Origin of the sequence: Paenirhodobacter huangdaonensis (assembly GCF_004022465.1) — a bacterium.
Taxonomy (GTDB): Bacteria; Pseudomonadota; Alphaproteobacteria; order Rhodobacterales; family Rhodobacteraceae; genus Rhodobacter; species Rhodobacter huangdaonensis.
Window position 1 is genome coordinate 221,859 of sequence record NZ_SAVA01000004.1, and the last position, 54,218, is coordinate 276,076.

Below are 54,218 nucleotides of genomic sequence, written 5' to 3' on the forward strand. Positions count from 1 at the left end.
CATTAGGTGATTTCACGCAACTGTGGGTTTGCGTGGCCTCGGCCAGCGGTGTAAGGCTCGGCGCTGAAATTCCAGGGGACAGAGAATGACCAGCGTGAAAGCCCTGATGCTGCTTGCCGTGATGGCAGTGGCCGCCTGCCAGCCCGCGGGGCCCGAACTCGGCCCTGACGGCAAGCCCTTGCCGCAGGTGTACCAGATCACCTCGAAGGTCGGGAAGGAAATCCCCGGTCGTGTGCTCGAGGCGGTGAACTCGCTGCGCGCCGCGCGCGGCACCGCGCCCGTCGCGCTGAACCCGCAGCTGATGGCGGCGGCGGCGGCGCATTCGCAGGACATGGCGCAGCAGAACCGGCCGTGGCACTGGGGCTCGGATGGCTCCTCGCCGCTCGACCGGGCGCGCCGGCAGGGCTTCAACGGCGAGGTGGTGGGCGAGAACATCTCGGAGACCTACGAGACCGAGACCGAGACGCTCTCGGCCTGGATGAGCCTGGCCGACACCCGCGACGTGATCCTGAACCCCTCGGCGACCGATATGGGCTTTGCCTGGTATCAGGAGCCCTCGGGCAAGATCTGGTGGACCATGGTGACCGGGCACAACTGAGCCCGGTCCGCTTCCGTCAGCGCATGAAAAAGGGCCCCGCGGGGCCCTTTGCCATGTCCGGGATCTGCGTCCGGGATCTGCCCGCCGCTCAGGGCATCAGGAACACCGGCGTGCCGGGGTTGACCATGGCATAGATCTCCTCGATCTCGGGGTCGGTCACCGCGACGCAGCCGGCGGTCCAGTCCTGGCGCCCGCCGTCCTTGCCGGCGCGGCCATGGATGAAGATGTCGCCGCCGGGCTTGCGGCCGAGCGATTCGGCGAAGACGCGGTCCTGGTCATTCGGGTAGGAGATCCCGAGCGACAGGTGATAGGCCGAATTCGGGTTGCGGCGGTTGATGTAGTAAAGCCCCTCGGGGGTGCGGCCGTCGCCCTCGAACTGCTTGCGGCCGACCGGGTTGCCGCCAAGCGCGACCTTGTAGTCGCGCACGACCTTGTCACCCGAGATCAGATACATCTCGCGCTGGGCCTTGTGCACCTGGACCTGGGTCACGGGCGGGCCGGAATAGCGTTGAAACTTGCTCGAATCCCCGCCACAGGCGGAGAGGAACGGAACGGTCGAAAGTCCCGCAAGAAGTGTGCGCCGGTGCATGTTCATGCCTGTTATCTGCTGCTCATTTTTCGCTGATCCTAGCACAATCCTCGGATCGCGCGAAGCCCCTAGCGCCGCTCGAAACGCGCTGCAAGCTCGACATGCGCCGACCAGCGGAATTGATCGACGACGATCAGGTCTTCGAGTGAAAAACCGGCATCCAGCAGACGGCGGGCGTCGCGCGCGAAGGTGACGGGGTTGCACGAGACATGCACCAGCCGGCCGAGTCGCGAGGCGGCGATCTCGCCGATCTGGGCCTCGGCGCCGGCGCGGGGCGGGTCGATCACCACCGCGTCGAATCGGTCGATCTCGTCGGGCAGCAGCGGCCGGCGGAACAGGTCGCGCGCCTCGTGGGTGACGCGCTTGAGGCCCTGCGCCTCGCGCCAGCCGCGATCGAGTGCCGCGAGCATCGCGGCCTCGCCCTCGACGGCGTGGACCTCGGCGGTCTCGGCCAAGGGCAGGGCGAAGGTGCCGCAGCCGGCGAAGAGATCGGCGACGCGGGCGGCCCTGCCCACGGCCTGCCGCACGAAGCCCACCAGCGCCGCCTCGCCCTCGGCCGTCGCCTGCAGGAAGGCGCCGGGCGGCGGGGTGACGCGGGCGCGGCCAAAGACCTGCTGCGCCGGGCGGCGCGCGGCGACGGTCTCGTCGCCCCAGCTCAGCCGGGCAAGGTCGTGGCGGCTGGCAAGGTCCGCGAGTGCCTCGAAGAGCGCCGGGTCCATGTCCTTGCCGCCCTTCGCGGCGATCTCGACGCCCGCCTCGCTCAGGGTCAGGGCGAAGGCGATCTCGCCCTTGCGCGAGGCGCCAAGCGCGGTCGCCTCCTGCAGCGCGGGCACCTTCGCCAGCAATTCGGGGCGCAGGATGCGGCAGCCGGGCACCTCGACCAGCGTGTCCGAGGCGCGGGCATGGAAGCCCACAAGCGTGCCCTTCTTCGTGCGCCGGCCCGCAAGCGTGGCGCGGCGGCGCGAGAATTCGGGCGAGGTCTCGACCCGGACAACCGTCGCCTCGATGCCGCGCTGTGCGAGCGCATTCAGCACCACCGAGGCCTTCCAGCCGGCGACGAAGCTGTCCGAGCCGTGCTGCAGCACGCAGCCGCCGCAGGCGCAGTAATGCGGGCAGGGCGGCTTCACCCGGTCGGCCGAGGGGGTGAGGATGCGCGGCGCGGCGATGCGGCCGGCCTCGATCTCGCCCTCGACCTCCTCGCCGGGCAGGACCATGGCGACATGCACGGTGCCCTCGGGCCCGTGGGCAACCCCGTCGGCATGCAGCGAAAGGCGGTCGATGGTCAGCGTCATGGCAGGCTCCTTTGCGCGGGAAGTAGCAAAGCCGGGCCCGCCGCGCCATTGCTATTGCGCGGCATCCGCGGCGTCGGCGTCCTCCTCGGTGCCAAGGAAGCCGCCCGATTGCCGGCTCCAGTAGCGGGCATAGAGCCCCTGCGCCGCGAGCAGCTGGGCATGGCTGCCCTGTTCGACGATGCGGCCGCGGTCGAGAACGACGATGCGGTCCATCTCGGCGATGGTCGACAGCCGGTGCGCGATGGCAAGCACGGTCTTGCCCTCCATCACCCGGATCAGTGCGCCCTGGATCTGCGCCTCGACTTCGCTGTCGAGCGCCGAGGTTGCCTCGTCGAGCACCAGGATCGGCGCGTTCTTGAGGAAGGCGCGGGCAAGCGCGATGCGCTGCCGCTGCCCGCCCGAGAGCCGCACGCCGCGTTCGCCAAGCGCCGCGTCATAGCCGCACTTGCCCTGGAAATCGACGAGGCCGCGGATGAACTCGTCGGCCTCGGCGGCCTTCGCGGCGGCGATCATCTCGGCCTCGGTCGCGTCGGGGCGGCCGTAGAGGATGTTCTCGCGCGCCGAGCGGTTGAACATCGCGGTCTCCTGCGTGACCATGCCGACCTGCCGGCGCAGGGATTCCTGCGTCACTTCGCGCAGGTCGTGGCCGTCGATGCGCACCGCGCCCTTCTCGGTGTCGTAAAGCCGCAACAGCAGCGCGACGAGGGTCGATTTCCCCGCCCCCGAGGCGCCGACGATGCCGATCCGCTCGCCCGGGCGGATGGTCAGGGTGACGTCATCGAGCCCGCCCGCCTGCCGGCCATAGGCGAAGGAGACGTGGTCGAAGATGATCTCGCCCTGCACGCGGTCCAGCGCGATCGCGCCGGGGGCGTCGGTCAGCTCGTGTGCCGGGGTCAGGGTGCGCATGCCGTCCTCGACCTCGCCGACATTGCCCCACATCGCCATCAGCGCCTGCGACACCCAGCCCGACATCTGCGCGATGCGGATCGCGATGGCGCCGGCGGCGGCGATGTCGCCGGGGGTCGCGGCACCCTTTTGCCACATCAGGATCGCGCCGCCGACCAGCAGAATCGGCAAGATCCCCGAGAAGGTGATCTGCGACAGCCGATACCAGGTGCTGGTGACGCCGAAATCGCGGGCGCGGTCGCGGAAGGTCTCCATCGCGCCAAGGGCGGCGCGGTCCTCATGCTCGGCATGGGCGAAGAGCTTCACCGTCTTGATGTTGGTGATGGTGTCGACGACCTGGCCGGTGACCATCGCCCGGGCCGAGGCCCGCGCCTTCGACCGGCCGCGCACATGCGGCAGGAAGCTGCGGATCAGCGCCAGATATGCGACCAGCCAGACGGCCAGCGCCAGCGCCCCCCAGATGTCGATGCCGGCGAGCAGCACCACCGAGCCGATGATCGAGGCAAGAGCGAAGAACACCGTGCCGATCACCTCGGAGATGGTGTCGGTGACGGCGCGGGCGGTCTGCATCTGCTTTTGCGCGATGCGGCCGGCAAAGTCGTTGTCGAAGAAGGTGACCGCCTGGCCCATCGTCCAGCGGTGCAGCCGCGACAGCACGAGCGGCATCACGTTCGGCCCGATCAGCATGTTCGACGACCAGGTGGAGAGCCCGAAGGCCGCCGGCCGGATCACCAGGTAGAACAGCGGAAAGGCCAGCAGCAGCGCCCAGTTGTCGTGCAGGTAGCTCGGCCCCGGGGTGCCGGTGGCGCTGTCGATGACAAGGCCCAGAAGCCAGGCGGCGGCAACCTCCATCGTGCCGGCGGCGGCCGAGAAGAAGCCCGAGACCCAGATCGCGGGCCAGGCCCCGCGCAGGCACCAGCGGAAGAAGGCGCCAAGGCGCTGTGGCGGTGGCCCCTCGGCGGGGCGAAATGCGTCGATCATCGAAAACCCTTTCTGCCTGCCGAATATAGGGGCGGGGCGGCCGGGGGAAAGGGCTCAGCCCAGCAGCGCCGCGCGGTCGAGGGCAAAGCCCGAGCCGATCCAGCGCGCCTCGAGCTCCTTCAGCCGGGCGCCGAGTGCCGCGCCCTGCAGCGCCGGCATCAGGTCGGCGGCCTGCACCGGGAAGCGTTGCGCGGCGCCGAAATCGACCCTGTTGCGGCTGGTTTCGGCAAGCGGCGTGCCGGTCAGCGCGGCCTGGAGCAGCACTGCATCCAGCCCGTCGCGCGCGCCGAGCCGATAGCCCAGCACCGCCGGCCCCGCGCCCGAGAGCGCGCCCTCGCGCAGCCGCTCGAGCCGCCGCGCCTCGGGTTTCGACAGCCGCAGCCGCTCGGCCGGATCGGTGCCGCCCAGCACCGCCAGCCGGCGGATCGGGTCGGCGGGCTGCCCGGCCTCGAGGTGAACGAGCGGCGCAAGGGCGGCCGGATCGGCACCCGGAAGCACATGCGGCAGGATGCCGGTTGTGGCCATTGCTGCCACGGCGGGGGCCGGATCGGGGGCGCCCAGAAGCTTGCGCATCTCGTGGCCCACCCGCTCGCGCGACAGCCGCTCGATCCCCTCGGCAAGCATGGCGCAGGCGGCCAGCCCCTCGGCGTCGAACCCTTCCTCCGGCGCGCCATACCAGGCGGTGAAGCGGAAGAAGCGCAGGATGCGCAGGTAATCCTCGCGGATCCGCTGTCCGGGGTCTCCGACGAAGCGCAGCCGGCGCGCCGCCAGATCGGCCAGCCCCTCGCCCAACGGGTCGAGCACGGTGCCGTCGGCGCGGGCGTAAAGCGCGTTCATCGTGAAGTCGCGCCGCGCCGCGTCTTCCTCGATCCGGGTCGAGAAGGCGACGGTGGCGTGGCGGCCGAAGGTCTCGATGTCGCGGCGGAAGGTGGTGATCTCGTGTGGCTCGTGATCGGCGATCACCGTGACCGTGCCATGCTCGATCCCGGTCGGCACGGCGCGCAGCCCCGCCGCCTCGGCCAGCGCCACGACCTGCTCGGGCCGGGCGTCGGTGGCGATGTCGATGTCCGAGACCGCGGTGCCAAGGGCGGCATTGCGCACGCAGCCGCCGACCAGAAAGGCCAGATGCCCGCCCGCCGCGAGCATCGCCAGCACGCGCTGCACATGCGCGGCCTCGATCCAGGCGCCGGTCAGCCTCATGGTGCCATCCGGTCGCTCAGCGCGTGCAGGATCCGTGCGGTCGCCCCCCAGATGTAATAGGGGCCGAAGGGCGCGACGTAATAGCTGCGCCAGGTGCCGCGCCAGCGCCGCTTCTCGATGCGGAAGCGCGCGGGATCGGCGACATGGGCGAAAGGCACGGTGAAGATTTCCTCGACCTCGCCGGGCTCGGCCTGCGGCACGAAGGGGCGGGCGACGCGGGCGATCACCGGGGTGACGAGAAAGCCGGTGACGGTTTCATGCGGCTCGAGCGTGCCGAGGATCTCGACATTCTCGGGCGGCAGCGCGATTTCCTCGCGCGCCTCGCGCAGCGCGGCCATCGCCGGGCTCGGATCGCCGCTTTCGACCTTGCCGCCCGGAAAGGCGATCTGGCCGGGGTGATGGCGCAGGTGCGAGCTGCGCTTCGTCAGCCACAGCCGCAGCCCCGCCTCGTGTTCCTCGAGCGCGACCAGAACCCCCGCCGGGCGCAGCTTGCGCCCCTCGGGCAGAACGACGCCCGGGTTCAGATCATAATCCGAGGAGGGCCGCCCCGGACGGGCCAGGGCGGCCAGAACCGGGGCGAAAGGGTCACTCATCGGCGCCGGCCTTCGGCGTGCCGTCGGGGGCCACCGTCGCCTCGAAGCCAAGCGAGGCCGGATCGAACTCGTAATGCGCGCCGCAGAACTGGCAGTCGGCGGTGACCTTGCCGTCTTCGGTGGTCATGTGGCCGATGTCCTTGGCGGAATAGATCGCCAGGCTGTCGCGCACCCGCTCGGCCGAGCAGGTGCAGCCGAACTCGACCCGCTGCGGATCGAAGACGCGCGGCACTTCCTCGTGGAAGAGGCGCACCAGCAGACTGGTCAGCTCGACGCCCGGGCCGATCAGCTCCATGTCCTCGACGGTGTCGAGCAGGACATTGGCGCGGACCCAGTTCTCGTCCTCCGCACCCGCCAGGATGTCGGTGTGGCGCAGCAGACCACCCTCGCCCGAGCCCTCGCGCGCGGCGCCCGAGCCGGCAACGGCGGGCATCATCTGCAGCATCACGCCGCCCGCCCGCCAGCGTTCGCCCTGACCGGGCAGGATCGAGCGGCCATAGGCCAGTTCGAACCGGGTGGGCAGCTGTTCGGACTGCGCGAAATAGGTCTCGGCGCAGGCGGCAAGCGAGCCGCCGTCCAGGGGCGTGATGCCCTGATAGGGCAGCGTGCCCTCGCCCTGGTCGATCAGGATGGCGAAATAGCCCTCGCCGATCTGCGCGAAGGGCGGCGCGTCGGGGTCGAGCCGGTCGGCGTCGAAACTGGCCCAACCGCGGATGCGGGCGGGCTCGCCATTCTCGCCGGGGCCGTAATAGTCGGTCGCGAGGATGCGGATCGGGCCATTGCCGCGCACCTGGATCGACAGTTTCCAGCGCAGCTTGATGGTCTGGCCGATCAGCGCGGTGAGCAGCGCGATCTCGGCCACCAGGGCCTCGACCAGCGGCGGATAGTTGTGCTGTGCGAGCACCTGTTCCAGCACGCCGTCAAGGCGCGCGATGCGGCCGCGCACGTCGGAACGGTCGAGCTGGAACGGCAGGACGGTATCGTCCCATGCGATTTGCGAAAGCGTGGTCATGTAGTTCCCGGGGGTTTTCGTTCAGCCCTTGGGCTGCCATACCCTGCCTATATAGGCGCGGCAACCGTTCGACCAAGGGGCCGCAGCACAGGAGGGCAGGATGCGACGGTTCGGAGAGGCGATCGTGCGGGGGCAGGCCTATCGGCCGCGGCCGGGGGCCTATGCGGTGCTGATGCGCGAGGGCCGGGTGCTGATCACCCACCAGTCCGAGCCGCGCCCCGAGTTCCAGTTGCCCGGCGGCGGCATCGACCCGGGCGAGGGCGCGCTGCAGGCGCTGCACCGCGAGGTGTTCGAGGAGACCGGCTGGTCGATCGGTGCCGTACGTCGGCTCGGCGCCTATCGCCGCTTCACCTACATGCCCGAATACGACCGCTGGGCCGAGAAGATCTGCACCGTGTTCCTGGCCCGTCCGGTGCTGCGCCGCGGCCCGCCGAGCGAGCCGGGCCATCGTGCGGTCTGGATGGCGCCCGAGGCGGCGCTCGACCGGCTCGCGACCGCGGGCGACCGGCATTTCCTGGCGCAGGTTCTGCAAGGCGCGGCGCGCTAGTCGGCGTTCTGCTTGGCGCCGTCGAACTCGAACAGGATGGCCGAGACGTCATCGCTCAGCTGTCCGCCGGTGAATTTCTCGAGATCCGCATAGAAGGCGTCAAGGAAGGCGGGGCCGCGCAGGCTGGCACAGCTGCGCATGATCCGGGCGAGCCCGTCCTCGGCGAGCAGCAGGCCATGCTGGCTCGAGGCTTCGGTGATGCCATCCGAGGCGAGCAGCAGCCGGTCGCCGGGGGCGAGCTGGGTGGTGATGGTCTCGTATTCGGCGTCGTCGATCAGACCGATCGGCATGCCGCCGGTGCCGAGGAATTCGATCTCGCCGTTCTTGCGCTGCACCGCCGGGTAGGGGTGGCCCGCCTGCACCAGCGCCACCCGGCCCGAGACCAGATCGACATCGGCATAGATCAGGGTGAAGTAGCTGTCCGTCGACATTTCCTGCAGCACCAGCGCGTTCAGGAACGAGGCAAGCTCGGCCGGATCGCGGGCATCGTAGATGCCGAATTCGGTCTGGATCAGGGCGATGTTCTGGTCGGGCGAGGAGCCGGAGAGATAGCCCGAGAGCCGCGCCGTCATCAGCGCCGAGGTGATGCCATGGCCCGAGACGTCGATGCCGTAAAGGCCGAGGCGGCGCGCGTTGATCGGGAAGAAGCCGACGAGATCGCCGCCGACATGGCCCGAGGGGTGCAGCATCAGCGACACCTGCGCCGAGCCGAAGGAACGGTAGCGCTCCTTCACCAGGCTCTGCTGCAGCTTGCAGGCCTCGGTCAGGTCGCGATCGACCGAATCATAGAGCCCCTGCAGCTCGCGCAGGGTGGAGGAGAGCATCCGGTTCTTCTCCTGCAGCTCCCGCTCCATCGTCAGGATCCGCTCGCCCGCCGCGAGGCGCGCCCGCAGCTCCATCCCGTTCACCGGTTTCGGCAGGTAGTCATCGGCGCCGCTTTCCAGCCCGTAGCTGATGTCGTTCTTGTCATTCTTCGAGGTCAGCAGCACGAAATAGCCATAGCCCGAGCGGTCCATCCCGCGGAAGATACGGCAGAATTCGATGCCGGTCATGCCGGTCATCATCCAGTCGGAGAGGACGATGTCGGGCTCGGTCTCGGCGCAGATCGCAATCGCCTCCTCGGCCGAGCCGGCCTCGATCACCTCGTAGCCGGCGCGGGTGAGCTGCGCCGAGAGGATGCGGCGCTGCATCCGGCTGTCATCGACAACCAGAACCCGGCGGGGCGTGCGGAAGGTGGCCGCGTCTTGCGCGGACCTGCGCTGGGGCAGCATCGTCTGACTCGAACTCTCGGCAAGGGCCATCTGCATCCGCCAAATTGTCCGGTGACCGGCTTAAGATCAGGTGAATCGGCCTGGTTAAGCCTTCCGCAAGCATTGCCGCCTAGCCTCGGCGCGAGAGGTCAACCCGAGGAGGCGCGCGCGATGATTGACTGGGACCGGGTGACGGAACTTCGGGCGGAAGTCGGCGCGGAGGAGTTCGCGGAGGTGGTCGATCTGTTTCTCGACGAGGTTGAAACGACGCTGGCCCGGCTTGGTCAGACCCCGGGGCAGCTCGAGGATGAGCTGCATTTTCTCAAGGGCTCGGCCTGGAACCTCGGCTTTCGCGAGTTCGGCGCGCTGTGCCAGGACGGCGAGCGGCGGTGCGTCGCCGGGCAGGAGGCGAGCGTCGATCCCGCCGCCGTGCGGGCGAGCTATGCCCGCTCGAAACAGGCCTTCATGGCGCGCGCGGCGGAATTCCTGTCGGCGGCCTGAGGCTCAGATCAGGAATTCGGCCAGCGCCGCGTCATCGGTGATGTCGCGATAAGTGAAGCCTGCCGCGTCAAGCTGCGCGGTCAGCGCGGCAAAGGCGCCGGCCTGTTTCGTCTCGATGCCGATCAGCACCGAGCCGAAGTTGCGCGCCGATTTCTTCAGGTATTCGAACCGGGCGATGTCGTCGTCCGGCCCCAGCATCTGCAGGAATTCCTTCAGCGCGCCGGGGCGCTGCGGCATGCGCAGGATGAAATACTTCTTCAGCCCGGAGAATCGCTGCGCGCGCTCCTTCACCTCGGGCAGGCGCTCGAAGTCGAAATTGCCGCCCGAGGTGACGCAGACCACGGTCTTGCCGCGGATCTCGGGGCCGAGCTCGGGCAGCGCGTCGACGGCAAGCGCGCCGGCGGGTTCAAGCACGATGCCCTCGACGTTCAGCATCTCGAGCATGGTGACACAGATCCGGTCCTCGGGCGCGCGCAGGATCTGTTCGGGCGCGACCCAGTCGAGCGCGGCGAAGGGCAGCGCGCCGATGCGCGCCACCGCGGCGCCGTCGACGAAGCTGTTCACCTGTTTCAGCGTCACCGGCTCGCCCGCCGCGACCGCCGCAGTCAGGCTGGCGCCGCCCGCGGGCTCGACGAAGCGGAAATCGGTGCCGGGGGCGGTGGCGCGCAGATAGCCCGTCACCCCGGCGGCCAGCCCGCCGCCGCCCACCGGCAGCACCACCAGATCGGGCGCCCGGCCGAGCTGGTCGAGGATCTCGACGCCGACCGAGGCCTGCCCCTCGATCACGTCGGTGTCGTCGAAGGGGGCCAGGAAATGTGCCTGCACATCGGTGCAATAGGCCTTGGAGGCGGCGAGCGTCTGGTCGAAGTAATCGCCCGTCAGCACGATCTCGACGGCGTCGCCGCCGAAGGTGCGGGTCTTGTCGATCTTCTGCTGCGGCGTCGTCACCGGCATGAAGATCGTTCCCTTCACCCCGAAGTGACGGCAGGCGAAGGCCATGCCCTGGGCATGGTTGCCGGCCGAGGCACAGACGAAATGGCGCGCCTCGGGGTCGTGCTCGCGCAGCTTGCGCATCGCGGTGAAGGCGCCGCGCAGCTTGTAGCTGCGCACCGGCGTCAGGTCCTCGCGCTTGAGCCAGATCTCGGCGCCATAGCGCTTCGACAGGAAGTCGTTGCGCTGCAGCGGCGTCGGCTCGAACAGCGCACGCAGGGCGCGGGTGGCGGCGAGGGCGGAAAGGGCAAACTGGGTCATGGCGCCAGCTGTGGCGCGCAAACTTCGGGCAGGCAAGCCGATTCCCTTTGTGTCGGGAACAATTCCGCGCCCCCCTGCATGCTTGCAGGCCTTGAGATGCAGGGCAAAACGCACTATCCCGCGCCAAAACCATATCCGGAGGCTCTCCATGTCCGCGCCCAAGAAAGTCGTCCTCGCCTATTCGGGCGGCCTCGATACCTCGATCATCCTGAAATGGCTGCAGACCGAATACGGCTGCGAGGTGGTGACCTTCACCGCCGACCTCGGCCAGGGCGAAGAGCTGGAGCCCGCGCGGCAGAAGGCGCTGATGCTGGGCATCAAGGAAGAGAACATCAACGTCCTCGACCTGCGCGAGGAATTCGTGCGCGACTTCGTCTTCCCGATGTTCCGGGCGAATGCGCAGTACGAAGGGCTTTACCTGCTCGGCACCTCGATCGCGCGGCCGCTGATCTCGAAACACCTTGTCGAGATCGCGCAGCGCACCGGCGCCGATGCGGTGGCGCATGGCGCGACCGGCAAGGGCAACGACCAGGTCCGCTTCGAGCTGGGCGTCGCCGCCCTCGATCCCTCGATCAAGGTGATCGCGCCCTGGCGGCTGTGGGATCTGACCTCGCGCACCCGGCTTCTGGAATTCGCCGAACAGAACCAGATCCCGATTGCCAAGAACAAGCGCGGCGAGGCGCCGTTCTCGGTCGACGCGAACCTGCTGCACACCTCGTCCGAGGGCACCGTGCTGGAAAACCCGGCCGAAGAGGCGCCCGATTACGTCGCGCAGCGCATCGTGCCGGTCGAACAGGCGCCGAACGAGCCCGAATTCATCGAGGTCACCTTCGAGAAGGGCGATGCGGTCGCGATCAACGGCGAGAAGATGTCGCCCGCGACGATCCTGACCAAGCTCAACGAGCTTGGCGGCAAGCACGGCATCGGCCTGCTCGATTTCGTCGAGAACCGCTTCGTCGGGATGAAGTCGCGCGGCGTCTACGAGACCCCCGGCGGCACCATCCTGCTCGAGGCGCATCGCGGCATCGAGCAGATCACGCTCGACAGCGGCGCGGGCCACCTGAAGGATTCGATCATGCCGCGCTATGCCGAGCTGATCTACAACGGCTTCTGGTTCTCGCCCGAGCGCGAGGCGCTGCAGGCGCTGATCGACAAGACGCAGGAATATGTCACCGGCACGGTGAAGCTGAAGCTCTACAAGGGTTCGGCGCGGACCGTGGCCCGCTGGTCGGAGTATTCGCTCTATTCCGAAAAGCACGTGACCTTCGAGGAAGACGCGGGCGCCTATGATCAGCGCGACGCGGCGGGCTTCATCCACCTGAACGCGCTGCGGCTGAAGCTGATCGCCACCCGCAACGCCCGCGTGGCGAAGAAATGAGCCTCTCGCAGCCCCGCGCCGCCATCGTCACCGTCTCCGACCGCGCCTCGCGTGGCGAATACGAGGACAAGGGCGGCCCGGGCTGCGAGGCCTGGCTGAGGGAGGTGGTCTCCACCCCCCTCGCCATCACCCGCCACATCATCCCCGACGGGCGCGACAGCGTGGCCGAAACGCTGCGCGTGCTGGTCGCGGAAGAGGCGGATCTGATCCTCGTCACCGGCGGCACCGGCCCGGCGCCGCGCGACGAGACGCCCGAGGGCGTTTCGGCGGTGATCGAGAAGGAGCTTGCGGGCTTTGGCGAGGAAATGCGCCGCGCCTCCCTGCTCGAGGTGCCGACGGCGATCCTGTCGCGGCAGTCGGCGGGCATTGCCGGCAAATCGCTGATCATCACGCTGCCGGGCAAGCCCTCGGCGATCGCCACCTGCCTGAATGCGGTCTTCGCCGCCGTGCCCTATTGCCTCGACCTGATCGGGGCCGCCTTCCTCGAGACCGATCCCGCGAAGATCACGGCGTTTCGCCCGAAAGCAAAATAAGAAGGGGCGCTGCCCCTCTTCGGCTGCGCCGAATTCACCCCGGAGTATTTTTCCAAGGAAAACGCCGGTTTTTTCTTGGCCCAAATACTCCGGGGGAGCGCAGCGGGGGCAGAGCCCCCTCAGCGCTTCACGCTTGCGGTGACGTAATTCACGCTCAGATCGCGCTCCGACAGCGACCAACGCCAGGAGAGCGGGTTGAACACCATGCCCTTGCGGTCGACCGGGGCGAGCCCCGCGCTGCGGATCAGCGTGTAAAGCTCGTCGGGCGTCACGAATTTCGACCAGTCATGAGTGCCCACCGGCAGCCAGCGCATCACCCGCTCGGCACCGATGATCGCCATCATGTAGCTTTTCGGGTTGCGGTTCATCGTCGAGCAGAACATCAGCCCGCCGGGGGCGAGCAGCTCGGCGCAGGTGTTCACGAAGCCCTGCGGGTCGGCGACATGCTCGATGATCTCCATCGCCAGCACCACGTCGAAACGCTCGCCGGCTGCGGCAAGGTCTTCGGCGGCGCAATGGCGGTAATCGATCGCGAGGCCCGACTGTTCCGCATGCAGCCGCGCCACCGGGATGTTGCCGCCCGCCGCATCGGCGCCGACCACGGTCGCGCCAAGCCGTGCCATCGGCTCGCTCAGCAGCCCGCCACCGCAGCCGATGTCGAGCAGCCGCAGCCCGTCAAACGGACGCGGCGCCTTCAGGTCGCGGCCGAACTGCGCGGCGATCTGCGTCACCAGATAGTCGAGGCGGCAGGGGTTGAGCATGTGCAGCGGCTTGAACTTGCCGTTCGGATCCCACCATTCGGCGGCCATTGCCTCGAATTTGGCCACTTCTGCCGGGTCGATCGTCTTCGTCGCAGCTTCCATGCCGTCCTCCGTCATTCCTTGCGCCTCCCCCGTGGCGGGCGGGCCTGAGCCGTTATATAGTCGGATCATGGATAGAAACGCAGGGCAAAAACGCGCAGCCGGCGCCTTTCTCTACCCGCCGGTCGAGCCCTTCGATCAGCGCATGCTGGACGTGGGCGATGGTCACCGGATCTATGTCGAGCAATCGGGCCATCCGCAGGGCCGCCCGGTGGTGGTGTGTCACGGCGGGCCGGGGGGCGGATGCAGCCCGGCGATGCGGCGGTTCTTTGATCCGGCGCATTACCGGGTGATTCTTTTCGACCAGCGCGGCTGCGGGTTGTCGCGCCCGCATGCCTCGGTGACAAGGAACACCAGCTGGGATCTGGTTGCCGACATGGAGAAGATCCGCCTTGCCCTCGGGCTGCGCAGCTGGATCGTCTTCGGCGGCAGCTGGGGGGCGACGCTGTCGTTGCTTTATGCCGAAACCCATCCCGAGCGGGTCGATGCGCTGGTGCTGCGCGGCGTGTTCCTGGCGATGCAGAGCGAGCTTGACTGGTTCTATGGCGGCGGCGCGGGGCAGTTCTTCCCCGACCTGTGGGAGCGCTTCACCCGGCCGGTCCCGGAGGACGAGCGCGGCGATCTGATTGCGGCCTATCACAGGCGGCTCTTCTCGGGCGATTACGCCGAGGAGGCGCGCTTCGGCCGGCACTGGGCGATGTGGGAAAATGCCCTTGCCTCGGTGGATTACGACGGTTTTCCGGGCGAGGCCCCGGCCGATTATGCCCGCGCCTTCGCCCGTCTCGAGAACCATTATTTCAGCCATGGCGCCTTCCTCGAGGAAGACGGCCAGATCCTGCGCGACCGCAGCCGCATCGAACAGATCCCGGCGATGATCGTGCAGGGGCGGATGGACATGATCTGTCCGCCGGTCTCGGCCTGGCGGCTGGCGCAGGGCTGGGACCGGGCCGAGCTGCGCCTGGTGCCGGCCGCCGGCCACGCGCTGAGCGAGCCCGGCATCGCCTCGGCGCTGGTCGCGGCGATGGACCGGATGCGGGGCTGAAACGGCGCCCTTGCAGAGTCGTGGCGAAACGCGTATATGAGCGTTCAACAGCGGCGCGCCGGGGTCCAAACCTGACGCCCACCGGAGAAGTGTGACGGGCCGCTTCGGCCCGTTTTTTGTTATTCAGAGGATCGGAACATGAGCGATCTGATCGCCAAGACCGCGATCGACCGGCGTCTGGCCGAAATTGTCTCGCCCGTGATCGAGGGGCTGGGCTTCGAGCTTGTGCGCCTGCGGTTGCAGGGCGGACGGCACCCGCTTTTGCAGATCATGGCGGATCGGCCCGAGGGCGGCATCGTTGTCGATGACTGTGCGGCGATCTCGACTGCGGTTTCGGCCGCGCTCGACGTCGAGGACCCGATCGAGGAGCAGTACACGCTCGAGGTGTCCTCGCCCGGCATCGACCGGCCGCTGACCCGGCTGAAGGATTTCGATCTGTGGGAAGGCTATGAGGCGCGCCTCGAGACCTCCGAGCAGATCGACGGGCGCAAGCGCTTCAAGGGCATCCTGCGCGGCACCGAGGGCGACGAGGTGCTGGTGGAGATCGAGAATGGCGGCGAGATGGTCACCATCGGGCTGCAGTTCGAGTGGCTGTCGGACGCGAAGCTGGTGCTGACCGAGGAGCTGATCGCGGAAATGCTGCGCCAGAAGAAGGCCGACGGCACGCTCGACGAGACGAAGTTCGACGAGATCGAAGAAGACGACGACACGAATTCCCCCGACGAGGAGATCTGAGAGATGGCAATCACCTCTGCCAACCAGCTCGAACTGCTGCAGACGGCCGAAGCCGTTGCGCGCGAGAAGATGATCGACCCGGATCTGGTGATCCAGGCGATGGAGGACAGCCTCGCGCGGGCGGCAAAGTCGCGCTACGGCAGCGAGATGGACATCCGCGTCCACATCGACCGCAAGACGGGGCGCGCCGCCTTCACCCGCGTGCGCACGGTGGTAGCCGATGACGAGGTCGAGAACTACCAGGCGCAGCTGACCGTGGCGCAGGCCAAGCAGTACAAGCGCGATCCCGAGCTTGGCGACGAGATCATCGACGAGGTGCCGCCGGTCGATCTCGGCCGCATCGCGGCGCAGTCGGCCAAGCAGGTGATTCTGCAGCGTGTGCGCGAGGCCGAGCGTGACCGCCAGTTCGACGAATTCAAGGACCGCAAGGGCACGATCATCAACGGCGTGGTCAAGCGCGAGGAATACGGCAACATCATCGTCGATGTCGGCCGCGGCGAGGCGATCCTGCGCCGCAACGAGAAGATCGGCCGCGAGAGCTATCGCCCGAACGACCGCATCCGCGCCTATGTCAAGGATGTGCGCCGCGAGACCCGTGGCCCGCAGATCTTCCTCTCGCGCACCGATCCGCAGTTCATGGCGGAACTCTTCAAGATGGAAGTGCCGGAAATCTATGACGGCATCATCGAGATCAAGGCCGTGGCCCGCGACCCGGGCTCGCGTGCGAAGATCGCCGTGCTGAGCCATGACAACTCGATCGACCCGGTCGGCGCCTGCGTCGGCATGCGCGGCTCGCGCGTGCAGGCCGTGGTTGGCGAGCTGCAGGGCGAGAAGATCGACATCATTCCGTGGAACGCCGATCAGGCGACCTTCCTGGTGAACGCGCTGCAGCCGGCCGAGGTCTCGAAGGTCGTGGTCGACGAGGACGCCGGCAAGATCGAGGTCGTGGTGCCCGACGAGCAGCTTTCGCTTGCGATCGGCCGTCGCGGTCAGAACGTGCGCCTTGCCTCGCAGCTCACCGGGCTGGATATCGACATCCTGACCGAGGCCGAGGAATCGCAGCGTCGCCAGGCCGAGTTCGCCGAGCGCACCAAACTCTTCGTCGATGCGCTCGATCTCGACGAGTTCTTCGCCCAGCTGCTGGTGGCCGAAGGCTTCACCAACCTCGAGGAAGTGGCCTATGTCGATCTCGACGAGCTGCTGTCGATTGAGGGCGTGGACGAAGGCACCGCTGAGGAGCTGCAGGCGCGTGCCCGCGACTACATTGAGGAGCAGAACCGCAAGGCGATCGAGGCCGCGAAGGAACTGGGCGTCGAACAGTCGCTCTTCGACTTCGACGGGCTGACCCCGCAGATGGTCGAGGCGCTGGCCAAGGACGACGTCAAGACGCTCGAGGACTTCGCCACCTGCGCCGACTGGGAACTGGCCGGCGGTTGGACCACGGTGAACGGCGCCCGCGTCAAGGACGAGGGCATCCTTGAGAAGTTCGGCATGAGCCTCGAGGACGCGCAGAACCTGATCATGACCGCCCGGATCCAGCTTGGCTGGGTCGACCCGTCGGAGCTCGCCGATGAGCCCGAGGAGTCGGAAGAGGAGGCCGAGGAGTAAGATGAGCCGCGGGGGCCGGGAAAAGGAAAACGAGCTGCCGGAACGGCGCTGCATCGTCACTGGTGACGTGCAGCCCAAGCCGGGGCTTGTGCGTTTCGTCGTCGCCCCCGATGGCACGATCTTCCCGGACCTGGCAGAAAAGCTGCCGGGCCGGGGGATCTGGGTGACCGCCGATCGGGCGGTCATCGAGAAGGCCGCGGCGAAGGGCATGTTCGCCCGCGCGGCCAGGGCGCAGGTACGGGTGCCGGAAAACCTTGCCGACATGGTCGAGGAAGGGCTTGCGCATCGCGTGGTTGAGCTTATCTCTCTGGCGAGGAAGGCTGGCGGCGCTGTCGTCGGCTTTGAAAAGGTCAAGGGCTGGCTGGCCGACGGCAAGGCCAAAGTGCTCCTGCAGGCCTCCGATGGATCGGAACGCGGCAAGGGCAAGCTCTGGACACCGGAGGGTGGGCGCTGGTTTGGCTGCCTGACCTCCTCGGAATTGGGTTTGGCTTTCGGCCGCGATCATGCGATACACGGCGCGCTTGCGGCTGGCGGACTCACCCCTCGTGTGATTAGAGAAGCGGCAAGGCTTGCAGGGTTGCGCAGGCAGGACGGCGGCGAGACCGCCATGAAGGATAGTAAGACGGCATGAGCGATACGGACGGCAAAAAACCCCTCGGCCTTGGCGGCGGCGCGCGCCCCGGTTCGGTGAAGCAGAGCTTCAGCCACGGGCGCACGAAGAATGTCGTGGTCGAGACCAAGCGCAAGAAGGTGGTGGTGCCGAAACCCGGAGCCGCGGCCCCCGCAAAGGGGACCGGAAAGGCACATCTGGGCGATCCGTCGCGCCGCCCCGCCGGCATCTCCGACGCCGAGATGGAACGCCGCATGGCCGCATTGCGGGCCGCCAAGGCCCGTGAGGTCGAGGAAGCCGCGCAACGCGAGGCCGACGAGAAGGCCCGCGAGGAAGAGCGCGAGCGCCGGCGTGCCGAGATCGAGGCCAAAGAGCGCGAAGAGCGCGAGCGTGAAGAAGCGCTGCGCCTGAAGGCCGAGGAAGAGGCCCGCAAGGCCCGCGAGGCCGAGCTGCGCGAGAAGAAAAAGGAAGAGGTCCGGGCGAAGCCTGCGCCGAAGTCCGAGACCCCGGCCGACCCGGCTGCGGCCGAGGCTGCGGCGGCACGCGCCGCGACCAAGGGCGTCTCGGCCACCGGTCCGCGCAAGACCGACCGTGACCGCGACGACCGCACCCCGGCCGCCGACCGCGACAGCCGCGGCAAGAGCAAGGGCGGCGATGGCCGCCGCGCCGGCAAGCTCAGCCTGAGCGAGATCGAGGGCGAAGGCGGGCGGCAGCGCTCGCTTGCCGCGATGAAGCGCAAGCAGGAGAAGGCGCGGCAGAAGGCCATGGGCATGGGCCACAAGGCCGAGAAGCAGGCCCGTGACGTGCAGCTGCCCGAGACCATCGTCGTCTCCGAGCTGGCGAACCGCATGGCCGAACGCGCCGCGGATGTCGTCAAGGTGCTGATGAAGATGGGGATGATGGTCACCGTCAACCAGACCATCGACGCCGACACCGCTGAACTGGTGATCGAGGAATTCGGCCACCACGCCGTGCGCGTCTCGGATGCGGACGTCGAGCAGGTGATCGACACCGTCGAGGACAAGGACGAGGACCTGCAGCCGCGCCCGCCGATCATCACGATCATGGGCCACGTCGACCACGGCAAGACCTCGCTGCTCGACGCGATCCGCTCGACCAATGTCGTGTCGGGCGAGGCGGGCGGCATCACCCAGCACATCGGCGCCTATCAGGTGACGACGGAATCGGGGGCGGTGCTGACCTTCCTCGACACCCCCGGCCACGCGGCCTTCACCTCGATGCGCGCCCGCGGTGCGCAGGTGACCGATATCGTCGTGCTGGTCGTCGCTGCGGATGACGCGGTGATGCCGCAGACGATCGAGGCGATCAACCACGCCAAGGCGGCGAAGGTGCCGATGATCGTGGCGATCAACAAGGTCGACAAGCCCTCTGCCAACCCGCAGAAGGTCCGCACCGATCTGCTGCAGCACGAGGTCGTCGTCGAAGAGATGGGCGGCGACGTGCAGACCGTCGAGGTCTCGGCCAAGACCCGTCAGGGGCTTGATACCCTGCTCGAGGCGATCGCGCTGCAGGCCGAGATCCTCGAGCTCCGCGCCAACCCGAACCGGGCGGCGCAGGGCGCGGTGATCGAGGCGAAGCTCGACGTCGGCCGTGGCCCGGTCGCGACCGTGCTGGTGCAGAACGGCACGCTGAAGAAGGGCGACATCTTCGTCGTCGGCGAGCAGTGGGGCAAGGTCCGCGCGCTGATCAACGACAAGAGCGAGCGCGTCGAGGAGGCCGGTCCGTCGGTTCCGGTCGAGGTGCTCGGCATCAACGGCACGCCCGAGGCGGGCGACGTTCTGAACGTCGTCGAGACCGAGGCGCAGGCCCGCGAGATCGCCGATTACCGGATCAAGGCCGCGAAGGACAAGCGCGCTGCCGCCGGTGCCGCGACCACGCTCGAACAGCTGATGGCGAAGGCCAAGGCTGACGAGAGCGTCGCCGAGCTGTCGGTGGTGGTGAAGGCCGACGTGCAGGGTTCGGCCGAGGCGATCGTCCAGGCGCTCGAGAAGATCGGCAACGACGAGGTGCGGGTGCGCGTCATCCACTCCGGCGTCGGCGCGATCACCGAAAGCGACGTCGGCCTTGCCGAGGCGAGCCAGGCGCCGGTCATCGGCTTCAACGTCCGTGCGAACGCCCCGGCCCGTGCCGCGGCGAGCCAGAAGGGCGTCGAGATCCGCTATTACTCGATCATCTATGACCTGGTCGACGACATCAAGGCGGCGGCTTCGGGCCTGCTGAAGAACGAGGTTCGCGAGAACTTCATCGGCTATGCCACGATCAAGGAGGTCTTCAAGGTCTCCGGCGTCGGCAAGGTCGCTGGCTGCCTTGTCACCGAGGGCGTGGCACGCCGTTCGGCGGGCGTGCGCCTGCTGCGCGACAACGTGGTGATCCACGAGGGCACGCTGAAGACGCTCAAGCGCTTCAAGGACGAGGTGAAGGAAGTCATCTCGGGTCAGGAATGCGGCATGGCCTTCGAGAATTACGACGACATCCGCCCCGGCGACGTCATCGAAATCTTCGAACGCGAAGAGGTCGAGCGCAGCCTGTAAGCTCGGGGTGTGGCATGAATTGCGAAGGGGGCCCGACGGGCCCCCTTCTGCGTTTCTGTGAGTGATCGCCCGGCACGGGGTGCGGCGGGGCGGCTCAGTCCGCCTTGCGGGGGACGGGGCGCCCGACATAGAGCCGGTCGTCGACGCGCACGGTGACGCGGCCGTCGTCGTGTTGCGTTTCGAAGGTGCCCTGCACGGACACGCAGCTTCCGACGGTGATGGTACGGAGCATCAGATATCCTCCAAATCTCTCATGCTGGGCTCATTGTCACAGAAGGCGAAGAATTGGCAAATAAAAAAGACCGCATTCCGCTGGAATGACGGCGCCGCGGCGGATGCCCCCGGCGCGGATCACGCAGCTCGGCATGCCACAGCAGCCGGGCGCGCCGGTCATGCGGGCGATCTTTTGTCCGGGAATGAGGGCGAGGCACGCCGGTGCGTGGCGGCTCAGAGCCAGTCGCGCAGGATCGGGATCAGCGGCTCGTCGGCCGGCGGCATCGGATAGTCGCGCAGGTTCTGCGCCCGCACCCATTTCAGCACCTGCCCCTCGCGCGGGCTGGGCGTTCCTTGCCAGCGGCGACAGGCGAAGAGCGGCATCAGCAGGTGAAAGCCTTCGTAGCTGTGCGAGGCGAAGGTCAGCGGCGCAAGACAGCTGTGCCAGGTGTCGATGCCGAGCTCCTCGCGCAATTCACGGATCAGCGCGGCCTCGGGGGTCTCGCCGGGTTCGACCTTGCCGCCCGGAAACTCCCACAGCCCGGCCAGCGACTTGCCCGCCGGGCGCTGTGCCAGAAGCACGCGCCCGTCGGTGTCGATCAGGGCAACGGCGGAGACCAGCAGCACCCGCCCCGGGGAAACCGGGGCCGGTGCGCCTTCGGGGCCGCAGCCGCCGCTCACGAGCGGTAATCCGCGTTGATGTCGATGTAGCGATGCGTCAGGTCGCAGGTCCACACCGTCTTCGCCGCGGTGCCGAGGCCGAGGTCGACCGCGATCACCAGCTCCTTGTTCTTCATGTAGGCCGAGGCCGCGGCCTCGTCGTAATCGGGCACGCGCCAGCCGTTCTCGGCCAGAACCATGTCACCGAAGGAGATCCGCAGCTTGTCGCGGTCGGCCTTGGCGCCGGACTTGCCGACGGCCATCACCACGCGGCCCCAGTTCGCATCCTCGCCGGCGACGGCGGTCTTCACCAGCGGCGAGTTGGCGATCGCCATCGCGACCCGGTGTGCGTCCTCGGAGGTTTCGGCGCCGGTCACCCGGACCTCGACGAACTTCGTCGCACCCTCGCCGTCGCGCACCACCTGCTGCGCGAGGTCGAGCATCACGCCACGCAGCGCGGCCTCGAAGGCGCGGGCGGTCTTCGAGCGCAGGTCGGTGATCTCGGCCGCGGCCGAACGGCCGGTGGCGGCAAGGATCAGCGCGTCCGAGGTCGAGGTGTCGCTGTCGACGGTGATCGCGTTGAAGGTGTCGCCGACATTGCGCGACAGGATCTTTTGCAGGTTCGCCGCCGAGATCTTCGCATCGGTGAAGATATAGACCAGCATCGTCGCCATGTTCGGCGCGATCATCCCCGAGCCCTTGGCGATGCCGGCGATCCGGATCGGGCCGCCCTCGCCCTCGATCTCGGCGGTGGCGCCTTTCGGGAAGGTGTCGGTGGTCATGATCGCGCGCGCCGCGGCCTCGATGCCGGTGGCGCTGAGGCCGGCCTTGAGCGTGTCGATCGCGGCGACGATGCGGTCATGCGGCATCGGCTCGCCGATCACCCCGGTCGAGGAGGAGAAGACGCGCGTCGCCGGCACGCCGAGCGCCTTGGCGACGGCGCCGGTCACCGCATCGACCGAGGCCTGGCCAAGCGCGCCGGTGAAGGCGTTGGCATTGCCCGAGTTGACGACGATCGCGGCACCCGCGGCCGCATCCACCGGACCCGCGAGCTTTGCCTGGCAATCGAGCACGCAGGCGGCGCGGGTGGAGGAGGTGGTGAACACCCCGGCGATCGCCGAGCCGGGCGCGATGCGGGCGAGCATCACGTCGGTGCGGCCGGCATAGCGCACGCCGGCGGCGACGGCGGCGAAGTCGACGCCGTCGATCACCGGCAGCGCCGGGAAGGCCTCGGGGGCGAGCGGCGAGACCGGGTTGGCCGTCTTCACCTTCACCGTCGCCTTGGCTTTCTCGGCGAGCTCGTCGCGCAGTCCGCCGAGCATCGCGGCCGCCACCTCGCCGGCGTCGCCGGCCACATCGGCCAGCTCCGCCTTCAGCTGCTTCACCTTGGACTTCAGCTTTTCGACCTTGTCCTCGAGGTCCTTCTTCTTCGCCATGGGCTCACCCCCTCCGAAATCGGCTCACTCGCCGAGGATCTTGTCGTCTTTCAGGACGGCAGGGTCGATGCCATCCGTCTTCTTCTCGACCTTCGCCTTGGCGACGGTGTCGGTGACGCGGTCCTCGACCGCCTTCTGGCGCAGGTCGCCGGTCAGCTGGTCGCGCACGTCGTCAAGTTTCGGCGCCTCGGCCATGCGGGTGCCGTAAAGCTTGATCACGTGCCAGCCGTATTCGGTCTGGATCGGGCCGGCGACATCGCCGTCCTTCATCCCGGCGACGGCATCGGCGAAGGGCTGCACCATCTTGTCGAGCGCGAACCAGCCAAGGTCGCCGCCATTCGCCGCGGCGCCGTCCTGCGACTTCGCCTTCGCCTCTTCGGCAAAGTCCTTGCCGCCGTCGATCTCGGCCTTGACCGCCTTCGCCTCGTCCTCGGTCGGCACGATGATATGGGCGGCGTGATATTCCTTGGTCGGCTCGGCCTTGGCGTATTTCTCGTCATAGGCCTTCTGCAGCGCCTCGTCGGTCACCGCCTTCTTCGCGGTGGTGTCGAGCACGACGCCGGCGAGATAGGCGCGGCGGTCGACCTCGAGCGCGATCTCGTCGCGGTGGGTCATCATCCCCTCGCCGATCTGCGACAGCGCGGTCTGCTGGATCAGCTGGTCGAGGATGCCGTTGAACAGCACGTCGTCGGGCAGCTGCTTGTATTCCGCGGGCAGGCCGTTGCGGACGGTGAGCATCTCGCCCAGCGTGACGTCCTTGCCGTTCACCGTGGCGACGACGGTATCGGCGCCGAGATCGGTGCGGGGCGCCGGTTTCGCGTCCTCGGCCTGGGCCACGCCGCCAAGGCAGGCCAGCAGCGCGGCGGTGCCCAGAAGTTTCGTCAGTTTCGCCATCAAGGCCACTCCAGCAAGGGCCGCGGCAGCCCGCGGCGTTGACACTCTGACGGCCGCCCCTTACATCGCCTAGGGACCTGTGAAGGCAGCTCCGCCCTGTATTCGTTCGCTGTTCTAGGCAACGGCCGGGGGGGCGGCAAGGCCGCAATGCACACGATTTGGTCAGACCAACCCGCGGAGAAAACATGCTGGGCCTCGGAACACTCGCGAAAAAGGTCTTCGGGACACCGAACGACCGCAAGGTGAAATCGGTCCGCCCGCTGGTGGCGAAGATCAACGCGCTCGAACCCGACTTCGTGAAGCTCACGGATGCCGAGATCATCGAGAAGACGCACGAGCTGCAAAAGCGCGCGCAGGAAGGCGGCGAAAGCCTGGATTCGCTGCTGCCAGAGGCCTTTGCCAACTGCCGCGAGGGCGCGCGCCGCGCCCTTGGCCTGCGGGCTTTCGACGTGCAGCTGATGGGCGGCATCTTCCTGCATCAGGGCAATATCGCCGAGATGAAGACCGGCGAGGGCAAGACCCTGATGGCGACCTTCCCGGCCTATCTGAACGCGCTTGCCGGCAAGGGCGTGCATGTGGTCACGGTGAACGACTACCTTGCACGGCGCGACGCCGAATGGATGAGCAAGGTCTATGGCGCGCTCGGCCTGACGACGGGCGTCGTCTACCCGTTCCAGCCCGATGACGAGAAGCGCATCGCCTATGCCGCCGATGTGACCTATGCCACGAACAACGAGCTCGGCTTCGATTACCTGCGTGACAACATGAAGGGATCGGTCGAGGAAATGATGCAGCGCGATCATTTCTTCGCGATCGTCGACGAGGTCGACAGCATCCTGATCGACGAGGCGCGCACGCCGCTGATCATCTCGGGTCCGTCGCAGGACCGCTCGGAACTCTATGTCGCGCTCGACAAGTACATCCCAGAGCTGACCGAAGAGCATTACACGATCGACGAGAAGGCCCGCAACGCGACCTTCACCGAAGAGGGCAACGAATATATGGAGCGCCGCCTGCACGAGGTCGGCATCCTGCCCGAGGGCCAGTCGCTCTATGACCCGGAATCGACGACGATCGTGCACCACATCACCCAGGCCCTGCGCGCGCACAAGCTGTTCCACAAGGATCAGAACTATGTCGTCGCCGGCGGCGAGATCGTGCTGATCGACGAGTTCACCGGCCGCATGATGAAGGGCCGGCGCCTGTCGGACGGTCTGCATCAGGCGATCGAGGCGAAAGAGGGCGTGGCGATCCAGCCCGAGAACGTGACCCTCGCCTCGGTCACCTTCCAGAACTACTTCCGCCTTTACGACAAGCTGGCGGGCATGACCGGCACCGCCGCCACCGAGGCCGAGGAATTCGCCGAGATCTACAGCCTCGGCGTGGTCGAGGTGCCGACCAACCGCCCCGTCGCCCGCAAGGACGAACATGACCGCGTCTATCGCACCGCCGCCGAAAAATACGCTGCGGTGATCGAGGCGATCAAGGAAGCCCATGCCAAGGGCCAGCCGATCCTCGTCGGCACCACCTCGATCGAGAAATCCGAGATGCTGTCCGAGATGCTGAAGAAGGACGGCATTCCGCACAACGTGCTGAACGCGCGCCAGCACGCGCAGGAGGCGCAGATCGTCGCCGATGCCGGCCGCTTCGGCGCTGTCACCATCGCCACCAACATGGCCGGCCGCGGCACCGACATCCAGCTTGGCGGCAACGTCGAGATGAAGGTGCATGACGAGCTGGCCGCGCACCCGGAGGCGAACCCCGACGAGTTGCGCAGCCGGATCGAGGCCGAGCACGCGGAAGAGAAGCAGAAGGTGATCGAGGCCGGCGGTCTCTTCGTTCTGGGCACCGAGCGGCACGAGAGCCGCCGCATCGACAACCAGCTGCGCGGCCGCTCGGGCCGTCAGGGCGACCCGGGGCGTTCGCTGTTCTTCCTCTCGCTCGAAGACGACCTGATGCGGATCTTCGGCTCGGACAAGCTCGACGCGGTGCTGTCGAAGCTTGGCATGAAGGAAGGCGAGGCGATCATCCACCCCTGGGTGAACAAGTCGCTCGAGCGCGCGCAGGCGAAGGTCGAGGGCCGCAACTTCGACATCCGCAAGCAGCTGCTGAAATTCGACGACGTGATGAACGACCAGCGCAAGGCGATCTTCAGCCAGCGCCGCGAGATCATGGAAGCCGAGGACATCTCGGAAATCACCCGCGACATGCGCCTGCAGGTGATCTCGGACCTCGTCGACCGCCATCTGCCGCCGAAGTCCTATGCAGACCAGTGGGACGTCGAGGGCATGCATACCGCGGTGATCGAGCAGCTGAACCTCGACCTGCCGATCGCCGAATGGGCGAGCGAGGAGGGGGTCGATCAGGACGTGGTGAGCCAGCGTATCGAGGCCGCCACCGATACCTACATGGCGCAGAAGGCCGAGGCCTTCGGCGACGAGACGATGCGGGTGATCGAAAAGCAGATCCTGCTGCAGACGATCGACGGCAAGTGGCGCGAGCATCTCGTCACGCTCGAGCATCTGCGCTCGGTCGTCGGTTTCCGCGGCTATGCGCAGCGCGACCCGCTGTCGGAATACAAGACCGAGGCGTTCCAGTTGTTCGAGACGATGCTCGACGGGCTGCGTTTCGAGGTGACGAAGCGGCTGGCGCAGATCCGGCCGCTGACCGACGAGGAACGTGCCGCGATCCTGGCGCAGCAGATGCCGCAGATGGTCGCCCCCGAGGTCGAGCCCGAGCCCGAGATCCCGGCCGGCGAGGCGCCGCAACCCGGCACGCCGGCGCCCGGTTTCGTCGAATCGGATCCGACCACCTGGGGCAACCCCTCGCGCAACGATCCCTGCCCCTGCGGTTCGGGACTGAAGTTCAAGCACTGCCACGGCCGGATCGTCTGACCGAATTGCGGCACCTGTGGGGCGGCCCGGTGGCGACACCGGCCGCCCTTCGCATATCTGCGTGAATTCATTTAACTTTCTTTCCATGAACAGCAGGGCGCTTTCGTTCGGATTTTGGAAACATTGCCCCGCTCCGGCCATCGCCCTGCCCGGATCACCCGCTACTCCTTCGGTTCGAAGCAGTTCCGGAGGCGGTGATGAAGGCCCTGCACAAGATCACGATGGCGACGGTCACGGTCGCGCTGGCAGGTTTGATGGGGCATGTGATGCAGAACGCGTCGCATTTCGGGCTGGCCTCGCGGCAGGGGGCGGCTTTCGATGTCGCCGGGCTGACGAATGTGAGGCCGGTCGCCAATATCGCCGAGGGCACTGCGGGCATCGAGGTGACGGGCGTGCGCATGGGGGCGGTGGCCGAGCTGCCGGCGCTGCCGCGACGCGCGGTGGCCGCGGATGCCGCGATCGGGCCGCTGCCGCAGGCCGAGGCGCCCTCGGGTGGTTTTGCGCGCTGTGCCGCGCCGGCGCTGAAACTGGCCCCTGCCGCGGGGGCTTCGGTTCTGCTGAGCATCGCGGCGCCCTGCGCGGCGGATGGCGCGGTCGAGATCCGGCACGAGGGGCTGGCGATTCCGGTGCAGCTGGATGCGGCGGGCGACTGGAGCGGGCTGGTGCCGGCGCTGGCACCGAACGCGGGCTACAGCCTTGAGCTGCCCGATGGCCAGACGCTTGCCGCCACGGTTGCGGTGCCGGAGCTCGACACGGTGAACCGGGTGGTGGTCGGCTGGACCGGCGCGCCGGCCTTCCTGCTCAACGCCTTCGAGCGCGGCGCCTCCTGGGGCGGGGCGGGGCATGTGCGGGCCGCGGCGCCGGGTGTGCCCGCGGCGCCGGGCTCGGGCTGGCTCTTGAGCTATGGCCTTGCCGAAGATGGCCCGCATCTGCAGGTCTATACCGCGCCCGCCGGGCTGACCGGGCTGGCGCTCGATCTCGAGGCGCCGGTGAGTGAGGTGACCTGCGGCACCGATCTGCGGGCGGCCATGCGCCGGGTGATCGCCGGCCGGTCCGAGGCACCCGCGGAGATTGCCGTCGCCATGCCCGGCTGCGACGACCGTCTGGGGGATGTGGTGGTGCCGCTGCCCGACCTGCCGGTCTCGGTCGCCACGAACTAAAGATAGCCCGCGGCGCGGAAGCTGACCTCGCGGCTTTTGCCGATCACCAGATGGTCGTGCAGCACAAGGCCCAGAAGCGCGCCTGCCTGCCGGATCTGTTCGGTCATCGCGATGTCGGCCTCGGAGGGCGTCGGGTCGCCCGAGGGGTGGTTGTGCACCAGGATCAGCGCCGAGGCGTTGATCTCGAGCGCGCGGCGGATCACCTCGCGCGGATAGACCGGGACATGGTCGACGGTGCCGCGCGCCTGCTCCTCGTCGGCGATCAGCACGTTGCGCCGGTCGAGATAGAGCACGCGGAACTGCTCGGTCTCGCGATGCGCCATCGCGGTGTGGCAATAGTCGAGCAGCGCATCCCAGGAGGACAGCAGCGGCCGCTGCATCACCTTGGCGCGCGCGAGCCGCAGCGCCGCCGCCTCGGTGATCTTCAGCTCCTGCACCACCGTCTCGCCGACGCCTTCCACCTCCATCAGCCGCAGGGGCGCGGCCGAGACCACTCGGCCGAAATCGCCGAAACGGTCGATCAGGCGGCGGGCGAGGGGCTTCACGTCCTGCCGGGGCAGGGCGCGGAACAGAAGAAGTTCCAGAAGCTCGTAATCGGGCATCGCCGCGGCGCCGCCCTCGGTGAAGCGGGCGCGCAGTCGCTTGCGGTGGTCGCGGATATAGGAGGGCAGGCGCTCGCCGGTCAGCGCGACCGGCTCCGCCTCGTCGGCATCGCCGAAAAGCGGCAGCGTCGCGTCCTGAAAGGCGGGGTCCGGGCGGGTCATGCCACAAGTGTGCCAGCGGCTGGTTACTGAAACCTGAAGGCCCGGCAATGGAAAGGGCGCCCGAAGGCGCCCCGCTCAACCCGTCATGCTGTCCCAGAAGCTCTTGACCTTCTTGAAGAACGACGCCCCCTCGGGGTTGTTCTCGGCCTCGATCTTCTCGAATTCGCGCAACAGTTCCTTTTGCCGCGTGGTCAGATTCACCGGCGTCTCGACGGCCAGCTCGATCACCATATCGCCGACCGTGCCGCCGCGCAGCGCCGGCATCCCCTTGCCGCGCAGCCGCATCTGCCGCCCCGACTGGCTGCCCGCCGGGATCTTCACCCGCGAGCGGCCGCCATCGATCGTCGGCACCTCGACCTCGCCGCCAAGCGCGGCGGAGGTGACGCTGACCGGCACGCGGCAGAACAGATGCACCCCGTCGCGCTGGAAGATCGCGTGTTCGCGCACCTCGAGGAAGATATAGAGATCGCCCGCCGGTCCGCCACGCAGCCCGGCCTCGCCCTCGCCCGCCAGGCGGATGCGGGTGCCGGTCTCCACCCCCGCGGGGATGTTGACGGAGAGCGTGCGCTCCTTCTCGACCCGGCCCGCGCCATGGCAGACGCGGCAGGGGTTCTTCACCACCTGGCCCTGGCCGCCGCAGGTGGGGCAGGTGCGTTCGACGGTGAAGAAGCCGTTCTGCGCCCGCACCTTGCCGAGACCCGAACAGGTCGGGCAGGTCTGCGGCTCGGCGCCGCCCTCGGCGCCGGTGCCGTTGCAGGCGGTGCAGGCCGAGGAGCCGGGCACGGTGATCGTCTTCTGCGCGCCCTTGAAGGCCTCTTCCAGGGTGACCCGCATGTTGTAGCGCAGGTCCGAACCGCGGGTGGCGCGCGAGCGTCCGCCCTGCCCGCCGCGCCCGCCCATGAAGTCGCCGAACAGGTCCTCGAACACATCCGAGAAGGCCGAGGCGAAATCGCCCTGGCCGCCGCCATAGCCGCCGCGGCCGCCGCCCATGCCGCCTTCGAAGGCCGCGTGGCCGTAACGGTCGTAGGCCGCCTTCCTCTCGGCGTCCTTCAGCACGTCATAGGCTTCGTTCACTTCCTTGAACTGCGCCTCGGCGTCGGGGTTGTCCTTGTTGCGATCGGGGTGAAGTTCCTTCGCCTTGCCGCGATAGGCCTTCTTGATCTCTTCGAACGAGGCGGTGCGAACGACGCCCAGCACCTCGTAGAAATCGCGTTTTGCCATTGAAGCCCCCTTCGGGGAACGGGAACGGGCCCCTCCTCGGGGCCCGCTCCGCTGTTCCGGCGCTTACTTGCGCTTGTTCTCGCCCATGTCCTCGAAGTCGGCATCGACGATGTCGTCTTCGTCCGACGAGCGGTCCTGCGCCTCGTCCTCGGCACCAGCCTCGCCGCCCTGCGGCTGCTGCGCCTTGTAGATCGCCTCGCCCAGCTTCATCGCGGCATCGGTCAGGTTGCTGATCGCGCCCTTGATCTTGCCGGGCTCTTCCGACTTCAGGGCCTCTTCCAGCGCGTTGCAGGCCAGCTCGATCACCTCGACGGTCGAGCCGTCAACCTTGTCGCCATGCTCTTCCAGCGACTTGCGGGTCGAGTGCAGCAGGCTTTCGCCCTGGTTCTTGGTCTCGACCAGCTCCTTGCGCTGCTTGTCGGCCTCGGCATTGGCCTCGGCGTCCTTGACCATCTTCTCGATCTCGTCGTCGGACAGGCCGCCCGACGCCTGGATCGTGATGTTCTGGGTCTTGCCGGTGCCCTTGTCCTTGGCCGAGACCGAGACGATGCCGTTCGCGTCGATGTCGAAGGTCACCTCGATCTGCGGAATGCCGCGCGGTGCCGGCGGGATGTCCTCGAGGTTGAACTGGCCAAGCAGCTTGTTGTCCGCGGCCATTTCACGCTCGCCCTGGAAGACGCGGATGGTCACGGCCGACTGGTTGTCCTCGGCGGTCGAGAAGATCTGCGATTTCTTCGTCGGGATCGTGGTGTTGCGGTCGATCAGACGGGTGAAGACACCGCCCAGCGTCTCGATGCCGAGCGACAGCGGGGTCACGTCGAGAAGGACCACGTCCTTCACGTCGCCCTGCAGCACGCCGGCCTGGATCGCCGCGCCAAGCGCCACGACCTCGTCCGGGTTCACGCCCTTATGGGGTTCCTTGCCGAAGAACTTCGTCACTTCCTCGACGACCTTCGGCATGCGGGTCATGCCGCCGACCAGAACCACCTCGTCGATCTCGTCCTTCGACACGCCCGCATCCTTCAGCGCCGCGGCGCAGGGCTTCAGCGAGGCCTTGATCAGGTCGCCCACCAGCTGCTCGAGCTTCGAGCGGGTGAGCTTCATCACCATGTGCAGCGGCGTGCCCGAGGAGGCGTCCATCGAGATGAAGGGCTGGTTGATCTCGGTCTGCTGGCTCGAGGACAGCTCGATCTTCGCCTTTTCGGCCGCTTCCTTCAGACGCTGCAGCGCCATCTTGTCCTTGGTCAGATCGACGCCATGCTCCTTTTTGAACTCCTCGGCGAGGTAGTTCACGATTCGCATGTCGAAGTCTTCACCACCAAGGAAGGTGTCGCCGTTGGTCGATTTCACCTCGAAGAGACCGTCGTCGATCTCGAGGATGGTGATGTCGAAGGTGCCGCCGCCGAGGTCATAGACCGCGATCGTCTTGGTGTCCTTCTTGTCGAGGCCATAGGCAAGCGCCGCGGCCGTCGGTTCGTTGATGATGCGCAGCACCTCGAGGCCGGCGATCTTGCCGGCGTCCTTCGTCGCCTGACGCTGGGCGTCGTTGAAATAGGCGGGGACGGTGATCACGGCCTGGGTGACGGTCTCGCCGAGATAGCTTTCGGCGGTTTCCTTCATCTTCTGCAAGATCACGGCCGAGATCTGCGCGGGCGAATACTTGTCGCCCTTCACCTCGACCCAGGCGTCCCCATTGCCGCCGTCGACGATCGAGAAGGGAACGAGCTTCTTGTCCTTCTGCACCTCGGCGTCGGTGACCCGACGGCCGATCAGGCGCTTCACGGCAAAGACGGTGTTGGTGGGGTTGGTGACAGCCTGACGTTTCGCAGGCTGACCGACAAGACGTTCATTGTCGGTGAAGGCGACGATCGACGGCGTGGTGCGCGCGCCTTCCGAATTTTCGATCACCCGCGGCTGAGCCCCGTCCATGATGGCGACGCAGCTGTTCGTGGTGCCGAGGTCGATCCCGATGACTTTGGCCATTTCAATACCTCTTCTTTCGGCGATACGGCGGGGCCGGGTCCCGTCAGGCCCCCGTCCCCTATCCCAGGGTTCAAGTCTCTGCCCGTGCGGGAACTGTCCTCTCCGGGCTTCTGGGCGTATATAAGGAGGGGTCAGGGGCCCTGCAAGAACCCGTGCCGGGGGAAGATCGCAACAAATGACGGAATCTGACAAGGACGCCACGGAACGCCCGCAAGCGCAGGAAATCCGGGGCTTTCTGTATTACCCGGGCTGGCTGTCCCCGGCCGGGCAGCGGCAGATGCTTGCCGATCTGCGCGCCGTGGTCGCGGCGGCACCGCTGGTCGGGCCGATCACCCCCTCGGGCCGGCCGATGTCGGTGCGGATGAGCGCGGCCGGGCGCTTCGGCTGGGTCAGCGACCGGCGCGGTTACCGCTATGCCGAGACCCACCCGCAGGGCACGCCCTGGCCCGCGATCCCCGACAGCATCCTTGCCGTCTGGCGCGCGGTCTCGGGCTCGGCGCGGATGCCCGAATGCTGCCTGATCAACTTCTACGACGCGGGCGCGCGCATGGGGCTGCATCAGGACCGCGACGAGGCCGATTTCGGCGAGCCGGTGGTGTCGATCTCGCTCGGCGACGACGGGCTCTTCCGGATCGGCAACGAAAGCCGCGGCGGGCCGACGCAAAGCCTGTGGCTGCGCTCGGGCGATGTGCTGGTGATGGGCGGAGAGGCGCGGCTGCGCCATCACGGCATCGACCGGATCGCGCCCGGCACCTCGATGCTTTTGCCCAAAGGCGGGCGCCTCAACCTGACGCTGCGCGTGGTGACCTGAGGCAGAGGAGTATTTGGACCAAGAAAAAGCACGGGCCCTTCCCCGGGACTTGCCGTTTTTTCTTGGGAAAAATACTCCGCGGGGGTCCGGGGGCGCGACGCCCCCGGCGGGCTCAGACCGAGCCGCGCGGCATCGGCGTGGTGCCGTCCCTGTAGGGCGTCCAGTCCTCGATATGCGGGTAATAGCGCTTGCGCCAGGCCCGCACCCGCGGGTTCATCCGGCGCCGCCACAGCGGCGGCACCATGGCAAGCGCCGTCATCGCCGGATAGCCGAAGGGCAGCTGCGGCGCCTCCTCGGGGGCATAGGTCTGCAACAGCGGGAAACGCCGGTCGGGCTTGTAATGGTGGTCCGAATGGCGCTGCAGGTTGATCAGCAGCCAGTTCGAGGCGGTCTGGTCGGCGTTCCAGCTGTGCCGTGGCAGCACATGCTCATAGCGCCCCTCGCCCCTGTATTCGCGGGTCAGCCCGTAATGCTCGACGTAATTCGTCAGCTCGAGCTGCCAGATCGCGAAGAAGGCCTGCAGCACGAAGAGCCCGACGCCCGGCCAGCCCCCGACCGCAAAGGCCAGCGCCAGCGCCAGCAGCTGCAGCGCGCCATAGCGCCAGAACGGATTGCCGGCGTGCCAGACCGGCCGGCCGGCCCGGGCAAGTTTCAGCCGCTCGGCGCGCCATGCGCTCGCCGGGCATTCGAACAGAACGCGCCAGAAGAAGCGGTGAAACCCCTCGTTGTAGCGCGCCGTCACCGCGTCGCGCGGCGTGCCGACCCAGAGGTGATGCACCAGCAGATGCTCGGTGCGGAAATGCGAATAGAGCACGCTCGCCAGCAGCAGATCGCCGAGCCAGCGCTCGAGCCGGGTCTTCTGATGCATCAGCTCGTGGCTGTAGACGATGCCGATCGTGCCCGAGATCACGCCCACGCCGAAGAAGAGCGCGACGATCTCCCACCAGGCGAGATGGTCGCTATGGGTCACGTCCCAGATCAGGCCATAGATCACCACCGCCTGGATCGGGAACCAGATCAGGGTGATCAGCCGATACCAGAACAGATCCTCGACCGGGGTGGTGACATCGGGCTGGTCCTCGTTGCGGCCGAGGATCTGGTCGAGCACCGTCACCGACCACCAGGCGTAGGTCGGCAGCAGGAGCAGCGACCAGCCGCCGAAGCGCGCCTCGATCGCCGCAAGCGGCAAGGTGCCGAGCGAGACCCAGAACGGCAGGGCCCGGCTCGGACGGCGGATCTCTTCACGGCTGGACATCATTACCCTCTCTCGCGCCGTGCCATGATAGCCGAGCGGTTTCCCGAGGCAATCACTCGGGATGCGGCGAAAGCGCGCTTTGCGCCGCGTCCCAGACCTTGCGCATCACCGTGGGCAGCGCCGCCGGGCGGAAGTCGGCGCGCGGGGTAAAGCCCGCCCCCTCCGCCTGCGCCGCAAAGACCCGCAGCCGCAGGTGGAAATGGGTGAAGGTGTGGCGCACCGTCGAGGGCGCCTCGCGCCAGTCGGCGGCCAGCGGCGGCGTGAATTCCGGCGCCGGGCCCCAGCCCGAGCCCGGAAAGCCCAGCATCCCGCCCAGCAGCCCCTTCTCCGGCCGGCGCTCGAGCAGCACGCCCCCCGCCCCGTCGCGCGCGACGAAGGCAAAGCCCTGCCGCACCGGCTTTTCCGCCTTCGGCGCCTTGCGCGGCAGGCTGTCGGCGATGCCCTGTGCCGAGGCCGCGCAGAACGGCCGCAGCGGGCAGATCGCACAGGCCGGGTTGCGCGGCGTGCAGATCGTCGCGCCAAGATCCATCATCGCCTGCGCATGATCGCCCGGACGCCGCGCCGGCGTCAGCCGGCCGGCAAGGTCCGTCAGCGCAGCCTTCGCCCCGGGCAGCGGCGTCTCGACGGCCCAGAGCCGCGACACCACCCGCTCGACATTGCCGTCGACCACCACCGCGGGTTCGTCATGCGCGATCGCGGCAATGGCAGCGGCGGTATAGGGGCCGATGCCGGGCAGGGCACGCAGCCCCTCCGAGGTCGTCGGGAACACCCCGCTGTGCTCGTGCGCCACCACCCGGGCGCATTTCAAAAGGTTGCGGGCGCGGGCGTAATAGCCAAGCCCCGCCCATTCCGCCATCACCGCACCATCCTCGGCGGCGGCCAGATCCTCGACCCGCGGCCAGCGCGTGGTGAAACGGTGGAAATGGTCCTTCACCGCGGCGACGGTGGTCTGCTGCAGCATCACCTCGGACATCCAGACCCGATAGGGATCGGCGCGCTCGCCCGTGGCATGGTCCGCCGGCCCCACCCGCCAGGGCAGCACCCGCGCGGCGCGGTCATACCAGGCCAGAAGGGCCTCGCCCGCCGCCGCTTCGTCTCCGTCACGCAATCTTTATGCTCCCCTTCCCGTCCTGGATCTGGCAAAGCCCAGACGGGGGCCTAGAATAACGCCGAACGCCGGGAAGGACAGGCGGGAAGGACCAGATGAGCGACAAGTCTCGCACCACGCCGAATGCAGAGCGCCGCACCCGCGGCTTCGAGCCCGCCTCGAAGCTGGTGCGCGAGCGTATCCGCACCGCCGGCGAGGCGCGCGGCTTCGCCGTGGCACGGCTCTTCACCCATTGGCCTGAGGTGGTGGGCGAGGATCTCGCCCGCCTCACCCGCCCGGTGAAGATCGGCTATGCCAAGGGCGGCTTCGGCGCGACGCTGACGCTGCTCGTCGAAGGCGCCGCCGCGCCGATGGTCGACATGAGCCGCGAACGCATCCGCGAGAAGGTGAATGCCTGCTATGGCTATAACGCGGTGTCGCGCGTGGTGCTGACGCAGACCGCCGCCACCGGCTTTGCCGAGGGCCAGGCGCAATTCGCCCCGGCGCCGCGCGCCGTGCGGCCCGAACCCACCCCGGCGCAACGCGCCGAGGCGCGCGAGACCGCCGAGGGCTGCGCTGATGCCGGCCTGCGCGCCGCACTCGAACAACTTGCTGAAAACGTGCTGATGAAGTCCGCGAGGCGGGCGAAAGAAAGAAAGGCTGACTGATGAACCGACGCACCCTCCTCCTCGGGCTGTCCGGGGCCGCCGTGATCGCTGTCGCGGGCGGCTGGATCGCCACGCGCCAGGGCGCGGGCCAGACGGGCTTTGCCGTGCCGGCGATGGCCGAGGACGCCCCGGCGGCGGAGCTGCTGCCCGACGTGCCGCTCGGCAGCCCCGACGCGCCGGTGACGCTGATCGAATACGCCTCCTACACCTGCCCGCATTGCGCGCATTTCCATGACGAGGTCTTCGGTGCGCTCAAGCGCGACTATATCGACACCGGCAAGGTGAGGTTCATCCACCGCGAGGTCTATTTCGACAAGTTCGGTCTCTGGGCCGGGCTGATCGCGCAATGCGGCGGCACGATGAAATATTACGGCATCGTCGACATGCTCTATGGCACGCAGAAGGACTGGATCGGCGACGGCAAGGAGCAGACGATCTCGGACAACCTGCGCAAGATCGGGCTGAAGGCCGGGCTGACGAACGAACAGCTCGACACCTGCCTGAAAGACCAGAAGCGCGCCGAGGCGATGGTGACCACCTTCCAGAAGCACGCCACCGACGATCAGGTCGAGGGCACCCCGACGCTGATCATCAATGGCGAGAAATACTCGAACATGAGCTACGAGGAGCTGAAGAAGATCCTCGACGCGAAGCTCGCCGGTTGAGGTCGCCGGGGGGCGCTGCCCCCCGCTGCGCTCCCCCCGGAGTATTTGTGCCAAGAAAAAGCCCGTCGAAAAGACCCCGGGCTTTCTCCTTGCCGAAAAGACCTCGGGGGTGAATGCGCCGTCAGGCGCAGAGGGGGCAGCGCCCCCTTTTTCATTGCCTAAAGGCCAAGCCGCGCCAGCGCCGCATCGAGCGCCGCGGTGTCGGCGATCTGCAGCCGCACCGGCAGTGCCAGCACCTGCGGGCGAAAGCGCGCGGGCAGGCGCACCGCGTCCTTCTCGGTCGTCACCAGCTGCGCGCGGAGCAGCCGCGCCTCGGTCTCGAGCCGGGTGAGCAGCCGCGGCGTGTAGGGCTGGTGGTCCTCGAGTGCCTCGGCGCGCAAGAGCTCGGCGCCGAGCCCGCGCAGGGTGGCGAAGAATTTCTCCGGATGGCCGATGCCCGCAAAGGCAAGGACGCGCAGCCCGTCCCAGTCCATCCCGGTCTGCAGCGGCTCGAGCGCGCCGGTCAGATGCGGCACCGCGATTTTTCCGCCCCACCCGGCCGCAAAGCCGGCCTGTGCGGCGGCCGGTCCGATCGACAGCAGCAGGTCGGCGCGGGCAAGCCCGGTGGCGACCGGCTCGCGCAGCGGGCCCGCGGGCAGGCAGCGGCCATTGCCGAAGCCCTTCGCCGCATCCACCACCACGATCGACAGATCCTTGAGCAGCGCCGGGTTCTGATGCCCGTCATCGAGCACGATCGCCTGCGCGCCGGCCGCCACCGCCGCGCGGGCCCCCGCGGCGCGGTCCTTGGCCACCCAGGTCGGCGCAAAGGCCGAGATCAGCAGCGGCTCGTCGCCGGTTTCGGCGGCGCGGTGGCGGCGCTCGTCGACCTGCACCGGGCCCGCGAGGCTGCCGCCATGGCCGCGGCTGACGACATGGGCGGTGATGCCGCGCGCGGCGAGGTGCTGCACCAGGGCGATCACGGTGGGCGTCTTGCCGGTGCCGCCGGCGTTGATGTTGCCGACGCAGATCACCGGCACCCCGACGCGCGCGCCCGACCGGCGCAGCCGTCGTGCCGTCGCCGCCGCGTAAAGCGCTCCGAGCGGCGCGAGCAGCCGCGCCGCAAGGGCGGGGCGATCGGGCGGGGTGAACCAGAACAGCGGTGCGCCCATCAGCGGATCTCCCCGGTCGCGGCGGCGTCGAGCGTGCCGAGGATGGCGCGCGCCACGGCCTCGGCGGCGCCCGCCCCGCCCGAGGTCACCGCCCAGGCGTTATGGGCGAGCATCGCGGCGCGGTCGGGCGCGATCAGGTCGGCGAGCGCATCGCCGAGCGAGCGCGGGTCATAGATCGCCCGCGCCGCCCGTGCCGCATCGAGCCGGCTGTAATCGGCGCCGTAGGGCGCGGTCTGCGGCCCGTGCACCACCGCCGAGCCGAGCGCCGCGGGTTCGAGCGGCGAGCGCGCATGCCCGGCTGCGCCGCTCAGCGTGCCGCCCATGTAGGTCACCGGGGCGATGCGATACCACAGCCCGTATTCGCCCGGGTCATCGGCGAGGAAGATCTGCATCTCGTCGTCGGGCTCGCCCTCGAGCGTGCGCCGCCCGGCGGCCCACCCCATCGCCTCGAGTTCATTGACGAGCTCGGTCCCGTCGACGGGCTGGTCGGGGGCGAGGATCAGCAGCATCCGGTGCGCGTGGCGCTGCGCCTGGGCATGGGCGGTCAGCACCGCGTGCACCTCGCCCGCCGGCACCGCGGCGGCCAGCCAGACCGGCCGGGTGCGGGTGATCGAGGCGATCGAGGCACGCTCGGTCTCGGAGCAGTGCAGCGGCTCGGGCGGTTCGGACAGGATGCCGCCGACCTCGATCCGCGCGGGATCTGCGCCGAGGCGGACGAGCGCCGCCTGGCTTTCGGGATCGCGCACGCTGATCCGGGCGAGTCGCGTCAGCAGCGCGCGTTGCAGCCGGCGCGCGAAGAAGCCGCGCCGCGCCGCACGCCCGGGCGCATGGGCGTCGATCAGCATCACCGGCACGCCTGCCTCGCGCGTGCCCTCGATCAGCGCGGGCGGCAGGGCATTGCCCATCAGCACGACGAGATCCGGGCGCCACTGACCGAGCGCAAGGCGCACCGCGGCGGGGGCATCCTCGACCGGGTCGATGCAGAGCACCGCCTCGGGCAGCGAAACCGCCATCGTGGGCGCCATGCTGACCAGCAGGGTGAGGCCGGGGCGCTGCTGCTGCAGCCGGCGCAGCAGCAGCGCCGCATTGGCGCCGGCGTCATGCCCGTCCTCGCCGCCCGGGTCGGGCACCAGCCAGACCAGCGGGCCTGGCGGACGCACCGGCGCTTCGGCCGCCAGCGCCGGCCGGCGCGAGCGGCTGAGCGCGAGGCGCAGCCACAGCAGGAAGGACCGGCGCATCGCGGGCTCCGCCGGAGATCAGGCGCCGAGTTCTTCGGTCGGCGAGGCGGGGACCTCCTCGTCGCGCAGCCGGTGCAGGTGGGCGATGAAATAGCGCATGTGCGCGTCGTCGACCGAGCGCTGCGCCTCGGCCTTCCAGGCGTTGAAGGCGCTCGAATAGTTCGGGAAGATGCCGACGATGTGGATCTTGCTCACATCCTTGAACTGCGTATGTGCGGGGTCGATGAGCTCGCCGCCGAACACGAGGTGCAGCCGCTGGGTCGAATTGGACATGATCTCTCCTGTCGCTGAGATGGCGCGCGAACCCTATGCCATGCCCGCCCCACGCTCAAGCGGCGCCCGCGCGAGAATGTCGCAGGCGGTGCTTTTCAAGCGCCGGAGGAGCGGCTAGGGAAAGGGCATGAAACAGAGCCTGCTGCAAATCTATGACGCCCGTGTCGCCGCCGGCACGCTGCACGCCGACGCGGCGCAGCGCGCGGTCCTGCCGCTGATGGAGCGGATCCGCACCGAGCTTGAGGCGCCGGTGAAGAAGCCCGGTCTCTTCGGCCTCTTCGTCAAGCCCCCCGAGACGGTGCGCGGCCTCTACCTGTGGGGCGGCGTCGGGCGCGGCAAGTCGATGCTGATGGACCTGTTCTGCGGCGCCGTCGAGGTGCCGAAGCGGCGCGTGCATTTCCACGCCTTCATGCAGGAGGTGCAGGCGCAGATCGAGGCGGCGCGGCGGGCGAAGACCGAGGACGCGCTGTTGCCGGTGGCGAAGGCGATCGCGGCCGAGGTGCGGCTTTTGTGCTTCGACGAGATGCAGATCACCGACATCGCCGACGCGATGATCGTCGGCCGGCTTTTCGACGAGCTGTTCAAGCGCGGCGTGACGGTGGTCACCACCTCGAACCGGGTGCCCGAGGATCTTTACAAGAACGGGCTGAACCGGCAGCTGTTCCTGCCCTTCATCGGCATCATCCGTGCCGAGCTCGAGGTGCAGGAGATCGTTTCCGAAAACGACTACCGCCAGCACCGGCTGTCGGGGGCGCAGGTCTATTTCACCCCGCTCGGCCGGCCGGCGACCGAGGCGATGACGGCGCTCTGGGAAGAGCTTTCGGGCCATGACGACAGCGCGGTGCTGCGGCTCGAGGTGAAGGGGCGCGAAGTGGTGATCCCGCATTTCCACAATGGCGTCGGCCGCGCCACCTTCTGGGATCTGTGCGCGGCGGCGCTCGGCCCGGCCGATTACCTTGCCATCGCCGGTGCGGTGCGGGTGCTGATGATCGACGACATCCCGCATCTGTCGTCCTCGAACTTCAACGAGGCGAAGCGCTTCGTCACCCTGATCGACACGCTCTACGAGGCGAAGGTGCGGCTGATCTGCTCGGCCGCCGAGGAACCCGAGCGGCTCTATATCGAGGGCGAGGGCAGCTTCGAGTTCGAGCGCACCGCCAGCCGACTGCGCGAGATGCAGTCGGCCGACTGGGCCCGCGACTAGGCGAGCAGTTCGCGCACCCGCGGGATCACCTTCTCGCCGTAAAGTGCGATGTTGCGCAGCTGCACCTCGGGCCGCTGCGGGCCGGAAGAGTATTTCAGCGTGAAGCGATCGAGGCCCAGCACCCGCACCGTGCGCGCGATCTTCTGCGCCACGGTCTCGGGCGAGCCGATGTAAAGCGAGCCATGCGCGATCTCGGCCTCGAAGGCGGCGCGGGTCAGCCGCGGCCAGCCGCGCGAGCGGCCGATCATGTCGTGCATCGTCGCATAGCCCTCGAAGAATTCCTCCTTCGCGCTTTCGTCGGTTTCGCCGACATGGCCGGGCGAGTGCACGGCAAGCGGCAGCATGGGCGCGTCCATCTGCGCGCGGGCGCGGCGGTAAAGATCGGCAAGCGGGGCGAAGCGGGCGGCGTCGCCGCCGATGATCGCCATCACCAGCGGCATGTCCATCGCCGCGGCTTCCACCACCGATTGCGGGCTGCCGCCGACACCACGCCAGATCTTGAGGGGCGTTTCGGCGCGCGGATAGACGGTGACGCCTTTCAGTGCGGGCACATGCCGGCCCTCGAAGCTCACCTTTTCCTGCGTCTGCAGCAGGTGGAGGAGCTGCGATTTTTCCTCGAACAGGGTCTCGTAATCGTCAAGCGCGAAGCCGAAGAGCGGGAAGCTCTCGATGAAGGAGCCGCGGCCGATGGTGATTTCGGCGCGGCCCGGCGCGATCGCGTCGAGCGTGGCGAAGCGCTGATAGAGCCGGATCGGGTCGTCCGAGGACAGCACCGTCACCGAGGTGCCGACGTGCATCCGCTGCGTGCGGGCGAGGATCGCGCCGATCAGCGGCTCGGTCGCCGAGATCGCGAAATCGGGGCGGTGATGCTCGCCAAGGCCGAAATAATTGACACCGACGGCCTCGGCGAGCTCCGCCTCGGCCAGGGTGTCGCGGATCACCTGGGCGCCCGTGCGCCGCCCGGTGTCGTCGCGGGTGATGTCCCCGAAGGTGTCGAGGCCGAATTCGAGGGGCTTGGCTTGGGTCATGACGGGGCTCCTGTTGTGCAGCCGCGAAGATAGGGGCGGGCGGGGCCGGCGCCTAGCTGCAGGGCTGCACAGGGATCTTCGCAGAAATGCGGAGATCAGCCGTTGTCGCGCAGCACCTTTCCGGCGAGGTAGAGCGAGCCGCAGATCAGCACCCGGGCCGTCGGATCGGCCGCGGCGATGGTGGCGAGTGCTGCCGCGACCGAGGGGGCGGTGGCGGTGCGGGCAAAGCCCGCGGCACGGGCGGCGGCCTCGGTCACCTCGGCGGGCTGCGAGTTCGGCTCCTCGGGGATGGTGATCGCGGTCAGGCTTTGTGCGACATCGGCGAGCGGGCGCATGTAGCCTGCCTCGTCCTTGGTGTTGATCATGCCGCAGATGAGATGCGTCGGCCGCGCGGGCATGCGCGCGAGCGTCGCCGCCACCGCCGCGCCGCCCGCCGGGTTGTGGCCGCCGTCGAGCCAGAGCTCGACCCCCGGCGCGCTTTCCGCGAGCGGTCCGCGGCGCAGCCGCTGCATCCGGGCGGGCCATTCGGCGCGGGTGACCGCCGCCTCGCAGGCCCCGGCATCGAAGCCCAGCAGCCGCAGCGCGGCAATCGCGGCGCCGGCGTTCTGGATCTGGTGCGGGCCGGGCAGCACCGGCAGCGGCAGATCAAGCAGCCCGGTCTCGTCCTGATAGATCAGCCGGCCGTGTTCCTCGACCGCATGCCAGTGCTGGCCATGCACGAAGAGCGGCGCGCCGACGCGGGCGGCGCGGGCCTCGATCACCGCGAGTGCCGCCTCTTCCTGCGGGCCGACGACGCAGGTGACGCCGCGCTTCAGGATTCCGGCCTTCTCGCCGGCGATCTCGGGCAGGGTCTCGCCCAAAAAGGCCTGATGGTCGATCGAGACTGGGGTGATGAGGGTCAGCGCCGGCCGTGCGATCACATTCGTCGCATCGAGCCGGCCGCCGAGCCCGACCTCGAGCAGGGTGAAATCGGCCGGCGTGCGGGCGAAGGCCAGGAAGGCCGCGGCGGTGGTGATCTCGAAGAAGGTGATCGGGGCCGTGCCGTTCACCTGCCGGCATTCCTCGAGCAGCGCAGCCAGATCGGGTTCCGAGATCAGCGTGCCGGCTAGCCGGATGCGCTCGTGGAAGCGGGCGAGATGGGGCGAGGTATAGGCGTGCACGCGCTTGCCCGCCGCCTCGAGCCCGGCGCGGATCATCGCCTGGGTCGAGCCCTTGCCGTTGGTGCCGGCGATGTGGATGACCGGGGGCAGCGCGGTCTCGGGGTGGCCGAGGGCGGCAAGCAGGCGCTCGACCCGGTCGAGGGTGAGGTCGATCACCTTCGGGTGCAGCGCCATCAGCTGCGTCAGGATCGCGTCGGAGGGAAGGGTCGTCTCAGCAGCCATCGGGGCCCCCGGAATGGTCGGAGGCCGGGGGCGCTGCCCCCGGACCCCCGAGGTATTTTCGGCAAGATGAAGGGCTCAGGCCTTCGCGAGGTCTTCGACCTTGCCCGGGGCGGGCAGGTCGCCGGCGATGGCGGGGGTGAGGCCCATCAGCATGCGGGTGATGGTGACCAGCTCCTCGCGCAGTTTCTTGCGGTGGGTGACGCGGTCGAGCATGCCGTGGTCGAGCAGGTATTCGGCGCGCTGGAAGCCTTCGGGCAGCTTCTCGCGGATCGTCTGTTCGATCACGCGCGGGCCGGCAAAGCAGATCAGCGCGTTGGGTTCCGAGATCTGCACGTCGCCGAGCATGGCATAGGAGGCGGTGACGCCGCCCGTGGTCGGATGGGTCAGCACCACGATATAGGGCAGGTGTGCTTCCTTCAGCATCTGCACCGCAACGGTGGTGCGCGGCATCTGCATCAGGCTAAGGATGCCTTCCTGCATCCGCGCGCCGCCGGCCGCGGCAAAGAGGATCAGCGGGCGTTTCGTCTTCACCGCGCGTTCGGCCGCGGCGACGATGGCATTGCCGACATACATCCCCATCGAGCCGCCCATGAAGGAGAAGTCCTGCGCGGCGGCGATGATCGGGGTGCGGCCCATCTCGCCCTCGGCGACGAGCATCGCCTCTTTCTCGCCGGTCGATTTCTGCGCGGCGCGCATCCGGTCGGGGTATTTCTTCTGGTCGCGGAACTGCAGCGGGTCGGCGATCGGCTCGGGCACCTTGACCTCGGAGAAGATGCCGCCGTCGAACAGCGCGGTGAAGCGCGCGCGCGGCGAGATCGCCATGTGGTGGTCGCAGTTCGTGCAGACGTTCAGGTTCTCGGCCAGCTCGCGGTGGAACAGCATGGTCCCGCATTCGGGGCACTTGGTCCACAGGTTCTCGGGCATCTCGCGGCGCGAGAACAACGAGTTGATCTTCGGTTTGACGTAGTTCGAGATCCAGTTCATCGGTCTTGAGCCCCTTTCGTGCGCTTGCCGCGACGTCTGGTCCAGATAAGCCGGCAGGCCGGGAATTGCAATCAGACGCGCAAGGCAAGCCGTGCAGCGAGCCAGGCGACGAGCATCGTGGCGACGTCGGCGGCGAGGTAGGGGCCGAAGGCCGCCGCATCGCGCGGGTTGATCACGATGGTGTAGAGCGCGAGCCCGTCGAGCTGGCCGTAGAGCCCGACGAAGATCATCGAGGAGAGGTTGTTGGTGAAATGGAGCGCCAGCGCCGCGCCGAGATTGCCGGTGCGCGCGGTCAGGTCGGCGGCGAGGCAGCCAAAGCCCATCGCCCAGAGCGCCGGCCAGAGCGCCATCGGCCCGAACTCGGCGGGCGAATAGTGCAGCGCGCCGAACAGCGCCGAGGGTGCCACCATCCACACCCAGGGCGAGCGGCTGCGCGCGGCAAGCTGCTGCAGCAGGTAGCCGCGGAAAATCAGCTCCTCGGCGGCGATCTGCACGAGCAGCAGCGGCAGCATCAGCGGCAGCCAGCGCAGCACCGTGGCGGGCGGCACCGAGCGGCCGACATTCGGGTCAAGGAACGCGAGCGGGAAGAGCGCGAGGGCCAGGCCGAAAAGCGGCACGCCCGCGCGCAGCGCGTCGCGCCCGGCGCCGGGGCCGAGGAGGCTGTGCAGGCCGCGCCGGTGCAGCGCCCGCGTCACGGCGAGCACGGCGAGTGCCATCGGCACAAAGGTGGCGAGCAGCATCGCCAGCCCCGCAGGCGTACCGGCGCGGGAGATCTCGGCCATCAGCCGGGCAAAGCGCATCGGTGCGAGCTGGTGGCCGATCAGCGTCAGCGTGCCGAAGACCGCCCCCCAGTAGAGCGCGACGGTCAGCACGAGACCAAGGGCCGTGCGCCACAGCTCGGCCCGCGGCTGCGCCAGGGCGGCAAAGGCCGCGAGCGGGCGCCAGGCGGGACTCATGCGGCCCGGGCCATCGGGAGCAGGCAAGGACCGTCGTGGCCGATCGGCGGAAGGGGGAAGGGCATTGCATCCTCGGTTTGCGCTGACCGCGGCAGGCTAATGCCGGGCCGGGCGGGGAGCAAGGCGCGCTTTACATTGCCCGGCCGCCAGAGGAAGACATGTCGCCCGCGGCGCGCCGGGCGCAACGGCGGTTTTTCCCGATGTTCGAAGTGTCCCTCGACCTTGCCCTGATGCTGATCGGAGCGGCCTTTGCTGCCGGGTTCGTCGATTCGATCGCCGGCGGTGGCGGGCTCATCACTTTGCCGGTCCTGCTCTTGGCGGGGGCGACGCCGCTGCAGGCGCTGTCGACGAACAAGGTGCAGGGGGTGTTCGGCGCGGCGACCGCGGCGCTCGCCTATGCGCGGGCGGGGCATGTGCGGCTGTCGCATCAGCTGCGGCCGGCGGTGCTGGCCTTCATCGCCGGGCTGGTCGGTGCCGGGCTCGTCTCGGTGATCCCGACCGGCGGGCTGCGGATCGCGCTGCCGGTGGTGCTGATCGCCATCGCCGGCTTCTTCGCGCTGAAGAAGGGGCTGGATGACACCGACCGGGCCGAGCGCATCCGACCGGCCACCTTCACCGCCGTCGTGGTGCCGCTGATCGGCTTTTACGACGGGCTGATCGGGCCCGGTGCCGGCGCCTTCTACATGATCGGCTTCGTCACGCTGGCGGGCTATGGCGTGCTGAAGGCCACCGCGCATACGAAGTTGCTGAACTTCGCCTCGAATCTCGGCGGGCTCATCGCCTTTGCCGCGGCCGGGGCGCCGTGGTGGGCGATGGGGCTGGCGATGGGGCTCGCGCAGGCGGCGGGCGCCCGGCTGGGCGCCCGGCTTGCAATGCGGGTGGGGGCGAAGGTGATCAAGCCGCTTCTGGTGACCACCTCGACGCTGCTCGCGCTGCGGCTGATCTGGCAGATGCTTTGAGGTTCAGGCGAAGCCCGGCGCCAGGCGCATGCCGCCGGTGACGAAGCCGCGCCAGTTCTTCTGCACGCTCGGGATCAGCTCCTCGACCACCGGATGCGCCGGATCGAGCGCGCCGAGTTTCACCAGAAGCGCGGTGATCGCCGCTTCCGAGGCGCGGGTGCCGCCGTCGACGATCTTCAGCGCGATGCCGCGCTTCTGCGCGGGCAGGATCGCGATATAGACCGCCTCGGCGCCGGTCTTCACCGCAACGGTGCCGCCCATGGCGCGCATCAGCCGGGTGCAGGCGCGCTCCTCACCCGCCACCATCTCGGGGAAGGCAGCCATGGCGCGGGCAAGCCGGGCGGCCGCGGCCTCGCGCACGCCGCCCTCGGGGTTCGCCGCGGCGAAGAACTGCATCGCGCGGGCAAGGCCGGTCACCGTGCAGGCGAAATTCGGCGCCGAGCAGCCGTCGATGCCGTAGCCCGGCGAGGTTTCCTGCGTCACCTCCTCGAAGGCCGCCTTCACCGCGCGCTGCACCGGGTGGTCGATCTCGACATATTCGCTGCCGCCCTTCAGGTGCCGGTTCAGCGTCAGAAAACCGGCATGCTTGCCCGAGCAGTTGTTGTGCAGCTGGCAGGGGCTGTCATGGCTGCAGGTGAGGCGGGTGTTCTCCGCCTTGTCCCAGGGCATGTGCACGCCGCAGCGCAGATCGCCCTCGGCCATGCCGAGATCGGCCAGCCAGCTTGCCACCGCGTCGCGGTGCAGCGCCGCGCCCGAATGGCTGGCGCAGGCAAGGGCAAGCTGGCGCTCGCTCAGCCCCGCGGCATCGGCCGCGCCGCTTTCCAGAAGCGGCAGCGCCTGCAGCATCTTGCACGACGAACGCGGGAAGATCACCGTCTCGGGATCGCCCCAGGCGGCCTCGATCCCGCCCGGTCCGAAGACCACGGCATGGCCCGCATGGAGCGACTCGAGCATCCCGCCCCGCCACAGTTCGATCATCGGCACTGCCGTCATTGGCTTTTCCTCTCTTCACGCATGCGCGAATTCCTGCCCGGGGGGCTTTCGTCCCGGGGCACTTTCTTGTTATCTGTGGGATATCGAGTTGAATCCGCAACCGCCATTGTCAAGAAGGGCCAAAGGCCCGCGCGGGCGGTCTAGAGGCATCAGGCAGCTGGAGGCTGTAACAATGAAGACTTTCATCCTGCGGGGCGCTGCGATTCTGGCTGCTTCGCTTCTCGTTCCCGGGATCGCCGGCGCGCAGCAGACCTCGAACCGCGTCGCCGCCAAGACCGACTGGAGCGTCTTCGTCGAAGAAAAGCCCAAGGAATGCTGGGGCGTCACCTCGCCCAAGGAATCGGTGAACACCAAGGACGGCAAGCCCACCCAGGTGCGGCGCGGCGACATCCTGCTGTTCGTCACCTTCCGTCCGGGCAAAGGCGGCGAGGTTTCGTTCATGGGCGGCTATCCCTTCGCCCCGGGCTCGACCGCCGACATGGTGGTGAACAACGGCACGAAGTTCCAGCTCTTCACCGATGGCGAGGGCGCCTGGGCGGGCTCGGCCGATCAGGACGCGAAGATCATCGCGGCGCTGAAGGGCGGCGCCGATGTGACGATCTCCGCGCATTCGGCGCGCGGCACGCAGACCAGCGACAAGTTCTCGCTAATGGGCTTCACCGCCGCGATGGACGAGGCGGCCAAGCGCTGCAAGTAAGCGCCCCGCCGCAGCGCCCCGTTGCGCGACGCAGGCCCCGGCAGTGCCGGGGCTTTTGCATTTGCACTACCGTTGCGGGCGCGAATCCCCTATATCAAGCGCTTCATTGCCGGGACATTGCCATGACCACGCCCTCCGCACCGATCACGCAAGACGTGCTGACCATTCCGCGCAAGCTGCCCGAAGGCGGCAAGGTGAACCTTGTGGGTCTCACCCGCGAGCAGCTGCGCGAGGCGCTGATCGCGGCCGGCACGCCCGAGAAGCAGGCGAAGATGCGGGTCGGCCAGATCTGGCAGTGGATCTATCACTGGGGCGTGCGCGATTTCGCGCAGATGACCAACCTCGCCAAGGACTATCGCGCGCTGCTCGACGAGAAATTCGAGATCGAGCTGCCCGAGGTGGTGACCAGGCAGGTCTCGCTTGACGGCACGCGCAAGTATCTGCTGCGTATCGCCGGCGGGCACGAGGTGGAGATGGTCTACATCCCCGAGGAAAGCCGCGGCACGCTGTGCATCAGCTCGCAGGTGGGCTGCACGCTGACCTGCACCTTCTGCCACACCGGCACGCAGAAGCTGGTGCGCAACCTGACCGCGGGCGAAATCGTCGGCCAGGTGCTGGTGGCGCGCGACGACCTCGGCGAATGGCCCGAACAGGGCGTGCCGAAGAACGACGTGCGGCTGGTGTCGAACGTCGTGCTGATGGGCATGGGCGAGCCGCTTTACAACTTCGACAACGTGCGCGACGCGATGTCGGTGGTGATGGACGGCGAGGGGATCTCGCTCAGCCGGCGCCGGATCACGCTCTCGACCTCGGGCGTGGTGCCCGAGATCGCCCGCGCCGCCGAGGAAATCGGCTGTCTCCTCGCGGTCAGCTTCCACGCCACCACCGACGAGGTGCGCGACAAGCTGGTGCCGATCAACAAGCGCTGGAACATCGAGACGCTGCTGAACACGCTGCGCGAATATCCGCGGCTGTCGAACAGCGAGCGCATCACGTTTGAATACGTGATGCTGAAGGACGTGAACGACAGCGACGACGACGCGCGCCGGCTGGTCAGGCTGATCCGCGGCATCCCGGCGAAGATCAACCTGATCCCGTTCAACGAATGGCCCGGCGCGCCCTATCAGCGCAGCGACTGGGAGCGGATCGAGGCCTTCGCCGACATCATCTACAAGGCGGGCTATGCCAGCCCGATCCGCACGCCGCGCGGCGAGGACATCATGGCCGCCTGCGGTCAGCTGAAATCGGCGACCGAGCGGGCGCGCAAGTCGAAGGCGCAGATCGCCGCCGAGGCAGGGCTGTAAGCCCCGCGCCCGGCCGCGCGCGGCGGCCGGGATCGCGATTGGGTCCGGGTTTTCTCAGCGGCCCTGCCACAGGCACCAGTCGGCGCCGTAGAAGTGGATGCGGTCATCGGGTTCGCCGGGCAGCGTCACCGCCTTGCATTCGCTTGCCAGCATGCCGCCCTTGTGCGTGCTCAGCCAGCCCCCGGCCTGTTCCGGTTCCAGCACGTCGACGGGCTTCGTCAGCCGGCCCTCGAAGCCGAATTCGGCATTGTAGCGATCGGTGACCACCGCCATGCCCTGCTCCTGATGCGCAGCAAGGATCTGCGCGATCGGGGTGCTGTCATAGGCCGGTGCCAGCCCGGTGGTGCCGATCAGCCCCAGCAGCGCCAGCACGAAGCCAAGGCCAAGCGTGGCGAGCCCCGCGACGCGCGGCAGCACCAGCGCGGCAAGGGCAAGGATCAGGCACAGGAGCGCAAAGCCCGCGACCGGGGCGAGCGGCTGCAGCAGGGCGACCGTCGTCGCATCGCCCTTGCCGAGCGCCGCGGCGAGGGCCGCGCCGCCCGCCAGCAGAACGAGCGCCGCCGCCGGCAGCGCGCCGAGCCCGCGCACCTCGCCGCGCCCGCCCGCGATCAGCGCGCGGGCGAAGATCAGCGCCACCGCCGGCAGTTCCGGGATCAGGTAATGCACCTGCTTGCCCGAGACGAGCGAGAACAGGGCAAGCCCCGCCCCGGCCTGGATCAGGCACAGCCGCAGCCCGCGGTCCGACAGCGACAGCCGCCGCAGCCCGCGCCACAGCGAGGGCGTCCAGACCCAGGGGAAGAGCAGCAGAGGCGTCAGCGCGAGCAGCCAATACCACGGCCGGGCATGGGCAAAGGACTGCACGGTGCGGCCCGCGGTCTGCTCCCACAAGATCATGTGCCGGTATTCCGGCCCGCCCAGAATCGCCGCCGGCACCACCCAGAGCCCGACGAGCGCGAGCGCGATGACAAGCGCGAGCGCCGCGCCGCGCGCGATCTCGCCGCCACCCGGCCGGCGGATGGAATTCGCCCAGAGCGGCACCGTCAGCAGCGCCGGGCCGAGGTGGAGCAGGATCACCGGCCCCTTCGCCAGCACCCCGAAGGCCAGCGCCAGGCCGAAGCCCGCCCAGGCCCGCCGGTTCACCCCGGGCGCCGAGGTCGCCGCGATCAGCGCCAGCAGCCCCCCCACCGTCGCCGCGGCCAGCATCGTGTCGAACATCACCGCGCCGCCGTAGATCGCGAAGAAGCTGGTGCCGGCCAGCACCGCGGCGGCGATCGCGCCCGTGGTCTCGTCCCACAGCCGCGCGCCAAGCCGCCAGCTGCCCCAGATCGCGCCAAGCCCGAAGGCCGGCCCGACCAGCCGCGCGCCGATGTCGCTGACATGGCCGGTGACGAGCCACACGAGGTTCATCAGCCAGAACAGCATCGGCGGCTTGTCGGTGTAGATCTCGAAATTCTTGTGCGGCACCAGGAAATCGCCGGTCACCCGCATCTCCCAGGCGACGTCGATATAGCGCGTCTCGTCGATCGGGATCAGTGGCCGCAGCAGCACGCCCGCCACCGCCACCGCCGCGAAGGCGATCAGCATCGCCAGTGCCAAAGAGCGCGCGCGCGCCGTGTCCATGTTACTCACAGCCGTAATCCCAGCCGTCGATGATTTCGAGCGCCTCTGCCGCGGTCTCGACGAAGGAGATCAGCTCGAGATCCTTCGGCGAGATCGTGCCGGCCTCGGCCAGCATGGTCCAGTTCACCACCTTCTTCCAGAACTCGGTGCCGAACAGGATGAACGGGATCCGCCGCATCCGTCGCGTCTGGATCAGGGTCAGCGCCTCGAACATCTCGTCGAGCGTGCCGAAGCCGCCCGGGAAGACGCAGACCGCCCGCGCGCGCATCAGGAAATGCATCTTGCGGATGGCGAAATAGTGGAAGTTGAAGCTGAGATCCGGCGTCACCCAGGCATTCGGTGCCTGCTCGTGCGGCAGCATGATGTTGAGCCCGATCGACTGGCCGCCGGCCTCGTGCGCGCCGAGGTTGCCGGCCTCCATCACGCCCGGTCCGCCGCCGGTGCACACGACAAGCTGGCGGCCATAGGTCTCGAGCGAGCGCTCGGTCACCGCGCGGGCGAAGCGGCGCGCCTCCTCGTAGAAATGCGACAGTTCCGCAAGAGCCGGGGTCTTGGCGGTCTCTTTCTTCTCGGGCGAGGGGATGCGGGCGCCGCCGAACATCACCACCGTGCTCTCGATGCCGCGCTCGTCGAGCACCAGCTGCGGCTTCAGCAGTTCAAGTTGCAGCCGCACCGGGCGCAGTTCCGGGCGCATCATGAATTCTTCGTCGATGAAGGCGAGGCGATAGGCGGGAGAGCGGCTTTGCGGCGTGTCCGGGATGCGGTGCGAGGCCCGTGCGTCCTCGATCGAATCGCGGAAAGTATGGCTGCTGTGCTCTTCTGTCATGGCGGTCCTGCTCGTTGCGCCTGCGGCTGCTACCAACTATAGGGAGAGGCAAGCAGAAGCCACCTGAAACCGCAAGATCCGGAGGACGCCCATGTCCACATCCTCGCTCGAAGCCGCCATCGAAGTTGCCTGGGAAACCCGCGACACCATCACCCCCGCCAGCAAGGGCGCGGTGCGTGACGCGATCGAGGAGACGCTCGCCGCGCTCGACACCGGCAAGCTGCGCGTCGCCGAGAAGATGGCCGATGGCAGCTGGCACGTGAACCAGTGGGCGAAGAAGGCGGTGCTGCTCGGCTTCCGGCTGAAGGACATGACGATGCAATCGGGCGGGCCGCAGGGCTCGAGCTGGTGGGACAAGGTCGACAGCAAGTTCGCCGGCTGGGGCGAGCCGGAATGGACCATGGCCGGCTTCCGCGCGGTGCCGAACTGCATCGTGCGCCGCTCGGCCTTCATCGGCAAGGGCGCGGTGCTGATGCCCTCCTTCGTCAACCTCGGTGCCTATGTCGACGAGAACACCATGGTCGACACCTGGGTGACGGTCGGCTCCTGCGCGCAGATCGGCAAGAACGTGCACCTGTCGGGCGGCGTCGGCATCGGCGGCGTGCTGGAACCGATGCAGGCCGGCCCGACGATCATCGAGGACAACTGCTTCATCGGCGCCCGGTCCGAGGTGGTCGAGGGCGTGATCGTGCGCGAGGGCTCGGTCCTCGGCATGGGCGTGTTCATCGGCAAGTCGACGAAGATCGTCGACCGCGAGACCGGCGAGATCATGTATGGCGAAGTGCCGCCCTATTCGGTCGTCGTCTCGGGCTCGCTGCCGTCGAAGAACGGCGTGAACCTCTATTGCGCGGTGATCGTGAAGCGCGTCGACGCGCAGACCCGGTCGAAGACCGGCATCAACGAGCTGCTGCGCGACTGAGTGCGACCGGGGCGGGCCGGCGGCCTGCCCCCTTTTTCCGGAGCCCCGCCATGACCGAGACCCCCGAGGACAAGCCCGCCAAGACCAAGCGCGCGCAGCAGGTCTATACCCTGCTCGTCGAGGTTGGCCGGCACGAGAACGACGGCCTGCCGAAGGGCGCGACCGGGGCGGGGCTGGTGATCTATGCCTCGGGCGTCGACGAGGCCGAGGCGGTGCGCGAGACCGTGGCGATCCTGAAGCAGGCCGATCTCGCGCCGCTCGACGTCACCGGCTATGGCACGCTGGCCGAGCGCGAGAAGCTCGGCCACGAGATCGACGACGAGGAACGGGCGCTGATGGATCGCGCGCTGGCCGAAAACTCGGTGATCGTGGCGCAGATGACGCCCTTCTACGGCGAGGACCGCGGCGAGCGCGGCTGAGCGATCGGCCGCCGAGGCGGATTGCGACCGGGCGCCGGCCTGCTACACTGTTTCGCAACAACAAACAGCGAGCAGAGCCCATGATCCGTGTCGTAAAGATTGCCACCCTGTCCCTCGTCGCCTTTGCCGGGCTTTCGGCCTGTGCCGGTCCGCTGGGCCGGGCCGAGCAGCCGAAGCGCGGAGAGAGCCAGATGATCGAAGAGATTCCCGCCGTCGACCCGGCCGTGCAGCGTGGCTTCGAGAACTGGCTCGTCACCTTCAAGCCGCGCGCGATGGAGTCGGGGATCAGCGAGGCGACCTGGGCCAATGCCACCCGCGGCATCCGCTACAACCCGAAGGTGATCGAGCGCGACCGCAATCAGGCCGAGTTCACCAAGACGATCTGGCAATACCTCGACAGCGCGGTTTCGGATACCCGGATCGAGAACGGCCGCGCGGCGCTGCGCGAGCACGCGGCGCTGCTGAACCAGATCGAGGCGCGCTATGGCGTCGAGAAGGAGGTCGTGGTCGCGGTCTGGGGCATGGAGTCGAACTTCGGCAACAACCGCGGCAAGGTGCTGATCGTGCCGGCGCTGGCAACGCTTGCCTATGACGGTCGCCGCGGCAACTTCTTCGCGCAGCAATTCATCGACGCGCTGAAGATCATCCAGGCGGGCGATACCGACGCGCGGCACATGACCGGGTCGTGGGCCGGCGCGATGGGGCACACGCAGTTCATCCCCTCGTCCTATCTCTCCTTCGCGGTCGATTTCACCGGCGACGGCAAGCGCGACATCTGGTCGGACAACCCGGCCGATGCGCTCGCCTCGACCGCGGCCTATCTGGCGCGGTCGGGCTGGTCGAAGGGCCAGCCCTGGGGCGTCGAGGTGCGCCTGCCGCAGGGGTTCAACTTCAACCTCGCCGGCAAGAAGACGAAGAAGTCGCCCTCTGACTGGGCGGCGCTCGGGGTGCGGGGGGTGAACGGCGGCACGGTGCCGAATTACGGCTCGGCCTCGATCCTGCTGCCCGCCGGCGCCGGGGGGCCGGCGCTGATGATCTTCGGCAATTTCACCGCGATCTCGCGCTACAACAACGCCGATGCCTATGTGATCGGGGTGGGGCATCTGTCCGACCGGCTGAAGGGGGCGGGGCCCTTCGTCCATCCCTGGCCGCGCGACGCGCGCTCGCTGACCCAGGCCGAGCGCAGCGAGCTGCAGACCCGGCTCACCGCGCTTGGCTATGACACCCAGGGCACCGACGGCATGATCGGGTCGAACAGCATCGCCGCGATCGAGGCCTATCAGCGCGCGAACGGGCTGGCGCCCGACGGCTATGCCTCGCTCGCGCTGCTGGAACGGCTGCGCTGAGCGCGGCCGTCAGGGCAGGGGCGTGACGCCGATCACCGGCGCGTGCAGGTGCCACAGCGCGACCCAGGCGAGCAGCCCGAGCACGAGCCGGGCCATCGAGGGGCCATGCGCCGGGCGCCAGCGGCCGGTGAGCAGCGCCTGAAACGGCACGGCCGAGGTGCGGGCCGCAAGGCGGGCGAATTCGGCCGCGCCCCAGGCCTTGCGCCTGCGCCCCTCCATCGCCCGCATGCCGGTGACCGAGAAGATCAGGAAGGCGCCGAAGAGGAGCGCATGGGCGAGGTCGCCGTTCACCAGCAGGTGCACGGATGACCACAGCAGCAGCGCCCAAAGGAGCGGCTGACGCACCACCCCGGCGATGCCGGGATGATCGGGGTCGAAGCCCTCGGTGCGGCCCTCGAAGGCAAAGGGATTGGCCGCGCCGATGCCGAAGGCGGCCAGCACGATCGCCACCGGCATCACCAGATTGGCGAGCCAGCGCATCCAGTCCTGCTGCATCCACAGCACCACCCAGGGCGCGCGCCCGGCCGCGGCGATCAGCCAGACCAGCAGCGCCGTCGAGATCAGGCTGAAGGCCCAGACCCAGCCCCGCCGCCCGAGCCGCGCGATCAGGGCGGCCTTCAACCGCGCATGCGCCGGCACCAGATGCGAGGCGATGAACAGCATCCCCGCCAGCACAAACTCGCCCCAGCCTGCCATCTTGACGCCTCCTCTTGGACCGGCTCCAGAAATGATGCAAAGCTCGGAAAACCGCAATCAGCCGAGCTGCCCATGACCACGCCCCTTGCCCGCGCGCTTGCCGCGCTCGATACCGCCAATGCCGCCGATCCGACGCTCGAGGATGGTGAGCCCGCCGCCCTGCTTTACGGCCGGCGGATGTCGGCGGAGCTGGCGCGGCGCATCCCCGACGCCTCGGAGCCCTTGCAGATCGCCGCCCGCGGCCAGCATGTCGAGCGCTGGCTCCTGCCGCGCAGCGACTATCCCGAGGGGCGCGCGGGCTATCTGGACTGGCGCCGCGAGCAGGGCCGTCGCCATGCCGAGCGGGTGGGCGCGATTATGCGCGCGGCGGGCTATGACGAGGAGGCGGTCGCGCAGGCCGGGCGGATGCTGCGCAAGGAAGGGATCAAGCGCGACGCCGAGGTGCAGGCGCTGGAAGACGTGATCTGTTTCGTCTTC

The 54,218-nt window shown here is 68.4% G+C and carries 52 protein-coding genes (1 of these 52 only partly in view); 23 read left to right on the forward strand and 29 right to left on the reverse strand.

Annotated features, from left to right (window positions below; all coding sequences use genetic code 11):
• Positions 1-85: 85 nt before the first annotated feature.
• Complete coding sequence (locus EOW66_RS08645) at positions 86-598, forward strand: CAP domain-containing protein (RefSeq protein WP_113898513.1); 513 nt, start codon at positions 86-88, stop codon at positions 596-598.
• Positions 599-686: 88 nt separating this feature from the next.
• Here the strand turns inward: EOW66_RS08645 and EOW66_RS08650 are convergent, their stop codons facing one another.
• The 6 genes from EOW66_RS08650 to hslO all read right to left on the reverse strand — a co-directional run bounded on the left by EOW66_RS08650 (position 687) and on the right by hslO (position 7,171).
• Complete coding sequence (locus tag EOW66_RS08650; protein WP_113898674.1) at positions 687-1,187, reverse strand: L,D-transpeptidase family protein; 501 nt, start codon at positions 1,185-1,187, stop codon at positions 687-689.
• A 68-nt stretch (positions 1,188-1,255) separates the two neighbouring features.
• Complete coding sequence (locus tag EOW66_RS08655; RefSeq protein ID WP_128155997.1) at positions 1,256-2,479, reverse strand: class I SAM-dependent RNA methyltransferase; 1,224 nt, start codon at positions 2,477-2,479, stop codon at positions 1,256-1,258.
• Positions 2,480-2,530: 51 nt separating this feature from the next.
• The gene (locus tag EOW66_RS08660; RefSeq protein WP_128155998.1) at positions 2,531-4,366 is read right to left on the reverse strand and encodes an ABC transporter ATP-binding protein; all 1,836 of its coding nucleotides are present in this window, start codon (positions 4,364-4,366) and stop codon (positions 2,531-2,533) included.
• Positions 4,367-4,420: 54 nt separating this feature from the next.
• Positions 4,421-5,566 carry a CCA tRNA nucleotidyltransferase gene (locus EOW66_RS08665; protein ID WP_128155999.1) on the reverse strand — a complete coding sequence of 382 codons (1,146 nt, stop codon included), beginning with the start codon at positions 5,564-5,566 and terminating at the stop codon, positions 4,421-4,423.
• Positions 5,563-6,159 carry a CoA pyrophosphatase gene (locus tag EOW66_RS08670; RefSeq protein WP_128156000.1) on the reverse strand — a complete coding sequence of 199 codons (597 nt, stop codon included), beginning with the start codon at positions 6,157-6,159 and terminating at the stop codon, positions 5,563-5,565. The genes EOW66_RS08665 and EOW66_RS08670 overlap by 4 nt, the downstream gene beginning before the upstream one ends.
• Complete coding sequence (gene hslO, locus EOW66_RS08675) at positions 6,152-7,171, reverse strand: Hsp33 family molecular chaperone HslO (protein ID WP_128156001.1); 1,020 nt, start codon at positions 7,169-7,171, stop codon at positions 6,152-6,154. Before hslO ends, EOW66_RS08670 begins: the two co-directional genes overlap by 8 nt.
• A 100-nt stretch (positions 7,172-7,271) precedes the next feature.
• Here hslO and EOW66_RS08680 point away from each other — a divergent pair, with 100 nt between their 5' ends.
• A complete protein-coding gene (locus EOW66_RS08680; RefSeq protein ID WP_128156002.1) occupies positions 7,272-7,718 on the forward strand; it encodes an NUDIX hydrolase in 447 nt (148 codons plus the stop codon).
• Here the strand turns inward: EOW66_RS08680 and EOW66_RS08685 are convergent.
• Positions 7,715-8,908 carry a PP2C family protein-serine/threonine phosphatase gene (locus EOW66_RS08685; RefSeq protein ID WP_394342837.1) on the reverse strand — a complete coding sequence of 398 codons (1,194 nt, stop codon included), beginning with the start codon at positions 8,906-8,908 and terminating at the stop codon, positions 7,715-7,717. The two genes, EOW66_RS08680 and EOW66_RS08685, sit on opposite strands and share 4 nt — an antisense overlap.
• Positions 8,909-9,139: 231 nt before the next feature.
• On the opposite strand from EOW66_RS08685, the gene EOW66_RS08690 reads away from it, so the two are divergent.
• Positions 9,140-9,469, forward strand: coding sequence for an Hpt domain-containing protein (locus tag EOW66_RS08690; protein WP_113898520.1), 330 nt, complete (start codon positions 9,140-9,142; stop codon positions 9,467-9,469).
• A gap of 3 nt (positions 9,470-9,472) precedes the next feature.
• Here EOW66_RS08690 and ilvA read toward each other — a convergent pair whose 3' ends face one another.
• Positions 9,473-10,720, reverse strand: coding sequence for a threonine ammonia-lyase IlvA (gene ilvA / locus EOW66_RS08695; RefSeq protein WP_128156004.1), 1,248 nt, complete (start codon positions 10,718-10,720; stop codon positions 9,473-9,475).
• A gap of 148 nt (positions 10,721-10,868) precedes the next feature.
• Between ilvA and EOW66_RS08700 the strand changes: the two genes are divergently transcribed.
• Together EOW66_RS08700 and mog are read left to right on the forward strand one after the other, a co-directional pair.
• Positions 10,869-12,098 (forward strand): argininosuccinate synthase, encoded by a 1,230-nt coding sequence (locus EOW66_RS08700; protein ID WP_128156005.1) that lies wholly within the window; start codon positions 10,869-10,871, stop codon positions 12,096-12,098.
• Positions 12,095-12,631 carry a molybdopterin adenylyltransferase gene (gene mog, locus EOW66_RS08705; RefSeq protein ID WP_128156006.1) on the forward strand — a complete coding sequence of 179 codons (537 nt, stop codon included), beginning with the start codon at positions 12,095-12,097 and terminating at the stop codon, positions 12,629-12,631. The genes EOW66_RS08700 and mog overlap by 4 nt, the downstream gene beginning before the upstream one ends.
• A gap of 119 nt (positions 12,632-12,750) precedes the next feature.
• Here mog and ubiG read toward each other — a convergent pair whose 3' ends face one another.
• A complete protein-coding gene (gene ubiG, locus EOW66_RS08710; RefSeq protein ID WP_128156007.1) occupies positions 12,751-13,494 on the reverse strand; it encodes a bifunctional 2-polyprenyl-6-hydroxyphenol methylase/3-demethylubiquinol 3-O-methyltransferase UbiG in 744 nt (247 codons plus the stop codon).
• A gap of 67 nt (positions 13,495-13,561) precedes the next feature.
• On the opposite strand from ubiG, the gene pip reads away from it, so the two are divergent.
• From pip to infB, 5 genes are all read left to right on the forward strand, one after another.
• On the forward strand, positions 13,562-14,533 hold the full coding sequence (gene pip / locus EOW66_RS08715; RefSeq protein WP_128156008.1) for a prolyl aminopeptidase: 972 nt from the start codon (positions 13,562-13,564) through the stop codon (positions 14,531-14,533).
• A 138-nt stretch (positions 14,534-14,671) separates the two neighbouring features.
• Complete coding sequence (gene rimP / locus EOW66_RS08720) at positions 14,672-15,268, forward strand: ribosome maturation factor RimP (protein WP_128156009.1); 597 nt, start codon at positions 14,672-14,674, stop codon at positions 15,266-15,268.
• A gap of 3 nt (positions 15,269-15,271) precedes the next feature.
• On the forward strand, positions 15,272-16,876 hold the full coding sequence (gene nusA, locus EOW66_RS08725; protein ID WP_128156010.1) for a transcription termination factor NusA: 1,605 nt from the start codon (positions 15,272-15,274) through the stop codon (positions 16,874-16,876).
• A 1-nt stretch (position 16,877) separates the two neighbouring features.
• Positions 16,878-17,507, forward strand: coding sequence for an RNA-binding protein (locus tag EOW66_RS08730; protein ID WP_113898528.1), 630 nt, complete (start codon positions 16,878-16,880; stop codon positions 17,505-17,507).
• On the forward strand, positions 17,504-20,038 hold the full coding sequence (infB, locus tag EOW66_RS08735; RefSeq protein ID WP_128156011.1) for a translation initiation factor IF-2: 2,535 nt from the start codon (positions 17,504-17,506) through the stop codon (positions 20,036-20,038). Before EOW66_RS08730 ends, infB begins: the two co-directional genes overlap by 4 nt.
• A 94-nt stretch (positions 20,039-20,132) precedes the next feature.
• Here the strand turns inward: infB and EOW66_RS20360 are convergent, their stop codons facing one another.
• The 4 genes from EOW66_RS20360 to EOW66_RS08750 form a co-directional block, all read right to left on the reverse strand.
• Positions 20,133-20,270 carry a hypothetical protein gene (locus tag EOW66_RS20360; RefSeq protein ID WP_164881072.1) on the reverse strand — a complete coding sequence of 46 codons (138 nt, stop codon included), beginning with the start codon at positions 20,268-20,270 and terminating at the stop codon, positions 20,133-20,135.
• Positions 20,271-20,485: 215 nt separating this feature from the next.
• Entirely contained in the window at positions 20,486-20,932 is a 447-nt protein-coding gene (locus EOW66_RS08740) for a (deoxy)nucleoside triphosphate pyrophosphohydrolase (protein ID WP_128156012.1), read from the reverse strand.
• Entirely contained in the window at positions 20,929-22,347 is a 1,419-nt protein-coding gene (gene argJ / locus EOW66_RS08745) for a bifunctional glutamate N-acetyltransferase/amino-acid acetyltransferase ArgJ (protein WP_128156013.1), read from the reverse strand. Before argJ ends, EOW66_RS08740 begins: the two co-directional genes overlap by 4 nt.
• A 24-nt stretch (positions 22,348-22,371) precedes the next feature.
• Positions 22,372-23,241, reverse strand: a complete 870-nt coding sequence (locus EOW66_RS08750; protein ID WP_128156014.1) for a peptidylprolyl isomerase — start codon at positions 23,239-23,241, stop codon at positions 22,372-22,374.
• Positions 23,242-23,426: 185 nt separating this feature from the next.
• On the opposite strand from EOW66_RS08750, the gene secA reads away from it, so the two are divergent.
• Together secA and EOW66_RS08760 are read left to right on the forward strand one after the other, a co-directional pair.
• On the forward strand, positions 23,427-26,135 hold the full coding sequence (secA, locus tag EOW66_RS08755; protein ID WP_128156015.1) for a preprotein translocase subunit SecA: 2,709 nt from the start codon (positions 23,427-23,429) through the stop codon (positions 26,133-26,135).
• Positions 26,136-26,332: 197 nt separating this feature from the next.
• Positions 26,333-27,295: a hypothetical protein gene (locus EOW66_RS08760; protein ID WP_128156016.1), complete on the forward strand. Its 963-nt coding sequence runs from the start codon at positions 26,333-26,335 to the stop codon at positions 27,293-27,295.
• On the opposite strand, the gene radC is transcribed toward EOW66_RS08760, so the two are convergent.
• The 3 genes from radC to dnaK form a co-directional block, all read right to left on the reverse strand.
• The gene (radC, locus tag EOW66_RS08765; protein ID WP_128156017.1) at positions 27,292-28,059 is read right to left on the reverse strand and encodes a RadC family protein; all 768 of its coding nucleotides are present in this window, start codon (positions 28,057-28,059) and stop codon (positions 27,292-27,294) included. The genes EOW66_RS08760 and radC overlap by 4 nt on opposite strands.
• Positions 28,060-28,134: 75 nt before the next feature.
• Positions 28,135-29,280: a molecular chaperone DnaJ gene (dnaJ, locus tag EOW66_RS08770; protein ID WP_128156018.1), complete on the reverse strand. Its 1,146-nt coding sequence runs from the start codon at positions 29,278-29,280 to the stop codon at positions 28,135-28,137.
• Positions 29,281-29,343: 63 nt separating this feature from the next.
• On the reverse strand, positions 29,344-31,263 hold the full coding sequence (gene dnaK / locus EOW66_RS08775; RefSeq protein WP_128156019.1) for a molecular chaperone DnaK: 1,920 nt from the start codon (positions 31,261-31,263) through the stop codon (positions 29,344-29,346).
• Positions 31,264-31,438: 175 nt separating this feature from the next.
• On the opposite strand from dnaK, the gene EOW66_RS08780 reads away from it, so the two are divergent.
• A complete protein-coding gene (locus tag EOW66_RS08780) occupies positions 31,439-32,074 on the forward strand; it encodes an alpha-ketoglutarate-dependent dioxygenase AlkB family protein (protein WP_128156020.1) in 636 nt (211 codons plus the stop codon).
• A gap of 112 nt (positions 32,075-32,186) precedes the next feature.
• On the opposite strand, the gene EOW66_RS08785 is transcribed toward EOW66_RS08780, so the two are convergent.
• Both EOW66_RS08785 and mutY read right to left on the reverse strand, forming a co-directional pair.
• Positions 32,187-33,329 (reverse strand): alkane 1-monooxygenase, encoded by a 1,143-nt coding sequence (locus EOW66_RS08785; RefSeq protein ID WP_128156021.1) that lies wholly within the window; start codon positions 33,327-33,329, stop codon positions 32,187-32,189.
• Positions 33,330-33,381: 52 nt separating this feature from the next.
• Complete coding sequence (gene mutY / locus EOW66_RS08790) at positions 33,382-34,437, reverse strand: A/G-specific adenine glycosylase (RefSeq protein WP_128156022.1); 1,056 nt, start codon at positions 34,435-34,437, stop codon at positions 33,382-33,384.
• A gap of 95 nt (positions 34,438-34,532) precedes the next feature.
• Between mutY and EOW66_RS08795 the strand changes: the two genes are divergently transcribed.
• Positions 34,533-35,084: a DUF721 domain-containing protein gene (locus EOW66_RS08795; protein WP_128156023.1), complete on the forward strand. Its 552-nt coding sequence runs from the start codon at positions 34,533-34,535 to the stop codon at positions 35,082-35,084.
• The gene (locus EOW66_RS08800; RefSeq protein WP_128156024.1) at positions 35,084-35,749 is read left to right on the forward strand and encodes a DsbA family protein; all 666 of its coding nucleotides are present in this window, start codon (positions 35,084-35,086) and stop codon (positions 35,747-35,749) included. The genes EOW66_RS08795 and EOW66_RS08800 overlap by 1 nt, the downstream gene beginning before the upstream one ends.
• Positions 35,750-35,907: 158 nt before the next feature.
• On the opposite strand, the gene lpxK is transcribed toward EOW66_RS08800, so the two are convergent.
• The 3 genes from lpxK to EOW66_RS08815 are packed head-to-tail and all read right to left on the reverse strand — an operon-like array spanning position 35,908 to position 38,408.
• The gene (gene lpxK / locus EOW66_RS08805; RefSeq protein ID WP_128156025.1) at positions 35,908-36,897 is read right to left on the reverse strand and encodes a tetraacyldisaccharide 4'-kinase; all 990 of its coding nucleotides are present in this window, start codon (positions 36,895-36,897) and stop codon (positions 35,908-35,910) included.
• Positions 36,897-38,135: a 3-deoxy-D-manno-octulosonic acid transferase gene (locus EOW66_RS08810; RefSeq protein ID WP_128156026.1), complete on the reverse strand. Its 1,239-nt coding sequence runs from the start codon at positions 38,133-38,135 to the stop codon at positions 36,897-36,899. The genes lpxK and EOW66_RS08810 overlap by 1 nt, the downstream gene beginning before the upstream one ends.
• Before the next feature lie 18 nt (positions 38,136-38,153).
• Positions 38,154-38,408, reverse strand: a complete 255-nt coding sequence (locus tag EOW66_RS08815; protein ID WP_128156027.1) for a DUF4170 domain-containing protein — start codon at positions 38,406-38,408, stop codon at positions 38,154-38,156.
• Between the two features lie 127 nt (positions 38,409-38,535).
• Between EOW66_RS08815 and zapE the strand changes: the two genes are divergently transcribed.
• Positions 38,536-39,612, forward strand: coding sequence for a cell division protein ZapE (zapE, locus tag EOW66_RS08820; RefSeq protein WP_128156028.1), 1,077 nt, complete (start codon positions 38,536-38,538; stop codon positions 39,610-39,612).
• Here zapE and EOW66_RS08825 read toward each other — a convergent pair.
• From EOW66_RS08825 to EOW66_RS08840, 4 genes are all read right to left on the reverse strand, one after another.
• A complete protein-coding gene (locus EOW66_RS08825) occupies positions 39,609-40,640 on the reverse strand; it encodes an LLM class flavin-dependent oxidoreductase (RefSeq protein ID WP_128156029.1) in 1,032 nt (343 codons plus the stop codon). The genes zapE and EOW66_RS08825 overlap by 4 nt on opposite strands.
• 95 nt (positions 40,641-40,735) lie before the next feature.
• Complete coding sequence (locus EOW66_RS08830; protein WP_128156030.1) at positions 40,736-42,022, reverse strand: bifunctional folylpolyglutamate synthase/dihydrofolate synthase; 1,287 nt, start codon at positions 42,020-42,022, stop codon at positions 40,736-40,738.
• Positions 42,023-42,097: 75 nt separating this feature from the next.
• Positions 42,098-43,006, reverse strand: coding sequence for an acetyl-CoA carboxylase, carboxyltransferase subunit beta (gene accD, locus EOW66_RS08835; protein WP_113898549.1), 909 nt, complete (start codon positions 43,004-43,006; stop codon positions 42,098-42,100).
• Between the two features lie 71 nt (positions 43,007-43,077).
• A complete protein-coding gene (locus EOW66_RS08840) occupies positions 43,078-43,962 on the reverse strand; it encodes a CPBP family intramembrane glutamic endopeptidase (RefSeq protein ID WP_128156031.1) in 885 nt (294 codons plus the stop codon).
• 200 nt (positions 43,963-44,162) lie between these two features.
• On the opposite strand from EOW66_RS08840, the gene EOW66_RS08845 reads away from it, so the two are divergent.
• Positions 44,163-44,921, forward strand: coding sequence for a TSUP family transporter (locus EOW66_RS08845; RefSeq protein WP_128156032.1), 759 nt, complete (start codon positions 44,163-44,165; stop codon positions 44,919-44,921).
• Positions 44,922-44,924: 3 nt separating this feature from the next.
• Here EOW66_RS08845 and EOW66_RS08850 read toward each other — a convergent pair whose 3' ends face one another.
• A complete protein-coding gene (locus EOW66_RS08850) occupies positions 44,925-45,914 on the reverse strand; it encodes an asparaginase (protein WP_128156033.1) in 990 nt (329 codons plus the stop codon).
• Between the two features lie 172 nt (positions 45,915-46,086).
• Between EOW66_RS08850 and EOW66_RS08855 the strand changes: the two genes are divergently transcribed.
• Together EOW66_RS08855 and rlmN are read left to right on the forward strand one after the other, a co-directional pair.
• Entirely contained in the window at positions 46,087-46,611 is a 525-nt protein-coding gene (locus EOW66_RS08855) for an invasion associated locus B family protein (protein WP_128156034.1), read from the forward strand.
• Between the two features lie 122 nt (positions 46,612-46,733).
• Positions 46,734-47,915 carry a 23S rRNA (adenine(2503)-C(2))-methyltransferase RlmN gene (rlmN, locus tag EOW66_RS08860; RefSeq protein ID WP_128156035.1) on the forward strand — a complete coding sequence of 394 codons (1,182 nt, stop codon included), beginning with the start codon at positions 46,734-46,736 and terminating at the stop codon, positions 47,913-47,915.
• A 54-nt stretch (positions 47,916-47,969) separates the two neighbouring features.
• On the opposite strand, the gene EOW66_RS08865 is transcribed toward rlmN, so the two are convergent.
• Positions 47,970-49,535 carry an ArnT family glycosyltransferase gene (locus EOW66_RS08865; protein ID WP_128156036.1) on the reverse strand — a complete coding sequence of 522 codons (1,566 nt, stop codon included), beginning with the start codon at positions 49,533-49,535 and terminating at the stop codon, positions 47,970-47,972.
• Position 49,536: 1 nt separating this feature from the next.
• A complete protein-coding gene (locus EOW66_RS08870) occupies positions 49,537-50,361 on the reverse strand; it encodes an LOG family protein (RefSeq protein WP_128156037.1) in 825 nt (274 codons plus the stop codon).
• A 91-nt stretch (positions 50,362-50,452) separates the two neighbouring features.
• On the opposite strand from EOW66_RS08870, the gene dapD reads away from it, so the two are divergent.
• The 3 genes from dapD to EOW66_RS08885 all read left to right on the forward strand — a co-directional run bounded on the left by dapD (position 50,453) and on the right by EOW66_RS08885 (position 53,045).
• Positions 50,453-51,280 carry a 2,3,4,5-tetrahydropyridine-2,6-dicarboxylate N-succinyltransferase gene (dapD, locus tag EOW66_RS08875; protein ID WP_128156038.1) on the forward strand — a complete coding sequence of 276 codons (828 nt, stop codon included), beginning with the start codon at positions 50,453-50,455 and terminating at the stop codon, positions 51,278-51,280.
• 50 nt (positions 51,281-51,330) lie between these two features.
• The gene (locus EOW66_RS08880; RefSeq protein ID WP_113898558.1) at positions 51,331-51,699 is read left to right on the forward strand and encodes a hypothetical protein; all 369 of its coding nucleotides are present in this window, start codon (positions 51,331-51,333) and stop codon (positions 51,697-51,699) included.
• A gap of 80 nt (positions 51,700-51,779) precedes the next feature.
• The gene (locus EOW66_RS08885) at positions 51,780-53,045 is read left to right on the forward strand and encodes a lytic murein transglycosylase (protein WP_128156039.1); all 1,266 of its coding nucleotides are present in this window, start codon (positions 51,780-51,782) and stop codon (positions 53,043-53,045) included.
• 9 nt (positions 53,046-53,054) lie between these two features.
• On the opposite strand, the gene EOW66_RS08890 is transcribed toward EOW66_RS08885, so the two are convergent.
• The gene (locus EOW66_RS08890) at positions 53,055-53,741 is read right to left on the reverse strand and encodes an NnrU family protein (RefSeq protein ID WP_128156040.1); all 687 of its coding nucleotides are present in this window, start codon (positions 53,739-53,741) and stop codon (positions 53,055-53,057) included.
• A gap of 72 nt (positions 53,742-53,813) precedes the next feature.
• Here EOW66_RS08890 and EOW66_RS08895 point away from each other — a divergent pair, with 72 nt between their 5' ends.
• Positions 53,814-54,218: the 5' portion of a DUF4202 domain-containing protein gene (locus EOW66_RS08895; protein WP_128156041.1), read on the forward strand. Its footprint extends 159 nt past the window's final position; only the first 405 of its 564 coding nucleotides appear in the window; its start codon is at positions 53,814-53,816; its stop codon lies off the right edge, out of view.

What these genes read in the sequence shown, in the direction of transcription:
- EOW66_RS08700 (WP_128156005.1), top strand. Translation starts at nt 10,869, where the DNA reads ATGTCCGCGCCCAAGAAAGTCGTCCTCGCCTATTCGGGCGGCCTCGAT.
- EOW66_RS08850 (WP_128156033.1), bottom strand. Translation starts at nt 45,914, where the DNA reads ATGACGGCAGTGCCGATGATCGAACTGTGGCGGGGCGGGATGCTCGAG.
- rlmN (WP_128156035.1), top strand. Translation starts at nt 46,734, where the DNA reads ATGACCACGCCCTCCGCACCGATCACGCAAGACGTGCTGACCATTCCG.
- EOW66_RS08830 (WP_128156030.1), bottom strand. Translation starts at nt 42,022, where the DNA reads ATGGCTGCTGAGACGACCCTTCCCTCCGACGCGATCCTGACGCAGCTG.
- ilvA (WP_128156004.1), bottom strand. Translation starts at nt 10,720, where the DNA reads ATGACCCAGTTTGCCCTTTCCGCCCTCGCCGCCACCCGCGCCCTGCGT.
- EOW66_RS08890 (WP_128156040.1), bottom strand. Translation starts at nt 53,741, where the DNA reads ATGGCAGGCTGGGGCGAGTTTGTGCTGGCGGGGATGCTGTTCATCGCC.
- EOW66_RS08655 (WP_128155997.1), bottom strand. Translation starts at nt 2,479, where the DNA reads ATGACGCTGACCATCGACCGCCTTTCGCTGCATGCCGACGGGGTTGCC.
- EOW66_RS08730 (WP_113898528.1), top strand. Translation starts at nt 16,878, where the DNA reads ATGAGCCGCGGGGGCCGGGAAAAGGAAAACGAGCTGCCGGAACGGCGC.
- accD (WP_113898549.1), bottom strand. Translation starts at nt 43,006, where the DNA reads ATGAACTGGATCTCGAACTACGTCAAACCGAAGATCAACTCGTTGTTC.
- EOW66_RS08670 (WP_128156000.1), bottom strand. Translation starts at nt 6,159, where the DNA reads ATGAGTGACCCTTTCGCCCCGGTTCTGGCCGCCCTGGCCCGTCCGGGG.
- zapE (WP_128156028.1), top strand. Translation starts at nt 38,536, where the DNA reads ATGAAACAGAGCCTGCTGCAAATCTATGACGCCCGTGTCGCCGCCGGC.
- EOW66_RS08685 (WP_394342837.1), bottom strand. Translation starts at nt 8,908, where the DNA reads ATGCAGCGCCGCATCCTCTCGGCGCAGCTCACCCGCGCCGGCTACGAG.
- EOW66_RS08650 (WP_113898674.1), bottom strand. Translation starts at nt 1,187, where the DNA reads ATGCACCGGCGCACACTTCTTGCGGGACTTTCGACCGTTCCGTTCCTC.
- nusA (WP_128156010.1), top strand. Translation starts at nt 15,272, where the DNA reads ATGGCAATCACCTCTGCCAACCAGCTCGAACTGCTGCAGACGGCCGAA.
- EOW66_RS08855 (WP_128156034.1), top strand. Translation starts at nt 46,087, where the DNA reads ATGAAGACTTTCATCCTGCGGGGCGCTGCGATTCTGGCTGCTTCGCTT.
- EOW66_RS08810 (WP_128156026.1), bottom strand. Translation starts at nt 38,135, where the DNA reads ATGCGCCGGTCCTTCCTGCTGTGGCTGCGCCTCGCGCTCAGCCGCTCG.
- radC (WP_128156017.1), bottom strand. Translation starts at nt 28,059, where the DNA reads ATGACCCGCCCGGACCCCGCCTTTCAGGACGCGACGCTGCCGCTTTTC.
- dnaJ (WP_128156018.1), bottom strand. Translation starts at nt 29,280, where the DNA reads ATGGCAAAACGCGATTTCTACGAGGTGCTGGGCGTCGTTCGCACCGCC.
- EOW66_RS08865 (WP_128156036.1), bottom strand. Translation starts at nt 49,535, where the DNA reads ATGGACACGGCGCGCGCGCGCTCTTTGGCACTGGCGATGCTGATCGCC.
- EOW66_RS20360 (WP_164881072.1), bottom strand. Translation starts at nt 20,270, where the DNA reads ATGCTCCGTACCATCACCGTCGGAAGCTGCGTGTCCGTGCAGGGCACC.
- EOW66_RS08870 (WP_128156037.1), bottom strand. Translation starts at nt 50,361, where the DNA reads ATGACAGAAGAGCACAGCAGCCATACTTTCCGCGATTCGATCGAGGAC.
- EOW66_RS08840 (WP_128156031.1), bottom strand. Translation starts at nt 43,962, where the DNA reads ATGAGTCCCGCCTGGCGCCCGCTCGCGGCCTTTGCCGCCCTGGCGCAG.
- secA (WP_128156015.1), top strand. Translation starts at nt 23,427, where the DNA reads ATGCTGGGCCTCGGAACACTCGCGAAAAAGGTCTTCGGGACACCGAAC.
- dnaK (WP_128156019.1), bottom strand. Translation starts at nt 31,263, where the DNA reads ATGGCCAAAGTCATCGGGATCGACCTCGGCACCACGAACAGCTGCGTC.
- lpxK (WP_128156025.1), bottom strand. Translation starts at nt 36,897, where the DNA reads ATGGGCGCACCGCTGTTCTGGTTCACCCCGCCCGATCGCCCCGCCCTT.
- EOW66_RS08845 (WP_128156032.1), top strand. Translation starts at nt 44,163, where the DNA reads ATGTTCGAAGTGTCCCTCGACCTTGCCCTGATGCTGATCGGAGCGGCC.
- EOW66_RS08780 (WP_128156020.1), top strand. Translation starts at nt 31,439, where the DNA reads ATGACGGAATCTGACAAGGACGCCACGGAACGCCCGCAAGCGCAGGAA.
- EOW66_RS08665 (WP_128155999.1), bottom strand. Translation starts at nt 5,566, where the DNA reads ATGAGGCTGACCGGCGCCTGGATCGAGGCCGCGCATGTGCAGCGCGTG.
- ubiG (WP_128156007.1), bottom strand. Translation starts at nt 13,494, where the DNA reads ATGGAAGCTGCGACGAAGACGATCGACCCGGCAGAAGTGGCCAAATTC.
- mog (WP_128156006.1), top strand. Translation starts at nt 12,095, where the DNA reads ATGAGCCTCTCGCAGCCCCGCGCCGCCATCGTCACCGTCTCCGACCGC.
- EOW66_RS08795 (WP_128156023.1), top strand. Translation starts at nt 34,533, where the DNA reads ATGAGCGACAAGTCTCGCACCACGCCGAATGCAGAGCGCCGCACCCGC.
- EOW66_RS08880 (WP_113898558.1), top strand. Translation starts at nt 51,331, where the DNA reads ATGACCGAGACCCCCGAGGACAAGCCCGCCAAGACCAAGCGCGCGCAG.
- EOW66_RS08815 (WP_128156027.1), bottom strand. Translation starts at nt 38,408, where the DNA reads ATGTCCAATTCGACCCAGCGGCTGCACCTCGTGTTCGGCGGCGAGCTC.
- EOW66_RS08825 (WP_128156029.1), bottom strand. Translation starts at nt 40,640, where the DNA reads ATGACCCAAGCCAAGCCCCTCGAATTCGGCCTCGACACCTTCGGGGAC.
- argJ (WP_128156013.1), bottom strand. Translation starts at nt 22,347, where the DNA reads ATGGCGAAGAAGAAGGACCTCGAGGACAAGGTCGAAAAGCTGAAGTCC.
- dapD (WP_128156038.1), top strand. Translation starts at nt 50,453, where the DNA reads ATGTCCACATCCTCGCTCGAAGCCGCCATCGAAGTTGCCTGGGAAACC.
- EOW66_RS08645 (WP_113898513.1), top strand. Translation starts at nt 86, where the DNA reads ATGACCAGCGTGAAAGCCCTGATGCTGCTTGCCGTGATGGCAGTGGCC.
- rimP (WP_128156009.1), top strand. Translation starts at nt 14,672, where the DNA reads ATGAGCGATCTGATCGCCAAGACCGCGATCGACCGGCGTCTGGCCGAA.
- EOW66_RS08680 (WP_128156002.1), top strand. Translation starts at nt 7,272, where the DNA reads ATGCGACGGTTCGGAGAGGCGATCGTGCGGGGGCAGGCCTATCGGCCG.
- EOW66_RS08760 (WP_128156016.1), top strand. Translation starts at nt 26,333, where the DNA reads ATGAAGGCCCTGCACAAGATCACGATGGCGACGGTCACGGTCGCGCTG.
- EOW66_RS08660 (WP_128155998.1), bottom strand. Translation starts at nt 4,366, where the DNA reads ATGATCGACGCATTTCGCCCCGCCGAGGGGCCACCGCCACAGCGCCTT.
- pip (WP_128156008.1), top strand. Translation starts at nt 13,562, where the DNA reads ATGGATAGAAACGCAGGGCAAAAACGCGCAGCCGGCGCCTTTCTCTAC.
- hslO (WP_128156001.1), bottom strand. Translation starts at nt 7,171, where the DNA reads ATGACCACGCTTTCGCAAATCGCATGGGACGATACCGTCCTGCCGTTC.
- EOW66_RS08885 (WP_128156039.1), top strand. Translation starts at nt 51,780, where the DNA reads ATGATCCGTGTCGTAAAGATTGCCACCCTGTCCCTCGTCGCCTTTGCC.
- EOW66_RS08750 (WP_128156014.1), bottom strand. Translation starts at nt 23,241, where the DNA reads ATGGCGAAACTGACGAAACTTCTGGGCACCGCCGCGCTGCTGGCCTGC.
- EOW66_RS08690 (WP_113898520.1), top strand. Translation starts at nt 9,140, where the DNA reads ATGATTGACTGGGACCGGGTGACGGAACTTCGGGCGGAAGTCGGCGCG.
- EOW66_RS08785 (WP_128156021.1), bottom strand. Translation starts at nt 33,329, where the DNA reads ATGTCCAGCCGTGAAGAGATCCGCCGTCCGAGCCGGGCCCTGCCGTTC.
- EOW66_RS08800 (WP_128156024.1), top strand. Translation starts at nt 35,084, where the DNA reads ATGAACCGACGCACCCTCCTCCTCGGGCTGTCCGGGGCCGCCGTGATC.
- infB (WP_128156011.1), top strand. Translation starts at nt 17,504, where the DNA reads ATGAGCGATACGGACGGCAAAAAACCCCTCGGCCTTGGCGGCGGCGCG.